Below are 54,268 nucleotides of genomic sequence, written 5' to 3'. Positions count from 1 at the left end.
CAACGGCAAGGTCCAGAGGTACGCCGTGCTGCGCACCGCACTTGACGCCGCGCGGGTGACCGATGGCTGAGCCCGTGGACGTGGAGAAGGTGATCACGCGCTGGCTCGCCGAGCACTTCGACGTGCGCACCTGTACGGAGTTGCCGACTGAGCTGGAGACGCTTCTCCCTGTCGTCCAGGTGGCGACGATCGGGGGCGCGGAGCAGCGCTTCACCGGCCGGCCCCGAGTCGATGTGGACGTGTACGCCTCCACCTACGAGGCAGCTCGTCAGCTGGCTCTGCGGATCCGGGATGGCCTGAAGTTCTGGCGCGGCCCCGCTGATCCAGGCGCGGTTGTGACGGGCTCGCGCATTGACGCCAGCCCATGGAGCCGGCCTTACGCGAATCCTGCGCTGCGTCGCGTCGGCCTGACAGTAACGATCTCCCTTCACCCGGCTGCCCACTGACCAACTGACCTCCGCCCCGTGAGTCGACTCACGGGGCTTTCGCATGCCCGGGGAGGGCGCGTGACTGACACTCGAAATGCCGATCTGACTTTCGGCGCAACTGATTTCATCGCCTACATGGCGCCTCGCGATACGGCGGCCCCGGTGGGCTTTGCCGACCCTTCCGCGGCGTGGCTTTGCCTCGGCTGGATTACCACGGCCGGCGGTACGTTCGCGATTAGCGACGAGAAGAAGGACATCACGGCCGCGGGCTCGCTGGAGCCCATCCGAACCCTGATGACTCGCAGCACGAAGACGATGAAGGCGGTTTATCAGGAAGCGCTGAACCCGGCAATTAGGGCGCTGTACGATAACGTCCCGATTTCGACCCTGGAGCCGACCGCCGGAATCGTCAGCTACGACCTTCCGGATAAGCCGGACGACCTGCGGTACGCATTCGTCTTCGACTCGATCGATGGGTCGAAGCGGAACCGCTTCTACATGCCTTCCGGCATGGTGACGGAGCGCGGTGACGAGCAGGCTCAGACCGAGGACGTATGGCCGGTCGAGCTGACGTTCACGTTCTACAAGGGCGCGGGTAATTCCCCGGCCGTCCGCCGGTCGATCGATTACGGCGGCATCGACGTGAGCGGCTTCTTCTCCTGATCCAGCGGGGCCCGTATCTGCGCGGGTCCGGGCCCCGCTTCAACTCAAGACCCGCGCACCACACAGACTTTAGGAGACCCGCGCGCATGACTGACATCACCCCTGACGTGGCCCAGGAGATCGAGGCGACCGCTGAGTATGTCGCGGTGGAGCTGGACGGGGAGGAGCTGCGAGTCCGCCCGGTCGGAAAGTGGCGGCCGTCGTACATCCGCGCCCTTCGGGCTGGCGATTTCGACGGGTGGGCCGCTCTGGCGCTCCACCCTGATGATGTCCAGACTTTCATCGACGTGGACGCGACGCTTGACGAGCTGGGCGACTTCACGGCCCGCGCCATGTCGGCGACGGGGGAGGCCCCGGGAAAGTCGCCGGCACGCTCGCGATCCTCGCGGACTACGCGGAAGCGCTAGAGGCCGATCTAGCCTGGCGAGGAATTGACGTCCTGGACGTCTATCGGGGCCGGCTGTCTCTGCGGAAGCTGCGGGTGCTCATCGAGCATTTGCCACCCGACAGTGCGGTGAAAACCGCAATGCGGAATGCGCTCACCGAAGAGCAGCGCGAGCAGGCAGCGCAAGGCGCTCGCCCCGACTTGGCCCCGTGGACGGGGACGGAATTGCTGCTCGCATCGCTACTGGACGCCGTCCGAATGCAGACGGCCGTAGCGGTCGCTGCTGCCGGCGGAAAGCCGCATACCCCGGATCCAACTCCGCGCCCAGGAATTCCGCCCAAGAGCACCACGAGCCGTCGCCTGACGGATGAGCAGCGCCGCGTGCTTGACCCGCGGTTGAGAAACCAGCCCCGGGAGGCGTAGTGGCAGTGGACATCGTCGGTCAGGCCGGCGTCGACATCATCCCTATCCTGCCGACATTCCACGAGAAGCTGAAGGCCGCGATCATCCCGATCGCTGACCGTGTCGGCCTTCAGGCCGGGCGTGTTCTCGGTGAGCGGATGGGGGAGGCGCTTCGGGTCGGCGTGGCCGGTGCTGGTGAAGGCGTCGGCCGGACGCTGGGCCAGGAGATCGCAGCCGCCATGCAGCGCCGCATTGCGGCCGCAGTTTCTGATGCCGTGCGGGAGGGCGGCCGACGTGCGACCCCCTCCGCTGCCCGCGAGGGCGAGCAGACCGGCGGGGCGTTCGCGCGGTCACTGAAGGCGCGGCTTGAGGCGGCCTACCGGGCGATGCCCAAGCTGGACGTCCAGTTGTCGACGTCGCGTGCTGACGCGGACCTCGCCTATCTCCGCGCCCGGATCGAGCAGCTAGCCGGCAAGCGGGTGGGCATCGACGTCTCGGTGGCCGACGCTTCGGCGGAGATTGCGCACCTGGACGAGCAGCTCCGCCGCCTAGGGGCCGCCCACCCGAACCCTGCCGTTCGCGTTGACACGGCCACGGCCCGCGCCGCTCTTGCAGAGGTGCAGGCGGAGATCCAGGCGATTGACGCCCGCGATCCGCGGGTGCGGGTCCACGTCGATACCTCCGGCGCCCTGTCGTCCGTGCTCGTGCTGAGCTTGCAGCTGGCTACGCTCGCGCTAACCCCCGCGTTCCCCATTCTGACGGCCGGCGTCGGCGCCTTCACGGCTGCACTTACTGCCTCGCTCGCCGGGCTAGGTGCCTTCGCACTAGCGGGTATCCCCGCAGTGATGGGCGTCGCGAAGGCGATGGAAGCGCAAAAGGCCGCGCAGGAACAGGCGACGTCTGCGACTACGGCCGGCGCGAATGCCGACGTCACGGCGCAGCAGCGCGCGCTGTCTCTCGCAGGGGCGCAGCAGTCGCTAGCGTCCGCCAAGCGGAGCGCAGCTCAGCAGACAGAGAGCGCGAACCGCCAGATTGCACAGGCGGAACAGGCGCTCACTGACGCTGTCGCACAGGCGCAGGACGCGCAGCAGCGATCGGTGCGTGAGGTAGCGGACGCTGTGGCGCAGGCCGCCGACGCGCAGGAACAGGCAATGCGTCGCGTCGAGGACGCTGGGCAGTCTCTTGCGGACGCGCAGCGCACGGAACTGCAAGCGCAGGACGCGCTGACGCAGGCAAGGAAGACAGCGGCGCAGCAGCTCGAAGATCTGCAGTCGCGACTGTCGAACGGGGCGCTCGACGAGCGGGCGGCTGCTCTGCGCGTCACGAAGGCGGAGCAAGACCTTCAGGCCGTGCGTTTGGCTGGCGCAGCAGCAACGAAGTTGCAGCGAGACGAAGCACAGCTCAGCTATGACCAGGCGCTACAGGCGCAGCGCGACCAGCGCGCAACGTATGCGCGTCTGCAACAGGACGCGAAGGCCGCGACTGACGCAGGCGTTGACGGCGCTGACGTTGTAGTCCAGGCAGAGGATCGTGTAGCGCAGGCTAGGCAGCGCACCGCGGAACAGGCGCAGGCTCTCGCAGACGCGCAGACCTCCGCAGCGAAGAGCGCAGCCAAGTCAGCGCAGCAGGTTGCGGATGCTCAGGCCTCCGCAGCGAAGAGCGCTGCAACGTCGGCCCGTTCCGTCGCCGATGCACAGGACCGGGTGGCGGAGGCACAGAAGGCGGCCGCTACTGCTGCCCAGAATGCCGCTGAGGCAGTCGTCTCCGCGCAGCGCGGTGTGCAGCAGGCGATGCTGTCGACGGAGAAGTCCGCCGGCACGGCCGTCACTGCCGCAGACAAGTACGACGAGGCGCTTCGCAAGTTGAGCCCCTCGGCGCGGCAGCTCTTCGACGCGATCGCCGGCCCACACGGGCTGAAGGTCGCGTTCCGCGAATGGTCGGACTCCGTGGCACCGGACGTCCTCCCGATCTTCGTGCGCGGGGTGGACGCGGCGAAGGGGACGCTTCCCGGGCTGACGCCGCTGGCTCGGTCGGCTGCGCGCGCTATCGGCAGCCTGATGGACACGGCGTCGGCCGAACTCAAGTCCCCTTTCTGGCTCGGCTTCAAGGCCGATATCCGCGACACGGCCGAGCCCGCGATTATCGGGCTGGGGAAGACGTTCGGGAACATCCTCAAGGGCATGGCGGGAATCGTCGACGGATTCCTACCGCACATGGACGCGATCACGTCCAGGCTCGTTGGTTCCACGGGTCGGTTCGCCGCTTGGGGTGCCGGCCTTAAGAGCAACCCGGAATTCGAGAAGTTCTTGGACAACGTCGCCCGGATGGCGCCGCCGCTGGCTGAAGCGCTCAAGGCGATGGCGAGCGCTTTTGTCGACGTCAGCCACGCGCTAGGGCCGCTCTCTGGTCCGGTGCTTGAAGGTCTGACAGCCTTCTCTCACGTCGTGTCCAAACTGGCCACCGACTACCCGTGGCTGATCCAGGCGATTTGGCTCGGAATTGCCGCATTCAAGGTTATGCGCCTTGTGGGCATCGCTGCTGCTGCCGGCGTCTGGCTGTACAACGTGGCTGCTGCCGAAGCTACGGCAGAGACGACCGCGTGGGGTGTTGCGGCCCAGGCAACCGGCATTGTCCCACTGATCGAACTGATCGTAGTGGCCATTGCTGCGCTGGTTATCGGCGTCATCTACGCGTATAACCACTGGGGATGGTTCCGGACGGCTGTCGTGGCCACCTGGGACGCAATCAAGGTTGCGGCCCTGTTCGTCTGGGGAAACGTCCTCAAGCCTGCTTTTGAAGGCATTTGGATATCCCTCCAGGCCGTCGGCCTTACAGCAATGTGGCTTTGGGAGAATGCGATTGGCCCGGCCTTCCAGTTCATTTGGGAGGCGGCGAAGGTGCTGTTCGCGATCGTCGTGACGGTCGTAATCGGCCCGATGCTTATCGCGTTCAACCTTCTGAGTGCGCTCGTTATGTGGTTGTGGCGGGACATCTTCCAGCCGTCGTTCGAGGGTATTGCGACGGTAGCCACGTGGCTGTGGAGGAACATCCTATCACCATACATCGACGCGTGGATAGCGATCTTCAAGGCACTCGGTGAACTCGGCCTGTGGCTCTGGAGGAACGTCCTCCAGCCCGCGTTCGAGGGCATCGGAACGGCTGCTACGTGGCTGTGGAAGAATGCGATTAAGCCCGCATTCGACGGCATCGCAACTGCTGCTGGCTGGCTTTGGGAGAATGCGCTCAAGCCGGCCTTTGAAGCGATCAAGTCCGCCCTAACGCCGGTGGCCGAAGCCTTCGGCAAGGCGAAAGACCTGATCGGCGAAGCCTGGGGCAAGCTGATGGACATCACGAAGAAGCCTGTCAACTTCGTGATCCAATCTGTCTACACCGACGGAATCAAGGCCGTATGGGACAAGGTGGCCGATTTTGTCCACCTGCCGAAGCTGCCCGATGCGCCTAAGCTCCTCGCTGCCGGTGGCACCGTCGGAAATGGCTGGGGCCCCGCAGTTCCGATGGTTACCAATCGTCCGACGGCAATCGTGGGGGAGGGTAATCCAAATTTCCCCGAGTATGTCATTCCGACGGATCCTAAGTACCGTGCACGGGCTCTCGCTCTGCACTCCGCGGCTGGTTCTCAGCTCATGGCCGATGGCGGCATTATCGGCTCGATCTGGGGCGGCATCAAGGGCGCAGCGGGACAGGCATGGGACTGGGCGAAGGACGGGGCCGACTTCCTGACGAACCCAGCCAAAATCTGGGAGACGCTGACAAAGCCGGTTCGCGACCTCTTCAGTCAGATCGGTGACTCCCCGATGGCGAAGACAGTCACCGGGATCCCGGAGAAGGTAATCACCAGCCTTAAGGACAAGGTCGTCAACTTCCTCGGGGGAGGATCCTCCTCAACTCCGGCAGGGAATGGCGGCGCCGGTGTTCAGCAGTGGGCGCCGATCGTGCTTCAGGCGCTCACCATGCTGGGGCAGCCGGCCTCATGGCTGGACACCGTACTCCGGCGAATGAATCAGGAATCCGGCGGTAACCCGAATATCGTCAACAACTGGGATACAAATGCGGCTGCGGGAACTCCGTCGGTCGGCCTTATGCAGGTCATCGGCCCGACGTTCCGCGCGTACGCTGACCAGTTCCGCGACGTTGGCCCGTTTAGTTTCGGGACGTCGACCAACCCACTCGCGAACGTCTACGCAGGTCTGAACTACGCGGTTCACCGTTACGGCTCGCTATCAGCGCTCAACCGTCCTGGCGGATATGACGACGGCGGGTATCTCCCTACAGGAACGAGCCTCGTCTACAACCACACGGGGCGGCCGGAGCCGGTTTTTACGACCGGCCAGTGGGACGCGATCAGAAATGGTGGACTTCACGGCTCCGGGGATATCTCCCTGGAGGCGCACGTCTACGTCGGTGATCGAGAGATCACGGACATTGTGCGGGTCGAAGTGACCCGGGCGGAGACGGCCACGGCAAACGCTCTGACGATTGGGAGGCGGATCTAACAGTGAGCGTCAGCACGAATCTCCTGTCAGCAGCCGTCTCCGACGTCGAATCGGGTACGTCAGGCTGGTCTGTCGGCACGAACACCACGCTGGCCTCAGGAACGCGGGGCTACACCGGCTCTGCGTCCCTGAAGCTGACGGCCACCGCGACGGGCACCGTGTCCGCCACGACGGTCACTCGCGTGGCTGTGACGGCAGGCACGGTCTACACCGCGTACGGGTACGCCGCGTTGGAGACTGCTGCCGCCGGTCGGTCGGTGAACGTCTTCATCGGCTGGTACAGCGCGGCGACGGGCGGTTCCCCGCTGTCCTACTCGACGTCGCCGAACACGACGCTGGCAAACACGACAGCCTTCCAGACGCCGCCCCCGATCCTGGTCGCCACGGCTCCGGCCGGCGCCACGTACGCCGTGGTGGGCGTCAACGTCATGGGGCTGACAACAGGGCAGTCGGCCTTGTTCGACGCCGTGGCGCTGGGGCCTCCGGCGCTGATCTCCGGCAACCTGATGGCCTATGCCGCACAGGGCGTGGAGCAGGACGCCACGGCGTGGAGCGCGCTAGCCGGCGTCACGGTGGCTCGCTCGTCCACGGCCGCCCAGGAGGGCTGGTGGAGCCTGCTGGCAACGTCCACGGTCTCCACCGGGACATCCGACGTGGGCACTACGGCCGTACCCGTCACGGTTGGCGCGGAGTACCTGGCGTATGCCTGGGTGAACCCGACGCCGGCCGGACGGACGGTGACGGCGGAACTCCGCTGGCAGGACGCGTCATCCGCCACACTCAGCACCTCCGCGGTGTCGTGGACGAGCCTGCCAGCCGCCACCTGGACGCGCTGCTCGGTGACGGGCAAGGCGCCCACAGGCGCAACGAAGGCTCAGCTTGTCATCCGAGCCGCACCGTCCGCCTCCGGGCAGACCTGGCTGCTCGACCAGGCGGCCGTTCTGCTGGCGACGAATGAGGCCGGCAACCTGCTCGACTACGGCAGGTACTCCATGGAGGCCGGCGTCTCCGGCTGGACGGTGTCCGGCGGGACGCTGGCGCCTTCCACGGCACAGGCCACGGAGGGCACCACATCTGCCGCGCTGACAACCACGGGCACTCTCGATGCCGTGGTTACTCTGACGACTCCGGTGGCCGTTACGGCGGGTCAGGCGTACACCGTGAGGCCGTTCGTCCGAGCTCCAGCCGGTGGCGGGAGCTACGTCGTTCGCATGGCCTGGCTGGACGCCGGCGGACAGGTGATCCGGCAGACGTCGACCACATGGACGGCGACCGCGAGCACCTGGACGTCGTCCTCCACGGTCGACCTGGCGCCGGTGGGCGCCGTGACGCTTCGTCCGTCCGTCGTGCGGAGCGGAAGCACGGCAGGCGAGGTCTGGTACCTGGACAAGATCCTCATCACTGCCGGCGGCCTGGCCGCATGGGCCGCTCCGACGCCAGCAGGCTACGGCGCTGCCGTGCACCTTCAGGGGCTCACCACGGGGGGCCGGACCCGATGGGGCCTCTGGAGGACGGGCCCGGATGGAGCACAGACGCCCGTCCGTGGGTACGGCGGCGACCTGGCGGCGGAGACAACCACTGGTGCGGTAACGGTAGTTGAGGACTACGAGGCGCCTTTGGATGTCCCGGTGACGTACTACGTCAAGGCCTGGACGCCTCCAGGCACAGACACGGTGACCTACACCTCCGCGCCCGTGACCGTCGCTCACCCCAGTGAGCTGGGCGTGGTGCTGAAGGACCCGTCGATCCCGTCGCGCAACCTCGTCGCCACCGTGGTGACCGTCCCTACGTGGCAGCGCCAGGCCCGACAGGGCGTGCACAACGTGCGCAAGCGGGTGCGGCCCGTGATCCTCACCGACGTACGCGCGTCCCGCACAGGAACTCTCGTGCTGAGCACGCAGACCGATGCCGAGCGTGCTGCCGTCTGGTGGCTGCTGGAGTCCGGACACACGCTGCTTGCGCAGTGGCCGGCCTCGTGGGGCCTGGAGGACATCTACGTACAGGTCGGGGACGCGGAGGAAGGCCGTCTCAGCGAGTACGCCCCTCAGCCCGACCGGGAATGGACGCTCGCGCTGACGGAGGTAGACCGCCCGATCGGCGGCCTGATCGGCTCCGCCGGCCGTACCTGGCAGACCGTCAAGGATGGATATGCGACGTGGGGCGACGTGCTGTCCCACTACAAGACGTGGCTGGGCGTGCTCACCGGAGTGGAGGGAACCTGATGTACACCGTGAGTCCCGCCTTCATGGCGGCTCTCTCCACGTCTCACCAGGTCGTCACCCGAGTGGATGCGTATCTCGGTGGCGTCCTTACCGTGGCGGATCTGCCTCACACGGGTGGGTCCGTCACGGTCGACCGCGGGAGCAAGGTCCGCCGCTCACTGTCCCTGACGCTCGCGGATCCGGCTTACCTGCCGTGGGATGTGTCGGATCCGCTGGCCGTCTACGGGCAGCAGCTTGCAGTGTCGCGGGGAATCCAATTCCCTGATGGGTCGGTGGAGTTGGCGCCGCTTGGCCTTTTCCGCGTCGATGAGCCGTCCGGCGACGTCGACATGGGGCCGGTCACGGTGTCAGGGAAGAGCAGCGAGGCGATCATCCAAGACGCGCGCTTCCTGGCCCCGTGGTCGACGGCCGACGCATCATCGACCGTCGGTGCGATCACCGACCTGATTCACGACGTGATCCCGACAGCCACCGTCGTCAATCTGACTGCCGGCGGCCGGGACCAGGCGTGCGCCACGGTGGTGTGGGACGCACAGGCTGACCGGTGGGACGCTGTCACGCAGCTTGCGACAAGCATGCGCGCAGAGGTCTACGTGGACGTGTCGGACCGGTTCGTTCTTGTGGACGTGCCGGATCTCTCGGCTGCACTGCCAGTGTGGGACGTGGCGGAGGGCCCGACTGGAACCCTGATTGCGGCGGGCCGAACGATGTCGCGCGCCGGGGTCTACAACGCAGTGATCGCCAGCGGCGAGAGCACCGCATCAGGGATCCCGCCCGTCTCCGGCTCCGCGTACGACACCGACCCCGCCAGCCCAACGCGCTGGGGCGGCCCGTACGGCAAGGTGCCCCGTTTCTACTCCTCCGGCCTGCTGACGACGAGCGCGGATTGCGACGCGGTGGCCGCGACGCTGCTGCGCGACGCCCTCGCGCCGAACGTGCAGACCTCCATCTCCAGCCTGCCGAACCCGGCACTGGAGGCCGGGGACTGTCTGCGGCTGACCTACGCCGGGGGACGGCGGGACCTCGTTCTAGCGCAGGCTTTCAGCGTACCTCTCGACGTCGACGGGGACTTCGCCATAACGCTCCGCGGCAGCAAGGAAGACACCTCATGAGTGCTCTCGCAGACGCCATACAGCGAGCCCTGGAGTCCGCTGTCGCGCAGGGGCCGACGTGGATGCTCGCGAGCGTCACGGCCGTTGGAACCGGTGTGGTGACGATCTCCACCGCTACCGGCCCTATCGCTGACGTACGGCACCTGAAGAGCTACGCGCCCACCGTCGGAGACACCGTCATGGCCACACGGAACGCCACTGGCAGTTGGCTCGTGGTGGACGCCCTTGCCTAGCCAACAACCGACGAGCCCGCATCTGGCGGGGAGGGGGCCGCATGCCCGGAACTGACGCCTTTCAGCAGAACATCCCGTACCCGGTACTGGGCGACGCACCGAACGCGGAAGCGGGGCTCTCAACCCTGGTCAATGGCATTGTCGGCCAGACCGTCATGCGCTTCGCCAGCGCTACGGCCCGCTCGGCGGCCCTGCCCACACCCGTGGCCGGCATGACGGTCTGGCTGGCCGCGGAGGCGCGGCTGGAGATCTACGACGGGGCCGCGTGGAGGACGTACACACCGGCCGGCGCCTGGACCACGTACACCCCGACGTGGACCGCTGACTCCGTGAACCCAACGCTCGGAGTGGGCGGCATCCTGACGAGCCGCTACGTCAAGGACGGCCGCCGGGTGACGTGGATTGGATACCTGAGGTGTGGCCCGCTGACGAACGGTGGGAGCGGCTTCTGGTACATGTCCCTGCCTGTGCCGGCAGCCACCCTGACTATGCCGGTGCGAGGACCCGCGAGCTACGTACGGCCGGGCAGCAACGAGTACCTGGGCACCTGCGTGTTGAGCGCGGGCGGGACGAAGGTTGGGTTTGTGACGCAGCAGCTCATGAGCGCCTACACCACCAACGTGGGCGACAGCACCCCCGTTGCCACCGCAGACACCAACGAGTTGTCCTGGTCGATCAGTTACGAGTCCGCCAGCTGACCCAACCTGCACCACGCAGCCCCCGCCGTCTGGCGCAGGGGCTTTCTTTATGCCCTGAGGAGGGTCTGTATGTCGACGTCCCCCGCCGCGATCATCGCGGTCGCGCTCCCTGAAGTCGGTTACCACGAAGGTCGAAACCCGAACGGCAGCTGGAACAACCGCGAGAAGTACGCGGCAGAGGTTCCTGGACAGGCATGGGTGTCGAACGACGGCGAACCGTGGTGCGCCACTTTCGTATCCTGGCTCGCGCTGAAGTCCGGCAACGCCGACGTCTACCCCAACACGGCCTCGTGCTCCACTGGCGTCGCGTGGTTCCGTGCGCGGGGTCGCTTCTCGGACTATCCCAGCGTGGGTGCGCAGGTCTTCTTCGGACCCGGCGGTGGCTCGCACACGGGGCTCGTGATCGACTTCGATGACACCACGATCACCACCGTTGAGGGCAACACCAACAACAACGGTAGCGCGGAGGGTGACGGCGTCTACCGCAAGACCCGCCGTCGCCGGGACGCGTACACCTACGGCTACGGCCACCCCGACTTCGCGCACGGTCCGCGACGGGCGGTGGAGGCGAAGTGGGTAATCGGTGACGCGCCCGCCTCGGCCCCAGCGACGAAGAGCGTCGTCGTCAAGGCCGGCCAGACCCTCGCGGGTATCGCGGCTGCTGCGGGTGTCGCGCTGAGCGTGATCCTGGGACTGAACCCGGGCGTAGCAAGCCACCCCGACGTGATCAAGCCTGGCGACGTCATCACTGTGCCGGCTGTCCCTGGGGAGACCCCGACGGCGCCGACCGTTCCGACGCCCGCGCCGACTCCAGTGCCGGCCCCGCAGCCGACGAATCCAGCCCCGACGTCGGCCTTCCCTGGCGCCGACAAGTTCGGTCCGGGCGCGAGCAACGCCTACGTCACTCGGCTCGGGGAGATGCTGATCAAGCGGGGCGCCGGACGCTTCTACTCCGTCGGTGCCGGCCCGTCGTGGGGCAGCGCTGATCGGGCAGCTGTCGCGTCCTTCCAGGCCGCACAGGGCTGGAGCGGGGCGGACGCGGACGGCATCCCGGGGCCGACGACATGGAGCTACCTCGTGAACGGCCAGGGCAAGAGCATCCCGGCCGCCTCAACGTCGAAGCCAGCCCCGGCCGCCCCGCCGGCCTTCCCCGGTGACCGGTACTTCCACGCTGGCGCGTCGAACCGCTACGTCACGCAGCTGGGCCAGGCCCTCGTCCGCCACGGCTACGGCGCGTACTACAAGCAGGGCCCGGGCCCGACCTGGACTGAGGCCGACCGTCGGGCCACCGCTGCTTTCCAGCGCGCTCAGGGCTGGCGCGGCAATGACGCGGACGGTTACCCGGGCCCGGAGACGTGGAAGCGGCTGATGCGATGAGCCCAGAGATCATCATCGCGGCTATCAGTGCGGCCGGTGTCGTGGGAGCAGCCACGGTGCCGGCCGTTCTCGGCCTTCGTCGCGCCCGTGGGGCAGCACAGGAGGAGGGGGCCGCCACGCGAGAGAGTGTGGCAGTGCTCGGTGCGGGACTGGCCGCTCAGCTGGCGGCCGTGCGTGACGAGCTACGCTCCGACGTCGCAGAGCTACGCGAGGATGTCACGGACGTCCGTGCCTGGCAGGCCGGCCACGACGCCGAACACCTGCTCATGCGCCGGCCCGAAAACTGAGCCGAAGGGCAAACAGAATCGCCGATCCGCACAGTAATCCCCTGCGAGACGTCTCACCGAGGGGAGCGACATGAACATCGGCATCATCGGCCGGGCCAGGGCGGGCAAGGACACCGCCGGAGCCTGGCTCGTTCGCGAGCGCGGGTATCAGAGGGAGGCGTTCGCGGACGCGTTGAAGGACGCGGCACTGAAGATCGATCCGATCATCACGGCCGACGAGTGGGAAGACGAGTACAACCCGGCCAACCACGGTGTTGACGAGGTTCGTCTCTCGCAGCACGTCGACGAGGAAGGGTGGGAGGGGGCAAAGGCGTGGCCGGAGGTCCGCCGCTTTCTCCAGGAACTCGGGGCCGCCATCCGCGCCATCGACCCGGAGTTCTGGCTGCGCGCTGCGCTGACGAAGGCCGACGCAGCCAACGACGCTGGACGCGCGTGCGTCGTCACCGATGTCCGATACGCCAACGAAGCCGAGATGCTCCGCTCCCGGGGCTTCCATCTCCTCTACATCGACCGCCCCGGCATCCCGCACCTCGTCCACGAAAGCGAGGGCGCGTTGGGGCCGGAGGACGCGGACTGCACGATCATGAACGCCGGGTCCGTCGCTGACCTGGAGTCCGCCGTCCAGCTCTTCCACAAGCGCGTCTTGGACGCGGAATCCGCCCGGCACTACGGCCGGGCCCACCAGTAAGGGAGCCCATGCGCAAGATCCTCGCGTGGATCAAGTCCACTGCTCAGCTCGTGGCAGCGTCCGCAGTCACCTGGCTGCGGACGCTGCTCATCACCGAGCCGGCCCGAGTACGAGCGGCTGTCATGTCTGGCGTTGTCGCCTTGGCGGTCTTCGTGCCGGCGCTGGCAAACCAGAGCGTCGCAGGCCAGGTGACCGGTATCGTCCTCTTCGTCCTCCAGATCGCCATGGGTGAGCAGACTCGGTCCCGAGTCACGCCCGTCGAGAAGTAACGCACCTGACAAAAGCCCCGTCTTCCCCAGTGGGAGGACGGGGCTTTTTGCGTTTTTAGGGCGGCTTTTTAGCCACGCCGACGAACCATTGTTGTTCTGCGCAACACAAGCCGGTTAGGGTCGCCTCATGACACCGCCATCCCCTGACCGCTCTCTCTCAGATGTGCTGACCCGACTATGGGACGGTATCTGCGGGTTTCACCCGACCCTCCCGCCGGTCACGATCGCAATCACCACGCAGCACCCTTCGTCGGACCACGGTCCGGAGCGATGGGGAGATGGGTCCGCCGTCCAGATTGCCGTTAGCCGGGACACCCTGGAGGAGGGGGCAGAGGCCACGCTTACGGCAGTTCTGCATGACGCCGCACACCTCCTGAACTGGGGAAAGGGCATCTCCGACACGACCCGTAGGGGCAGCTACCACAACCGACGATTTGCGGAGGCCGCGGACGTCGTCGGACTGAGCTGGCCAACGGGACAGCCCGCGCCGGCCTCCAGCGGGTTCCGAGACGTGGTGCTGTCTGATCGGGCCAAGGCGTACCCCGGGACGGCCCCCCTTCTGGCTGAGCTGGAACAGGCCATTGCGGCAGCTCTTCCCGTATTGGCTCCGCGCCGGGAGACTGCGAGAAGTCGGACGCGCGTCACGGCTCACTGCGCTTGCACCCCTCCCAGAAGGATCGAACTTCCTGCCAGCACGCTGAACGCTGGGCCGATCCGGTGCGAGATCTGTGGCGCCCTGTTCGCGGCCACGACGCCCGCCTAGTCACCGCTGGCGGCACCGCGTGCCACGGCTTCACCGTGGCTTGGTAGGCTGCCGCCCCAACTACCCGATGGAGGCCCCGTGTCGGAGGCCAAGCTCCCTGCCCGTCGACGTCAGACAGCAACTACGCGGGCTACGATTCCGGCGTCCGTGACGTTGGATGACGTGCGCGACGAACCCATGGACGTTCTGACGGCGCAGGCTCAGGCTCTAATCCGCGCGCACACGCAGCTCCAGCACGCAGACACCACGATTCTGCGAAGTCTCGCAGCTGTGCTGGTCGCGGTGCGGTTGCAGATGGACGACCCCGCCGGCTCGTCTTACGCTTACATCCAAAAGGCTGCATCGATCTACCGGGACGCTGGAGTCCCTGCGGACGCGAGGGCCACTACACAGGCTTCGGTGCGCTATCACATCTCGCAGGTGCTACGGGCAGCAGTTCCTCCCGAGGAGATCGCGGCGCTTGGCCTGAAGGAAAAGTCGGCCCAAGGACGTCAGGCTGATCGGCGCGGGGTCACCCGGGCGCTTGTCGTGTCCGCCAGAGCGGAGGAGACGTCAAGCCAGCTCGTTCCAGACGAGGCCGGAGTCCGTGAGGCGCCGGGCGCGCGGCAGGTGGCGGACCACCTGCGGCTGTCCGAGATGCTTACCCGTGTGATCGGTGGAATGCAGGCTGACGTCATCATCGACGACATGACCCCGGAGCAGCGGGGTGTGCTGGACTCGCGGCTTGCTGAGCTGATCAAATCCGCACAGACCCTTCGGGGCGTCGTCCGCAAGGCAGGCAAGCGCTAACACTGCGTGTTGGTTCGTCGCCCAGAGTCCCCGTCGTCCCTCCGGCGGGGACGTTGAAGTGCCCGACTGGCCAAAGTGCCGTACTGACCCCTTATTTCTAAACCCCTTAACGCGTGTAAGAGTAAATAGGAAAAGGGCCGTTGTTTGGGCACTTTGGACCCGGGGAGGCTGACGACGAAAGATCTTGACGCCGGGGCAAACAGGACCGGCCATTCTGCACAGTAACCCCTCTGCACCCGACAGCAGAGGGAGACACTGTGGTAGTAGCGACGATCAAGCGGGGCCAGTCCCGTTTCTACATCGACCCGGACAACGGCGAGATCAAGGTCCCGGGCGTGACGAGCGTGCTCAGCATGCTCCCCAAGGACTTCCTGAAGTTCTGGGCCGCCAAGCTGACGGCCGAAACGGCCGTTTCGCACTGGGAGCACGTCCAGGGCATCGCCCGGACCGACCCCGAAGGCGCGATTGACTACCTGAAGCGCGCGCCGGATCGGTTCACCCGTCAGGCTGCGAGCGTCGGCAGCCAGGCGCACGACATCTTTGAGCGCCTGGCCCGTGGAGAGCGAGTGGGGCGCGTCAGCCCCGACATGGTGCGGTATGCGACGCACTTTGCCACGTTCCTCCAGGAGATGCAGCCGGAGTTCCTCTTCCTGGAAGAGACCGTCTGGAGCGACGATCACGGCTACGCCGGCTCGTTCGACGCGATCGCTCGGATCGATGGTGAGACGGTGATCCTGGACTGGAAGACCACCCGCTCCGGCGTGCACGAGGACGTCGCGCTCCAGCTCAAGGCGTACGCGATGGCAAACCGCATCATCTTGGCGGTCGATGGCTCGTCCGTTCCGGTGCCGGCGATTGACGCGGCTGCCGTACTTCACGTGCGACCGGAGGGTGCAAAGCTCGTGCCGGTCTCATGCTCTGACGACCTGTTCGACGTTTTCCTGTCGCTGCTTCCCATCTTTCAGTGGGAGCGGGATCGGAAGAAGACGGTGCTCGGCAAGCCGGTGTGGCAGACCGGAACCGCAGAGACCGGTACGGAGAGGCGGGCAGCGTGACGACGCGTGATGCGACGGCCGGCACTCGCGCGCGATTCGTGGACATGCCGAATGGCGACGTGCAAATCGTTGTCGACTCAGGGGTGTCAGTGGAGTATCGCGCGACGCCGGCAGGGCGCGGAGTCTTCGACGTGGGAGCCATGACAAGCGCCAGGATCCGGCTGACGCGGGAAGCGTGGGACGGCCTGACGCAGCACATCCGCGACGAGGCCGCAGAGGCCAAGTGGGATGCCGTCAACGCGGAGAACGAGCGCGGAGGTCAGGCACGCGAAATCGTGGCGCAGGTCGCGTCCATTCTCGGCGTGGACATCGACTCTGGCCCCGGACACCGCTGGGACGAGGACCACATGGCTCGGGTCGTGGACGCCGCTCGGGCACTGTCCGCGGAGGGTCCGCTTCGGGAGACCATCGTTCGCCAGGCGCTCAAGATCACCGAACTGGAGAAGGAGAGCGGTAAGTGAGCCTGTACCCCGCTGAGGAACTGGGCGAGTACGACGACGACGGCACGATGCCGGAGAACGTGGACTCCCTCCGGGAAGCCGTGGTGGGTCACCGGATCGTCAAGGTGGAGGCCCACGAGGACGGCCAGTCCCTGTGGAACTACGACGGTCCGCCCCGGCTCGTGATCACCCTTGACAACGGGAAACGGGTCGAGCTCCGGAACGCGGGTGACTGCTGCGCGTACACGGAACTCTCTGGCTTCCTGCTGCACCCGGATCGCGTGGACCACATCATCACCGGCGTCGGAACCACCGACGAGTACACGACCTGGCACATCTACGCCGACATGGGTGACGTGCTGGAGCTCTCGGTGGGATGGAGCTGCGGTAACCCGTTCTACTACGGCTACGGGTTCGACATCGCTGTGAAGGACCTGGAGGAGAGCAAGTGACCGGCTACGCACCTGAGTTCGTGGACATGGGCAAGACCCCGCGACTCTTCCGGGACATCATCATCACGGAGAAGATCGACGGCACCAACGCCGGCATTCACGTCAGCCCTGACGGTCAGGTGGCCGCGCAGTCGCGAAACCGCATCATCACGCCGGACAGCGACAACTACGGCTTCGCGCGGTGGGTAGCGGACAACGCCGACGAACTGGCTCACATCCTCGGTCCGGGCCTCCACTTCGGTGAGTGGTGGGGGCAGGGAATCCAGCGCCGGTACGGGCTGACGGAGCGACCGGTCGGTGACGAGTCGCATGTGGTGGACCGCCGCTTCTCGCTCTTCAACGTCGACCGGTGGCACAAGGCCGGCCCGGACGGCGAGTCGATGCACTCCCGAGCGGAGCAGTCGTCGCTGTGCGGCGTGGTCGACGTCGTTCCGGTGCTCTACCGGGGCACGTTCCGCGAAGAGATGATCGTCTTCGTGATGGCAGAGCTGCGGCGTGCTGGCTCGTTCGCCGTTCCCGGTTTCATGAACCCGGAGGGCATCTGCGTGTACCACTCGCAGAGCAGGACGGTCTACAAGGTCACCCTGGACAACCACGACCGGGGGAAGTGGGAGGCGGCAGCGTGAGACGTGCGCTCGCCCCGTTGCTGGCGGCTTCGGCACTCGTGCTGTCCGGCTGTGCGGCAGGGGACAGCCCCGATGGCTGCGACGTGGACATCGACGTGCACCACCCGAAGACGACCGTTACGAAGACCGTGCAGCCGAAGCCGGCTCCCGCGCTGACGAAGAGGAAGTGAACGCAGATGTCTGACAAGAGCGGTGCGGAGATCGCGGTGGAGCTCGTGGGTTCCGTGATCAGTCTGCTCGTGCGGAGTTGGCTGGTGATGCTGTTCATCGGGAGCCTGCACACACAGTACGCGGAGGTTCCAGCCGTCGGCTTCCACGCCGCGTTCCTGCTTGTCCTGATCGCAGGATGGGCGACGTATCCGCACTCCGAGCGCTGACGACCTAGCAACTCCCTTGAGCCCCCGGTTGCTTCGGCGCCGGGGGCTTTCGGCGTACAGGCACAGAAAGGAGCGGGCGTGTATCTGTTCAGCAGAACCCACACCTTGAACGAGGAACTGGCCACGTCTGGGCGCAGCGCCATTGCTGTAGGGGCGACGCACAAGCAGCCCATCAGCGACACAGTGCTGATCCGCGTCTTCCATCCCACGACGGGTGCTGGTAGGTCGTTCGTCCTTACCCGGGACGAGGTGTCTCAGCTTCACGACGCGCTGAGTCAGTGGCTCGTAACCGGCTGGGCGGGGTTTGTCGACGGGGCTCCGGAGCCTGGTCAGGGAGCGAAGTACTCCGCGGGCACGTCCGGATCCGGCGCCGACATCTGGGAGGCACTGGAGCGGCGCCGGCTGGAGTCGGCGGAGCAGCAGCGCAAGGCAGACGAAGCGCTGGCCAACACCTACGCCTCGTGGACGCGCGAAGAGCTTGTTGCGGAGATCAAGCTCCAGAAGCTCAATCGGGAGTCCGCAGAGACCCGCGCACAACGCTGGCGTGACGTGGCGGACGCTGAGCAGGCGCGCGTGCGTGCGTTGTTTGGCCGGCTCCGAGCCGTGCTGAAAGGGAAGCGCACCGCCTCCGTGGACGACCTGAACGCCGCTTTGAAGGAGGAGTCCTAATGAAGCCCGCCAACGGCGTCCGCCGCTTCCGCGAGACCCGATACCCCCACTTGCGTTCGGAGGGCACCGCGACCCGCCGCACCAACGGTGCGACGAAGCAGCTCATCCGCCAGCGTCCGCCGACGGACGCCGCCTTCCTGGCCTGGCTTGTCGGTGTCGACGTGGGCGAGGTCCGAGCCTACGCGGAGATCGGCGACTGGCCGTCGCACTGGGTACCGCGCGCACAGGCCACGTTGCGCCGGCTTGGCGTGGAATGCCAGGACGAGGCTCGGGAGATGTGGGAGAGGGGTGTCCGGTGAGCAGTCTTCGGCGCGAAACCCTGGAGTGCTGCCCCGAACCTCCGACGACGCCGGCGGAGGCCCTCGCACACGTCGTTGCGATCTACGATGACGAGCCGGACGACAGGATGATGATCCACGCCACATCCAACATCTATGGTCCGGGCGTCCGTACCGGGCTGACGATGGGTGACCTTCGCTCACTGCACAGGCTGTCGCAGTGGAACCAGAAGGGGGAGGAAGAGTGGCTGTGAAGCGCACCGTCGCAGCTGTCCGCGCTGAGATCCATGCCGACCTGGACCGCTGGCACGGTGAAGAGTACGACCGCCTGGCGGAGATGCTCGACGACCTTCTCCACGCCCACGCTCATGAGCTGGCGGAGCGGGTGCGCCGGGTTCTCGACTCTGGCGAAGGGCGTGACTGGGACTGGTGGGACTCTGCGACTATCCCGGCCAGCATTGCGGACTACATCGACCCGGAGCAGCCGTAATGCCCCCGCCAGAGGACTGGGACCCGGATGACCTGGTAGCTGACCTCGTCGCGGACCGGCTGCTGATCCTCCGCACAGCCCGGCGTTTCGTCGCGGAGCACGCGTGGCCTGACGGCTACGAAGTGGGCGACGTGATGGCGGTCGCTCGATTCCTTGCAGGAGAGGAGAGCTAGAGATGATCAAGTCCATCGGAGGCAAGAGCTTCCACGTCTACATCCACGGTGCGGACGTCGCGCTCGACTGGACCGACCCGCACGGCGACGACGGTGACGCGCTGCTGGCGCCGGATGACGCGCGCCGGCTCGCGAGGGTACTGCGCGGCGCAGCTGAGCTGGCGGAGGAGTGCGGCGCCGGTGACTGAGTCCGCGAGCGTGTCGGAAGGCCTGCTGGAAGTGCGCGAACACCTCGTCCCCTTCTTCGACGCTGCCGACGGCATGCGGCGCGACATGGAGGCCCGCGGTTGGTCGTCCGCCATGGCGGAGTACGTGGCCGGCCGGTGGCTCGCCAATCTGCTGACGGGAGGCAAGGGATGAAGCTCGACCTCGTGGCGCTCGGCGCGCCGGCGCTGCCGGAGGGGATGTTCTACCGGATCCGCCGGGAGTACTTCAGCTGTGTAGTGGAGATACGGCTGCGTCGCCGGGTCGGGAGCCGTCCGGTCCCCGGCGCCCTGGCTGGCGTTCAGGAATGGAGGCACGCGACGGCAGATGCGGCCGTCATCGACGCGTGTGTGCGCGCAAACCACGCACGTCTGTCGCATTCGCAGCGGAGCGTGCTCGTCAACGCGGTGAACGCGTACCAGGGCGACTACGACGCCAGGGGAGAGAGCTGATGGCCACGATCAAGCCGCCGGACCACGTCACCGTAGAGGTCACCACGGCAGAGCTGGCGCTCGTCCGTCGCGCGCTCCGGCTCGTCCGCGATTTCGGAGACGTGGACGACTGGGACGGCGCCTCCGCGCTGCTCACGGACCTGGAGGCGTCGTGAGGGCCTCCCAGTGGCGCATCCGACGAGTGGGCCAGCGCTGGCACGTTTTTGAGCCCGGGTGGGCGTTCACGTCAATGGGTGCGCGGCCGACGTGGAGTGAAGCGCTTGCTCTGCTCGTGATCTTTCAGACCAGCAGCGTCCGAACCCGTAGGGGGCCCCGTGGTCACCTTCGCTGAGTACTTCGCGCAGCAGCTCCGCGACGACCACACCGCGCTGAAATGCGCCGGCTGCTACCGGCGCAAGCCTCGGCTGGAGTTCCGGGAGACCCCGTGGCACGGCCGCTCGGCCCGGTGCAAGTTCTGCGAGGGCTACGACTACCGGGCGACATGGTCGTACGAACTGCGCTGGCAACTGGGGCAGGAGAAGGAGCGGTTCCGCGGGCTGAGTCGGGGCCTGGAGGCGGTTCGCCGACAGCGCGACGAACTCGCCTTCCGCGCGCGGATTCTGCGTGCGATGCATGGAGTCGCCGAGGACTACGCCTTCCGGTACGCCGAGAGCGCTGGACATGCTCGGCGATCGGCTGCCCGCTACCGCTCCGCTTGGCTCTCCGCCCGGAAGCGAGCGACGGAGGCGACTGTCCGGCACGACGCGGAGGTTCGCCGGAGCAAGAGCTTCGTTGACGAGCTGCGACCCTCCGTGCAGCGTCGCATGACGGAACTCCGTCGCGTTCGCGCCTTCGCCGACGACGTCAGGCAGATCCACGGGTGGGCGTTCACGGGCGAGGAAGGCCAGCACCGGGACCGCCTTCGCGTGGTGTACGGCTGTCTCTACGAACTGTGGGAGGCAGAGCGCGAGGGCCGGGCGTACGTGCCTCTCATCCGTCGGGACACCCGATGACCCCGCGCGCCCGCTGGTCCTGCGTCTGGCTGACGTGGGCCGGCGCCTTCGCCGTCGCGGAGACGATCGCACTTCGCTCTCGCCACCCTGATGCGCCGCTCTCCAGCCACCTGCGGGCCGTGCTGGGCATCCGTCGACGCCCTCTCCACGCCCGCGCCGGGCAGGCGGCGTTTGTGGGCGGTGCCGTGTGGCTCTACGCCCACCTGTACGGCCGTGAGCAGTCCCGTGAGTCGACTCTCGGGACTGCTTGCGGTGGAGGCAAACAGAACCGCCGATTTGCACAGTAACCCTTGAGTACCCCGCTCGGGGGAGCGCAGAGGTAGACGAAGACACCAACGAGAGGTAGATACATGGCTGGACTGCGACTGTGGGACACCGACCCGGAGGCCAAGCCGAAGCCGCGCGCGTCCTTTGCGGACGACGTAGTGGGCCGCTTCCGATCCGGCCGCATGGTGGTCGACCCTGACCGGCCTTCGCGTCCGCCGATGCCGGAGAGCCTTGACGAGTGGCGCGTGACAACCGGGGACCCGGTCGTGGCGGCCCGCATCGCGGCACTCTTCGGCGGCACGCCAGCGGAGTGGGCGACGGAGAGTGAGGACACGCTGGAGGTCCTGACCACCGCGCCAAGCGTCGGCATCATCATCGACAGCGCTTCGGCGATCCAGTCGGACATGCGCCTCTACGGGCAGTTCGGCAGTGAGCTGCTGCACCACTGCGACGGCGTGGAGTTCCTGGATGACGAGAAGAAGGGTCAGCCCTGCGGTTGCCCGGAGAGCTTTGCGGCGCGCAAGGCGGAGGCGAAGATCGGGCGCGCTCCCAAGCCGAACATCGTGACGACCTTCAAGCTTCAGGAGGATCCGGACCTCGGCCGGTTCCGCTTCCGCTCCGGCGCGTGGGACCTGGCAGCCACCCTGCATGAGGTGCTGGAGGCGCTCGACCAGGTCGGCGGGCCGGCCCGGGCGATGCTGACCCTGGACCCCGTGGAGTTCACGATCAAGAAGGGCCCCAAGAAGGGGACGCTCGTCAACTACACCCGCCCCGTGATCAAGGTACTCGGCGCCTACGAGGCTGCCGTCCCGCTGGCCGACGCGGCCTGATGACGAGCTGCGCCCGGTCCTGCGATGTAAAGGGCCGCAGGACCGGGCGCCACCAACTGTAGTGCAGCAGAGGAGAGACCACATGGCACGCAAGCTCACCGACTTCACGGGCCAGGACATCCGAGAGGGCAGCATCGGCGTCTACCCGTCCCGACAGGGCAACACCGTCCGCAACTCGGAGGGCATCGTCCTTCAGATCAGCTCCGTCAAGGACGCGCGCGGGCGGTCGCACCCGGAGCTGCTCGTCCAGCCGACGGGCCGCGACTCCGGGCAGATCCAGCGGAAGACGCGGAAGGTCGTCGCTGTCGCGGTTGAGCACTTCGCCGTGACCGGCTACCAGCAGCCGCCGGACGCCCCGCAGGCCTGACGCACATCCGAACTCTGAGCCCCCGCACACCGATGATGCGGGGGCTTCGCCATGTAGTACTGGAGGAGAGACAGCGTGACGGAGCAGCAGACGTTCAAGCTGGGCGACAAGGTGGCGCATCGGACCTTCGGCCAGGGTGTCGTCCGATTCGGACCCTACGCCCCTGCCCTCAGCGACGAGGCGACCCGATTCCTTGTGGAGTTGGAGAGTCACCCCGGCCGACACGGCACGTTCGACGCCGGTGACCTGACGGCCGTCCCCACCTACAAGCACGGTGACCGGGTGCTCGCCTACGGCGAGAGCTGCACCGTGGAGGCCGGGCCCTTCGTGGACAAGTACGACCCCGACCGGCCGTGGTACGTCGTGAAGAACGCCGACGGCTCGCACGAGACCAGCAGCGAGAGCCGCCTGAAGCCGGCGCCCGCAGACGAGCCGATCAAGGTCGGTGACCGGGTGCGGGTGCTGGAGGCGAAGCACGCGGAGGAGTTCCACGGGACGACCGGCCGCGTAATCCGGACCGACGGAACGTGGACGCCCCGCGACGGTGAACTTCACCCGTATCGCGTCGAGTTGGACAACGGGGGCATCATCAACGCTCGTCGGGTCGAGCGCATCACGGATGATGCTCCGGCCGGCTCGATCTTCGTCTACAACAGCGTGACCTACGACCTGACGGCGGAGTACCGCGACCAGGACGGCGACGTGTGGCGCCTGACCCGAGACGCAGACGGAATCCCGCTGGCGACGATGGGGGACATCCGCTTCGCCTGCCGTGCACTGCACGGTGTGATCGACGAGCACGGACCCCTGACGAAGATCACCGACTGATGGCGGTCTCCATCATCAGCCCGGACGCCGCCCCCGCACTGGGTGACGTCCGGGCTCTCGGTGAGCGCGACTTGATCATCGTCGCGGCGGGAGCCACCGGCCGGCGTGACTGGCCGCGCTACATGGACGCTGTCGGCGTCGCGATCACGCGCGGTGCACGCGTGATTCACGCGGAGGTGACGGCGGAGTGAACGGGCTGCTGATCTACATCGTCGGCGCCCTCTGGGCCGCCGGCTGCATTGCGCTGGCGGCCCTGCTACTGGCCGTGCTGATCGAAGGGGCGCACCGGCTGTGGCTGCGCCGAGAGGAGAGGCAGCGTTGATGGGCGTCTTCGACGGCGAGATTTACCGCGTCCGCTCCCGCTGGGTGCGTGAGGTCAACGGCGCCACGGTGGAGACGGAGGCGGTGCACTATGCGGATGACGCGGGCACTGCCCGGACCCTCGTGGAATCGTGGCGGGCGCAGGGCGTCACGGCCGTGGAGGTCAGCCTTCTGACCTATGTCTCGCACGGCTGCGATGTGGCCGGCTACGGGGACTACTGGGGTGGCGGCGAGTGACAGCCAAGATCCGCCCTAACGCAGAACGCCTTTACCGCACCGAGGTTGACGACGCTTGCACCCGGCCAGCACGCCCCGGGATGCGCGAGCCGTACGCCGCTGGTCACGTTTTCGGCCCCTACGACAACGCGGCTCAGGCTGTCGCACAGCGCACCGTCGTGGAGCGGGAGGGCGGGACGGCGCACATCGAGGAGACCGAACTGGAATGGGGAGAGTGGTTCCGTGACTGAGTACCTGAAGGACCGGGACGGGGACGTGTGGGCGGCAACCCCTGGTGAACTGGTTCACCATCGCCACAGTGACGGCCGGCGGGCGGACGCGTTTGCGGCTACCGGCTCTCGTACGTACGTAGAGGGAATCTGGGGTCCTCTCGTTCCCTGCACGGAGAGCGGCACCCCGCTGACGTCGGAGCCGGCCCCGGACGCCGTTCGGGCGCTCGTGGCGGGCGCTCTTCAGGACGTCGTGGTACGGCTGTGCCTCGCTTACCACCGTGAGTTGGCCGGCTCCCCGGCTGGGCGCGCTGTTGACGTGCTGCTGGAGGCGGTTCGAGAGACTGCGGATGCCGTCCTCCGGGGCGATGTGAAGCCGGCGGAGGTGACTGAGTGAAGGACAGTTTCGGCGTCGAGATCGAGCCCGGGGACTACATCCTTTCGGCCTCCACCACGTCCGGTCGCGTCAAGGTCGGGCGCGCGAAGCAGGGCCGGACCGGCATCGTAATGGACATCGAGCTTTCCGCGGTTGACGGCATGGCGGAGATTCCACGTCAGCGGACTGGCCAACTCGGATACAACACCGTTGTCCTGCGGAAGGCGGACGGCACGGCGCCGGCGCACATTGGGCCGACACCGGACGTGGACGCGGCGGTTCGTGAGCGCGTCGTGGCAGATCTTCAGGCCAAGGCTGCTCGGGACTGGCCTGGTATCGGCACCCTGCTGGGCCTGATCATCGGCGTAGTACGGGGCGGTGTCGATGGCTAACCCATCGAAGAAGCGCGGAACCGAGTGGGAGTCCGCCGTTCGCGCCTACCTCCAGGAACACCACAATCCGGCCGCCCGCCGCAACGTGCAGATGGGCCGGGCGGACATCGGGGACCTGGACGGCTATTACCTTCACGCCGCCGAGTGCAAGGACGAGCAACGCATCACGCTGGCCGACTACATCGCGCAGGCCAACCGGGAGGCGATCAACGCGGGCCAGCCCTACGGCTGTTCCGTGGTGAAGCGGCGCCGGGCAGGGGTCGCGGCCGGCTACGTCGTCCGGGATTTGGCGACGGATGTTCGGCTGGTGAACCGCCTGAAGGACGCGGAGCAGACCCTTCAGGCCATTGCGCCGACGGTCTACGCGGACCACGTCCAGCGACACGGAGAGGGGCACTGATGGCGAAGCAAATTCATTTCACGGGGTGGCTGACGTACAGCGGACACTGGGACCGGAGCCCGGACGACGCAGTTGACATCGCGTTGGAGCTGGGCGACAAGCACGCGGGGTACTCGCTGAGCCTGGACGAGGTGCTCAGCGTCGAGGACGTCCCGGACGAGGAGTGAGCGGCGTGGACCCGTACATCAGCTACTCGGCAGACCGACGCGCAACGTGGGTGGGCCACCCGTCGAAGTTGGGCGTCCGACGCGCTATCGACACCGCTCGTCGGGGCCGGCGCTGGTCCGGCCCCCGTGACCTGATCATCTTCAGCCTGGAGCACACGCCGTCGGGTCGCGTCTACGTGGAGATCCCGCCCGAGGACTGGACCACCGAGTTCGCGGATTGACACCACGCAACTCACACGGGGCGCTCTCTTCGGAGGGCGCCCCTCTTTCGCATTCCCAGAAGAGAGGAGACCGCTCGTGCGACTGTCGGACCTGCTAGGCCGGCTGAAGGGCGTCACGGAGGACCACGACGGCTACCTAGCGCTCTGCCCCGTCCACGCGGACCGGCGGACGCCGTCGCTGAAGCTGACCCTCCGGGAGGACGGGAAGCTCCTGCTCGTCTGCCGCGCCGGCTGCATGAAGGACGACGTCCTGAAGGCGCTCCGCCTGTCGACGTCGGACCTCTTCGACGTCACCCCGGGCACCGCGACCCGGACCGTGTCCGCGGCCCCGCCCGAGTCGATCGGTCCGGGCGAGATAGCCGGGCTTCGGGTTGTCGCGGACGAGTGGGCCGATGCGCTCCCGGGCTGCCCGGAGGCCGTCGACTACTTGGCCCGTCGCTTCGGCGTCGGCCTGGAACTGGCGGAGGATCTGGGCATCGGCTACGCGGCCCCCGGTGACCGTCCTCAGAGGTGGCTTAGCCGTGGGTTCAGTCGACACCCGCGCATCACGGTCCCGCTGACCGGTGCTGACGGCATCGCGCGTGGACTGCAGGGACGGGACATTGGCGGGAAGTGCCCCGCGCGCTGGGTATCGCTCGCCAACGTTGACGGCCGGACGTGGGCGAAGTGGGGACTCCTCTCGGCAGGCTCCGGCTATGACACGGTGCTGGTCACGGAGGGCCCGGGAGACGGACTGACGGCCGCTGGTGTGGGTTACGACGCTGTGGTGATCCGCGGTGCCGGGCTCGCACAGAGTGCTGACGTCGTGCGTGAGCTGGCTGACGTCCTGCGCGGCCGTGACGTCGTCTTCGCGGGCGACGCGGACCGGGCCGGCAGGGGGTTCTCCACCGCTCTCGCTCGCTCCCTGGCCGCACACGGAATCTACGGCCGACAGCTGGTCCTGCCCCACGAGGGCGACGACCTGACCGACTGGCGGGAGCGTGACCCGGCAGCCTTCCCTGCCGCTCTTCACCGGGCGGTACGCATGGCTGAGCCTGTCGACTTGGACGAGCCGGAGCCGCCGACCCCGTCCGCGCCGGCTGTGATCGAGGACGAGGGGGACGACCTTCCCGTCCTGGCAGGCTCCGCCCGGGAAGCCTTCGACAGCACTGACGTCGGCCTGGCCGTCCGCCTCCGCGACTACATGCGGGCGTCTGGCGGGGGAGTCCGGTACGCGAGCGGGCTCGGCTTCCTGACGTGGGACGGATCTATCTGGGTCACGGGTCAGGACGCCGTCCGCCGGGCACTCCACCGCATGGGCGCGGAGATGATCGCGGAGGGCGGGGATGCTGAGCGCCGGTTGGCGTTGAAGGCGCTCACCAGCCGCCACATTGAGGGGATTCTGAAGGAGCTGCCGTCGGTTCCCGGCGTGCCGGCTGACGCGGGTGACTTCGACGCGGACCCGGAACTCCTCTGTGTCGCTAACGGCACGCTCCACCTGCCGACAAAGACCCTGCGACCACACGACCCGGCGGACATGATCACACGCCGTCTGGCGGTTCGCTACGTCCCGGGGGCGCCCGCTGCTCGGTGGCTGCTCTTCCTGTCGGAAGTGTTCCCCCATCACCCCGAACTGCCCGGGTACATGAAGAGGCTCGTCGGGTATGGCGTCTCGGGGTCGACGCGGGAGCAGTGCTTTGCGTTCTTGCACGGTCAGGGAGCGAACGGCAAGTCTGCGTTCCTGGACGCCCTTGGCCACGTCTTCAAGGGCATCACGAAGAGCACGGAGTTCAGCACGTTCGAGCAGCGCGTGAACGTTGGCCAGGCGTCGCCTGAATTGGCCGCGTTGAGGGGCGCCAGGCTGGTGACGGCGTCGGAGACAGAGAAGTACTCGCGCCTGGCGGAGGCGCTGGTCAAGCAGTTGACCGGCGGCGACCCGGTGACGTGCCGGAACCTCCACGCGAATCCCTTCACGTACGTCCCGCAGTTCCTGCTGCTCGTGGCCGGCAACTACAGGCCTGCGATCCTCTCGCAGGATCTCGGCATCTGGCGCCGCGTAAAGCTGATCCCCTTTGAGGCCACGTTCCGCGGTGCGAAGGCGGATCCGACTCTCCCGGCCGCCCTGCGTGCTGAGGCAGAGGGCATTCTCGCGTGGGCCGTGGACGGAGCGGCGGAGTGGTACGCCCACGGGCTCGAAGAGCCATCCACCGTCCAGGCAGCGACGACCGACTACCGCGAGAGCGAAGACCGTCTAGAGGAGTTCATCACTGCCTGCCTCGTCCGCGAGGAAGGCGCCCGCGTTCAGCCGATGCAGCTCCGTCGGGCCTACGCGGACTGGGCAGAGGACGCCGGCCTCAGCCGGAAGGAAGTGCTGTCCGGCTGGGCTCTCGGCGTGGAGATGGAGTCGCGCGGGTTTCGCAAGCACAAAAGCGGCGGCCGATGGGGCTTCAACGGGATCCGTCTGGCCACCGACGCGGAGAAGCGACGGGCGGAGGACGGAGACAGCGAGCAGCCTGCGGCACCCGCCGGCGGGCCGAGCGACATATTCGGGCAGGTGAGGGAGGCAGCGTGAGGTACTTCCGTCACACGGTGGCGGGAGACGAGGTAAGCGTCCAGGTGCCGGAGGACATCCGGGATCTGGACGCTTTTCGTCTCTGGGTTCACGATCAGGCCGCCAGGGGCGGTGTCGTGGCGGTCGATACCGAGACGAGCGGGCTCGACACATTCAGTCCGACCTACCGTCTCCGCACAGTTCAGTTCGGCGACGCCGTTACCGCGTGGGTCCTGCCCGTGGAGATCGGCCGCGCGCTGCTGGAGGCCGCACGCTGGGCGCTCCGGGTGCTTCCCTCGCTCACGATCCACAACGCGCCCTTTGACCTGCTCGTCCTGGACCGCCATGCTGGCGTGCCGCTGGAGGAGTTGGGCCCGAAGGTGAGCGACTCCCGCGTGTACGCCCATCTCTGCGACCCACGGCAGCCACAAGAAGGTGGAGTCGGGCTCGGCCTCAAGCCTCTCTCCGGGGCGTACGTTGACCCGTCGGCGCCGGACACTCAGGGCGACCTGACGGCGATTTTCAACCACATGGGACTGACGAAGGCCACCGGCTTTGCCAAGATCGACATTTGGCACCCCACCTACCTGCTCTACGCAGGCCTGGACGTCATCCTGGGCGCCCGTCTGCTGCCTAAGCTCCAAAGCAAGCTGCGGGAGTACGGCATCAGTCAGCGGCTCGTGGACTTCGAGCACCGTGTGATGCTGCTCTGCGCCCGCATGGAGCGGCGGGGCATGAGGGTGGACGTCGACTACGTTCGCGGTCTTGTTGGTCGACTGGAGGAAGAGGCAGGCCGGCAGTCGGCCATTGCGTCGCGGTACGGCGTAGCGTCCGTCAACGCGACGGCGCAGGTGTCGGCCGCGCTGCTGGGCATGGGCGAGACGCTGACGGAGCGGACCCCGTCCGGGGCACTCAAGGTGGACAAGGCCATCCTGCTCGATCTGGCCGATCTCGACGGTCAGTGGCAGCCGCGCGAAACACGCACGCCGAACCCGCTGGCGGACGCCGTACTTCGGTCGAAGCGGGCGGGGAAGTGGAAGTCGTCGTACGGCGTCGCGCTGCGGGACGGCCTTGACGCCAATGGTCGCAGCCACTGCAAGATCAATTCGCTTCAGGCCCGGACCGCCCGCATGTCCATCTCCAACCCGCCGCTCCAGCAACTCCCCTCCGGGGACTGGACGATTCGCCGCGCGCTCATGGCCGACGAGGGCCACCGCATCATCTCCGTGGACTACTCCGCGGTGGAGATGCGTGTCCTGGCCGCCCTGGCGGACGAGGTCACCATGAAGCGCGCCATCGCGCAGGGCCGAGACCTCCACGACTTCACGGCGGAATTGATTTGGGGCGCCAAATTCACCAAGCACCATCGAAAGATAGGCAAGGGTGTGGGTTTTGGCAAGGTTTATGGGGGTGGAGCGCTGACGCTCTCCCGCCAGACGGGGGCGCCGCTCCCGGAGGTCAAGACCGCGATCGCTGCTTACGACCGCGTGTACCCCGGCATCAAGCGGTACTCGCGACAGCTCCAGCGCGACGCGCGCGCGGCCGGCTACGTGGTGTGGACGCCAGCAGGACGACGGCTTCCGCTGGACCGTGACCGCGTGTACGCCGCCACGAACTACGCCGTGCAGTCGACGGCACGCGATGTCCTCTGCCAAGCCCTCTTGGACCTGGACGAAGCCGGGTTGACGGAGTACCTCCTCCTTCCCGTGCATGACGAACTCGTTGCCTCTGCGCCGGAGTTGGAGGCCGAAGAAGTGGCGCGCGAGATCGGAAAGATCATGTCCATGGATTTCATGGGCGTGCCCCTGGACACCGACCCGGACGTGGGTGGGCGTAGCTGGGGATCGCTTTACATGAAGAAGGCGGGCGTCATGATCGAAAACGACACCTGGTACGCCGCGCATCCCGAGGCAGCGCACGCGGCAGAGCTGGCGCGAGCGTGATGCGGGAAGCGGTTCGAGTGACATGTGACGACGGTAGCGGGGGCCACCGACAAAGGGAACAGGCTTTCGAATCTGCGCAAGGTGGCCTCGTTCGACCGGCCCGGCGACCGGTCTGGGTGGTACCCGTGCTAAGGCCAGCTAACCCCCGCCCCCGCCCCGACCTGCGGACTCTCATGGCCGTGTGGGACGAACGCGGCTGGTACGGCTGCTTCTACTGCGACGGCCCACTGACGGACATGCAGCTCGATCACGTGGTCCCTCTTTCGCGCGGGGGGCTTGACGGCCCGTCGAATCTTGTGCCTGCCTGCGCGGCGTGCAACGGAGCCAAGGGGGACGAGCCGGCTGACACCTTCACAACTGGCACACGGGGCTCCGGGGCGGTAGCTACACGTACAGGCTGCCTCACACAGCGCCAGTGACCAGCGGTAACAGCACCTCAACACGCCCGCCGCGACCCGCCGATCGGCAGATTTTCATAACGGTTGCGTCACGAGCACGTGTGAGGAAACCCGCAGGTCATGAGCTGCGCAGCTCAGGTGTCCGTCATCGGACCTTGCCCTGAACTAGGTACCAAAACGGGTCAAACTACCCGCCCTGACATGTTCAAAACTGAACTGAATCCGTTGTCCGAAAGGGTGCCATGACCTACAGTCCATCCCACGTCACTCCAGCAACGCGGCAGGTGGAGGCTATGGCGGCCGTACTTCGGCATGACCTGGCCACTGTCTGCACGTTGGCCGAAATGTGTGACGCCGTAAGCGACATGCGGGGGCGACGCCCCCCGAGCGATCCCGACAACACGGGTCGGCGGGCAAGTGCCGGCCCCGGACGTCCGACAGAGGACACGGCGCTAGACGACGCGCGACTACTCGTCATTGACGAGCTGGCCACGGCCGCCACGCACATGAAACACGCTGCCGCACTGGTCAAGGGTACGGCGGCAGCACTGGACAGGGCTCTCTCTGTGTGGGAGGGGGAGTCCGCCATAGAGGGGGCCGCAGGTGCATCAGCTGGCGACACGAATGATCATCGCGCAGGGAGCGGCGCGACTCACGGGGCCGATGGAGACGCGTGAGGACATCCGATACCTGGAGTGGGTGGCCTCGTCGCTCGGCGTGGACGTGGCTGAGCGCGACGCATCCTGGCTCTGGGCCGGCGTGAGCGCGCTGCTCGTCGTAGCGGGCTGGGAAGACAGCTCCGCAGCTCGTTGTGACGTGACGGTGGCCGATCACGCGGGCCTGACCCTGCACTACCTTGCCGATCACCGAATGTCGCTGACGCACCCGCAGAGCGCCTGACCGAAGGCCCCGTCCACGTTGGGCGGGGCCTTCGTCATCCCCGGAAGTAGAGCCCGCGGGAGCGCATGCCCGGATCGGGCGATCGTCATGTGATGCAGGTCACATCTGAGCAGGCAAACAGGTCTCTCGATTTGCACAGTAACCCCGGCATCACCAGAGCAGCCCAGGGGGCGCAAATGAGCAACGCCACGATCTCCACCGACATCATCACGAGCGCCAAGACGGGTGACCGAGAGGCCATGTGGTCAATCGTCGCCAGCCTGGAGCCCATGCTGGCCAACATCGTCCGCACTGTCACCGCCGGCCAGGCCACGGGGGAGGATGTGGCCGACCTCATGCAAGAGGCGCGAATCGCGCTAATCACCAGTGTGTCGAGCTACGACACTGACGGCACGGCCCAGCTCCAGACGAAGGCGTGGCCGGCAGTTCGCGGTGCGGTGGCGGCCGCGTGGATGGGTACCCGGCCGGGATCCGTCGACCCCCAGAAGCTCGTCCGGGTGCGTCGGGCGCTTGCCCAGTCCGGCGGCGACATGGACAAGGCGTTCGAGATCGTCAACGCGACCGCCCACGTTTCCCGGCGGCTCTTCGACGCGGCTTGCTTCGCGCTCACGCCGGTGGAGAGCCTGGACCGACCGGTCGACGACCAGGAGGGCAGTATGACCCTGGGTGACACTCTGGCGGACGTCTCGTCCGCTGCCGACGCCTCGGACGCCCGGGACCTCGCGGACATCGTGCTGGCGTCCGTTACCGCCCGGCGCGCGCTTGTCCTTCGCGGAAGCTATGGCATCGGCATGCCGCCCATGGAAGACGCCGAGATCGGCGGCCACATCGGCGTTGGCCCCGCACGAGTCCGCCGCATTCGCTGGGACGGTATCCAGCAGGGGCGCACCGTGCTGGGTGTAGCCGCGTAAGTCGCTCATGTCTCTTCAACGACCCACACCCCCGAAAGGCACGGCAATGCGCAACCACCTTCCCTCCCTGGACGGCTACGACATGGCCGGCGTCCGCAGCGACGAGGCCGCCGGCTGGGACGAGGACGCCCGAGACGCCTACGACAGGCAGCGCGACGCCGAGAGCTGGAGCGCTGCGGAGGAACTGCTGCGCTGAGCCCCGTAAGTCGACTCACGCGACTCGCGTAAAACCGATCCTGAAAGAGGAGAGATGAACGAGATCAAGGCTCAGTGTCGAGTGCGCGCCGGGGACTACATCCTGGCTGAGCGCGACGTCGAAACGATCAGCCTCCACGCCTTCCGCCGCGACGACGCCGTGATGTCCGCGTTCCTGGAGCCGGGCCCGGCCCGGGAGTTCGCCCGCAGGTTGCTCGCGCTGGCCGACGAGATCGATGGCGGGGTGACGACGGACCGCCCGCTCCGTGTCGGGGACCGTGTGCGGATCACTGAGCTGGGCCACGGATGGTACGGGCAGGTTGGGCACCTGCGGCAGATCGACACGGACTCGTGCCCCTATCTCGTGCAGCTCGATGAACTTGAGTACGACCGTCGGTGGACGACACACGTGGAACGCGTCATCGACGAGCCGACGGCCCTCACCCGCGCCGAACTCCTGGAACGCGTCAAGGCGCTGCTTCCGCCCTCCGCCACCGCCGACGACCTGATCAAGCTTGCCGACTACCTGGCCGGCTGAAGAACGCGACAGAGGAGATACAGTGACCCGGATCAACCTGACGAAGACGACGATCAACCGCCCGTCGGTCGTGACGCTTACCGTCAAGCCGTCGGCGTTCAACCAGTCGGCCGCCTTCGTCGGTCTGGCCGACGAGTCGGCACACATGACGGAGGCCGAGACCCGTCGGCTGCGTGACGAGCTGACCAACATCCTGGGGGAGAACGAGCCGGCCCCCGCAAGCGAGCCGATCAAGGTCGGGGACCGCGTGGTGGTCGTTCGTGAGTATCCTGCCCGCATTACCCGACTGGACGGACAGGCGGGCGTGGTCGAGAGCCTGGACCCCGGTGACCGCTACCCGTATCTCGTGGCCGTTGACGGGGAGGAGTACAGCGCGTGGTGCCACTCCGTTCGTCGTGAGACGACGCCGGCAGAGGTCGACGAAGACCCCGAACTCGCTGACCACATCCGCGTGTCGGCCGCTCAGGACGCTGCCGACGTGGACCGTCGACACTCCGCGGCCGTCAAGGCGCGCGACATCCTGAGCTTCACGGCCGCCGGCCCGTTCGGTATCCGCGCGGCCGTCGACCCGGAGGCCGTCATCCGCCTGGCGGACTGGTTGCTCGGCGAGACCGCCTGACCTACCCCCTCAGGGCCCCCTGCGAGTAGAGGACGCAGGGGGCCCTTTGTCGTTCTGGAGGAGAACATGGCTGTTCGGGTGAAGCGCGGCACGGGCCACGTCGTCCTGACTATCGGCCCCAACTGGGACGAGCTGACGCCGACAGAGGCCCGGGCGGTGGCACGCCGACTGGTGGACGCTGCCAGGGATGTGGAGCGACAGGTACCGACGTTGGGGTGGACGGCTGGGAGATGGAACCGCTTCACATCTAGGACTTGTGCTGCGCAGCACATGTCTGCCATTATGGAGCCACGCCAAGGACTCACGCGAAGGAGCACTCCATGTCGATGACCCCCGTCATGAAGAGGTACCGGTTCAGCATGCGCATGGTGGAGGCTCTGATGTCCGGCGATAGCGCTGACGGGGCCCAGGGCCGGACCGGCACCCTGGTGGCTCTGATCGACCGCCAGCTGATCACGCCGAAGACCCAGGCTACCGGTAGTCGCCACCTCCTCACCGACAAGGGTCGTGAGGTGATCGCGGAGCTGCGGGCGGCAGCGCAGCCGGAGAAGAAGGCGGTCGAGGGTGCCGTCATCGTCACCTCGGGCAGCGAGGGTGCGGACATGGCTGAGGCCACCGCCCTCTACCGCGACGACTACGACGCTGAGCAGTCCGCCGCCTACGCCGCCGAGTCCGCCGAGTTCATCGCCAAGTTCAAGGCCGAGATCGCCGCCGAGAAGTCCGAAGCGGCCTCCCCGGTTGAGCTGGTCGTCCAGCCCGAGATGACGACCACCACGCGGACCACCTACCGGCCTCAGTTCAGCGTGGACGGGGGTTACCACTGGTCCAACATCATGATGCTGGGCGAGGTCACCGCTTCCGACGCCCGACGTGAGTGTGAGTACCAGGTCAAGCACGGGCCCAAGGGACGGATCTTCCGGGTCCTCACCGAAACGATGATCGCCACGGTTGAGATGGTGCCCGCAGCGCCCGAGACGGCCGACGACGGCCCCCGCTACGAGGTCCGACCGAACGGCACCCGCTTCACCGTGTACGACACGGCCACCGGCCGGGAGGGGATCAGCAGCCACAGCCGGTACGCCGCGCAGGACCACGCCGATAGGCGAAACCGCGAAGAGGGCTGACCCACCCCACTGCCGGACCTGCGAGTAGAGGGCGCGGGTCCGGCCCTGCACAGAGAAGAGGCAGAGAGATGAAGCACAACCCGCACGTCACCGCCTCCAGCATCGCCACGGAGGCGGGCGGCCTGACGGTCGGCACCCGCGTTCGCACGCTGATCGACCTCACGTCGGTCAACTGGGCGCCCGAGCAGCCCGACATCCCGGCCGGCTCGTTCGGGACCGTGGACCACGTCTTCTACGCCCATAACGACCCGGCCAGGGTCACCGGGTACGGCGTGATGCTGGACAACGCCGTGGACCGCCTGTCCGCGTGGATGGGTCCCACCGATGTGGAGGCCGTCCCGCGCTGCACCGCCACCTTCACCCCGCCCGGCGCCGAGACGCTGCCGTGTGTCCTGGCCCCGCACCCGACGTCCCCGGAGCACGAGACCATCCCGCTCGGCGACCCGGGCCGGCCCTGGTACTGGCGCGACGGTGCCCCCGGTGCCACCCTTCCGGTGCACCGTGTTTGCGAGGCACGGGACTTGGAGGAGGGGGACCGGATCGAGCACCACGGCCGGCGCTGGACGGTGGCCTCCGTCTGGTGGATTGGCGACGGCTGCACGATCTTCGCGACGAACGGCGGCGAGATCATCACGGAGCCGCACAAGATGTTCGACGCGCAGCGCGCGAACTGACAACTGTTGGGGCGTCGCTGGGAGTTGTATTCCCGGCGGCGCCCTTCTGTGCATTCAGAGGACTTGTGCTGCGCAGCACAAGTATGCCACTATGGAGCCACGCAAGGAACTCACGCAGGGGAGAACGAAGATGAACGCCACCACCGTTGAGGACGTCGCCACCGTCGAGGGTCTGGTCGTCGAGCTGGCGTCGGCTCTTGCGTTCCGTGCCGGCATCACTCACCGCGCAACGTGCACGACGCACGAGTACTGCCGCAACCGTCCGGGTGGCGTGGTCTTCAACGCACAGAGCTGGGAGGACCTTCACCTCCGCGTGATCCCCGGGTTCTTCGCCCACTGCGAGGAGATGGAGCGGATGGGCGAGAAGTAGTCATCCCATCGGCCGGCCCTGCGAGTAGAGGACGCAGGGCCCGGCCACCTGAAGTACCGAAGAAGCAGCGACGACAGGGGAGAGAGCAATGGCAAAGCCCACCATGAGCCAGGACGGCGTCTACCGGATCGACGTACGAATCACCCGCCGCGTCTCCATCGGCGACCTGGCCAACTACCTTGCCGCCGCTCACCGACACATTGGTGAGCTGGACCGCCTCCAGGAGATCGCTGGCAGCCTCTCCGCCAAGCAGGTCCGCGACACGGTCCGCACCGAGATGGAGCAACGCGGCACCGACTACATCGACGGATGGGCTGACCAGTTCAGCTACGACGAGACGAACGAGCGCCTCGCCTTGGCCACCCACCACATCCGTAAGGCTTACCCGGAGCTGGCGAAGGCGGAGGACAGCCGGCGCCCGCCGCTGGAGCCCCTCGTCACGAAGATGTGCCAGCACGGTAACGCGCCCCGCGAGGACGTTACGGGCGACCCCATCGCCGAGTGCGCCGCGAAGGACATCGATGGCGGGACGGAGTGGGGCGCGTTCAACCCGGAGGGTTGCTTCTACGCCTACGACTGCGCGGTCGACGTCGCCAATCAGGCCGCGCAGGAGAGCGCGACCGAGGATGACATTACGTGGGGCCGCAAGTGCCGTGAGCACGAGGACGAGCAGACGGACACCTGCCCGGAGTGCTTTAAGGACGCCTGACCTCCACCCACGCCGGCCCTGCGAGTAGAGGACGCAGGGCCGGCCCCCGGAATGCGAGAGGAACCCCGGTGAGCTCCAGCGCCAGTGCCCCGCAGATCGTCACCGTCGTCCGCCCGCTGACCGTGACGACCGCCAACGGCAACCCGTTCATCGTCGCGGTTGGTGAGCGCGTCACCGTGACGCTTGCCCCGTGGCTCCCCAAGCAGTGTGGGACGTACCGGGTTAGTGGCTCCCTGCGCGACGTCTCCGGCCGCGTGCTGCGGTACTTCCCCGACTACGAGCCAACCGTCCGCGTTGACCGGCTGCATCGGGCCGTCACCCACGGAGCCCCGTTGGCCCGGCACTGCGACCGATGCCACGGTACCGGCCGGGATTTGGGACGCATCAGCCGCTCGCACTACGACTGGGTCGAGGGTGTGGCGAAGATGCCCACGTGCCAGGCCTGTGACGCCACCGGGTTTGCACGGACCTACCCGGCTAACTGAGTTGCTGCCGGACCTGCGAGTAGAGGACGCGGGGCCGGTCAGGGACGGCACAAAACGGCCGCCCCTGCACTGAGGCCTAGGAACCATGTTTGCAGGGGCGGCAGAGTGGCCCGGGAAGGTGTTGGAGCGGGCCGGTGCCAGGCTACCCCACCCATCGAAGCTGAGGAACGAAGAAGAAGGAGATATGACCCACACCCCCTGGCACATCCGTATGGCCCGTCGCCACGGCCCGACGACTGTTCTGTACGCCGCTCTGGCCCTCTCCGCCCCCGGGGAGTACTCGTTGGGCGTCATGGCCGGCTGGAGCCCGTACGTGGCCTGGCTGATGCCGGCCGTCCTGTCGCTCTACGCCGCCATCTCCGCGCGAAACGCTCGCGAGTGGTCGGACCTCCTCCGCAGCTTGAAGAAGTGCGACGACGTCGACCGAGCAGCCGACGCGAAGGTGAAGCGAGGCCGCGCAACACGTGGTGCACTGCTCGCGCTCATCCTTGCAACAGCCGCGCAGATCACAGAACACGTACTCACGACCGGTGCGACAGGCGCGCGAGCGTGGGTCGTCATCGTGGTGAGCGCCGTTCCGCCTCTCGTCGCGGCGCACGTGCTGCACCTGGACCCGCCGGAGGACACGGAGGCTGACGAGGCGCCCGAGGTGCTGCCCGCGCTGGCCGTGACCGAGCCGGCCCCGTGGAAGGTGGAGCTCAACAAGCGTTTCATCCGTGACCGGACGGTCACGACCCACAAGTCTCGCAAGATGCCGGCCGCCGAGAAGGCGCTGAGCCTTCAGCGCGCTGCGGATCTGCTCGGCGTCCACGTGACGACGCTATACCGTCGGCGGGATGCAGGTACCTTGCCGGTCCACCAGGGCCCCCGCGGGCAGCTCGTACTGTGGTCGGACGTGCAACCGACGAACGCGATCTGAAGGGGCCAACGTGGACCGCGAAAGGGCCCCCGTTCACTCGAACGGGGGCCCTTTCGCGTTGGTGCTTGCACGCTGTCAGTGGCCCGTGGCAGAGTCTTCCTCATCGGACCGGGGCAGCCCGGACCGGCTCTTCCCCGGGCAACTAGGGATGACCCTGGAGCCTTTGTGTTCAAGGGATAGATGCTCCCCGCGCAAGCGGGGGTCAGCCGTGCGGGGTTTGCACTCCACAGGGTGATGAAGTATCTCCCCGCGTCAGCGGGGGTCAGCCGCCTCTAGTTGGCAGGTTTGAGGGCTGTTGTGTCGACTTCCCCGCGTGAGCGGGGGTCAGCCGCCTCTGGTTGGCTTCTTTGAGAGCCACTGTGCTCGCTCCCTGCGCAAGCGGGGGTCGCCCGTCGCACTCCGACAGGCACGAGGAGAGATTCCTCACTTCCCCGCGTCAGCGGGGGTTGCAAGCCCCGTCGTCCTCCAGGATGGCGGGGCTTTTGCATGCGCTAGAGGATGCAGCAACGAGCGCGAAGGTCCCGAACCATACTTGTGCTGCGCAGCACAGCCGTGCGATCATCGCGACACAAGAAACCCCGGCGGCGCTGTAACGCCCCGGGGTCATGGCACTAGGAGTGGGGACTCCGAATGCGCATCCATCGTATCGCGCGGCACACGCGCGGGTTCACGATCCTGGACAACGGGCACGTCATCCGAAAGCACAGCCTCTCGTGGACTGCCCGCGGACTGCTCGCGTACCTCTTGAGCCTCCCCGACGCATCCCGGGAGGACGTCAGGACGCTGTCCGCGAAGTCGCGCGAAGGGCGCACGGCGATCGCTCGCGCGCTGAACGAGTTGGAGGCCGCCGGCCACTACGTCCGTCGGACCGCGCGCGACCCGCTGACGGGCCAGGTGCGGACGACGGTGTCCGTCCACGAGGTCCCGGTGACGTTGGGCAAGTCGGCGCACACGGCTCGGCCGCTTCCCGCATCCCCGGCCGCCGGTGGACCTGGAGCTGGAGGCGCGGGCGCCGGGAACGCGGGAAGCCCGTCCTTGACGGTAAAGACGGTGTCTCGGCAGGAAGTTGAAGTACCGTCCATCCCTCCGGCCGAAGGGCTGCTGACTGAGGATCCGGAGCTGATGGAGCCGGCCGACCCGGAGGAGCTGACGGAGGCGTACGCGGCCTTCTCCGCCCTTCTCGGAGGGACGGACGGGGATTCCCCCACCGAGCCCGAGAACGAGCCGCAGGCGCCCGCACAGCGCGCCACTGAGCCCCGTCAGGCGGCTGCTCCGGCACGGATGACCGAAGGCATGGCGTTGCTGCTGGAGCTGGGCCAGCGTGAACCGCGGAAGGCTCTGGCGGGAAAGGTGCTGACGGATCAGGCCGCCATGGTGGAGGGACTGCTGGCCGGCGGGTGGACCCGCGCCACGCTGATGCCGATCCTGGCCGCCCCGCTTCCGGAGAAGATCCGCCGCACTGTCGGGGCGGTCATTTCCGCCCGGCTGTCGCAGATCCCGCCGATCGCGCCCGTTTCCGAGAGCAAGAGTGCGCCCGTGCCCCGACCCGTGACGTACGACTGCGACAACTGCCGCGCTCCGGGGATGTCCCGACCCGGGGTGTGCCGGAAGTGCCGCGAGGTTAAGCCGACGGAAGCGCTCCCCGGCGCTGTGGTCGGCGGGGGATGGCGATCGCGGGTACCCATGCGAGACGCGGTCTAGGCGATCGGGCGCCCGCGCTCCCATAGCTCTTCGACGTGGTCCGAGAAGCGGTCAAACAATCCACCAGGCTCGCCTCGTCGAAGGTGCATGAGGGGTGAGTCGTGGCCAACGACCGACGCTAGGTGGGGTGTCACCATGGCGTCCGAGTCGAACCGGAAGACGCTGAGACTGACGTGGTTCGGGCCGTCCTCCGCAGCGCTGAAGCGGGCCTCCAGCCCGGGCAGCGGGCCGACCTTGGCCAGCTCCTCCAGGGTCATCCGAATGCGCGTCGACACGGTCAGGGCAACGCCCTCCACCCGCTCTCGGTGTTTGGTCGTCTCGGACTCGGGGTCGCCGAGCAGGAAGCGGATCCGGCAGCCTGCGTCCGACTTGCGCCGCAGAGTGTTGCTGAAGTCCGGCTGCTGGGGCCAGAAGAAGTAGTTCGTGTAGCCGCTGAAGATCAAGTCTGAGGATGAGTCTTCGATTAGCTGACCCCACACCGCCGTTGGGCAGGCAGAGCGATAGGGATAGACGGCGAAAACCTGCTTGTCGTACCCCGTCTTCACCCTTGCACGGATTCCCGACGGCCACAGAACTGCCACGTCATCCACCCCTAGCACTCGCGCCACATCTTCCTGATTCCGCTGGTGTGGCACCTCCGACTCGTCTCGAAGCCAGCGTCCCACGGTTTTAGGTGTTACCCGAACGGCGGCAGCCAGTCCTGCCGGCTTGATCCCTGCCCTCGCCATAGCATCACGCAGCTGTGTGTTCAAGACATGACCCCCGGACATTTGGCTTTTCTCAGACTGTAGCGCCTGAGTGGTCGTCATGTCCGCACGTTGCGCGGCGCATTAGGTACCTCTGCGGTCGATGATTGAAGACGTCAAGCCGAGAGGAGACCACCAATGGTGGCGCGACAGCACGTCCCGCAGCACGGCGCGAACGACCAGGCACCGGTGTTATCCACGAGGGTTGCATGGACGCTCAGCCCGGACCACAAACCCGATGCACGGCCGGTTACGCATCAGCTCTGCTGTGCTTCGGAGGACGAGGACGGGACCGTCTGCGGGGCAAAGGGCCCGCGCTCCGAATCCGCCAAGAAGGCCCACGCCTGGGTGTTCTCGCACGCTGGCGAACAGCTCGCACACCGCTCGTTCTACGACGTGGTCGAGATGCCCTACGTTCTGAGCCCGGAGGTCGAGCCGGAGGAGAACACGCCGCCGGCCCGGCTCTACCCGTCGGAGCACTGAGTGTCAGCCGACGAGAGCCGCAACGAGTGCCCCGAGTGTGACTACTTCGCTCGCGCCATCGCGCAGTACCCAGAGACGGACTATCCCACCATCGCGCGGCAGCTGGCCAGGGCTCGCGCAGCGCACGAAGACGACGAACAGATCGCATCGCTGGAGGCAGCACGTGCCCGCTAGTGAGTGGCCAGCTACGTGGCTCGCGTTCCTCGGCGGTCCCGCCCCGTACGAGCCGACGGAGTGGGACGACGAGCCGGTCGACCCCTACGCCTGGCTCAAGGGCCACGGCTGGCCGCCGGAACGACCCCGGGGCCCGCGCCCGGTGCTGACGCCGGAGGAGCACACGGAGGCCCCGTTGACGGCGGACCAGCGCCAGCGGCGGGCCGAGTTGCTGGCCCGGGTCCGCAGCGCCAACCACCCGGGGATCCGATGACGTCCAGGGAAGGGCAGCCGTGCCTGAACTGAGATACCCGCGGTACCGCGAGCCGCTGGCGGTGCCCATGTACGACAGCGTAGAGGCCTACGTCTACGCGCCGGAGTTCGATCCGAACGAGAGCGCGAAGGGCTGCCAGTGCCCCAGACGCATCGAAGGTGGCTGCGTCGAAGACCTTGGGCTACCCGGGCTGCAAGAACAGTTCCGCGACCGCTACCGCCGCGTGTGGACCGTGCTGGGGCGGGAGCGAGCGGCCGACCCGGTGAGCGGCAGGGTCCGCGCGACGACCGTCATGCTCCGGCGCATGGAGGCTGGCCGGCCGGTCTTCAAGACCATTCGCTGTGCCGACGCACCCGTGACGGAGAACCGGTACGAGCAGAACCGCGACGGCCGCCCGCCGGCCTTCCTCAGACTCCCGCGCCAGCCGGCTACCCCCGTGGACAGCTAGCCGGCCGGTGCGGGTCAGCAAGTGCACTACGGCCGCACAACCGTACGGCCGGAACCCTCCATCAAAGGAGTGCACCGATGGCATGTTCCCGTTGCGGGAGCGCGATGGACACGAGCAGGCGTCCGTATGTCTGCCACTCGTGCGGCAACGTCATGGGTGTCGCGATTCCGCCCACCCAGGCGTACGGCCCCCTTACGGTGGCCAGGATGCTGATGGGCGCCTCTGGCGCGCTGACACCCGGAAGGTAGGCGGCAATGAGCGCTCCGCGTTGCGGCAAGTGCAGGAAGTCCGTTGACGTTGGCCCGGAGGGCGGATACGTGTGCGGCTCGTGCTGGCACGTCGTACCCCCCAGCCGGACCGATCAGCGACGGGTGACCACCGGGGACGTTGGTGTCTCCGGAATGCACTGCGCGCACTGCGGAGCGGAGATCAACTACGGCCCGGAGGGCGGGTACGTCTGCGGCTCGTGTAACTACGTCGTGGAGCCCCCGCGTTCGTCCGTGGCGCGCAAGGAAGCCGCCAAGGACCGGGCCGACCGTCAGCGTCGCGTGGCGGAAGACAAGGCGATGCAGTCGCGCCCTGGCCGTCGCTGACCCTGAGCCGGCCCGACCGTCAACGTCCCCCGCGGGGCGGTCGGGCCCCTAGACGCCCCTTCTTTGCGCCGGCGCGCAGACGTGAGGAAGCGGGCAGAGCAGAGCCCCCGGACGACGCTTGGCGGTGTCATGTCCGGGGGCTCTGTGCTGCGCCCTAGCTGGTCAGACAAGGAATTTATGACCGAGAGTCGGAGCAACTAGCCCATGCCGGCCGCAAGGCCTCCACCGAGCGCACCTGGGTCGACCGCGGCCGCGCCATCGGCCCGGACGAGGCCCACGGCTGGACGCCGGTCGGTCCGAGCGCCGTGCCCTTCTCGTCGGCGCACACCACGCCGGAGGAGCTGACGGAGGAGCAGATCGGTGATGTCGTACGGCAGTTCGCCGACGCCGCCCGCCGGGCGCTCGACGCCGGCTTCCAGGTCGCCGAGATCCACGGTGCCCACGGCTACCTGATCCACCAGTTCCTCTCGCCCCACAGCAACCACCGCACCGACGCCTACGGTGGCTCCTTCGAGGGACGCATCCGCTTCGCGCTGGAGGTCGTCGACGCCGTCCGGGCGGTGTGGCCGCAGGACCTGCCGCTCTTCTTCCGGATCTCCGCGACCGACTGGCTCACCGAGGACCCGCAGGACGACCGCGAGGGCTGGACGTCGGAGGACACCGTCCGGTTCGCCAAGGAGCTCCAGGCCCGTGGCGTGGACCTGATGGACATCTCCACCGGAGGCATCGCCCCCGACGCCAGGATCACCGCCGGCCCCGGCTACCAGGTGCCCTTCGCCGAGGCGGTGCGCAACGGGACCGGCATGCCGGTGGCGGCCGTCGGCCTGATCACCGACCCCGCCCAGGCCGAGGAGATCCTGGCCGCCGGCCGGGCCGACGCCGTCCTGCTCGGCCGCGAACTCCTGCGCGACCCCTACTGGCCCCGCCACGCCGCCATCGCCCTCGGCGCCCCCCTCCCCGCCCCGGTCCAGTACCACCGCGCCTGACCCCGGCTCCGGCCGCCGGGGCGCGCTCCGGCGGCCCCCGGCCGGTCAGTCCGACGGGGGGCGGCTGCCCCAGTCGAGGCGCAGGACGGCGAGGTCGTCGGTGTGGCGGCCGGCGTTGAGGGCGTGGGTCTCCTTGATGAGGAGGTCGACGTGGGCGGCCGGGTCGGCCGGGGGCAGGGTGCCGATCAGTCGGAGCAGGCCGTCGACGCCGAGCCGTCCCTTCGTCGTCCCGTTGTGCCCCTCGGTGAGGCCGTCGGTGTAGAGGGTGAGCGCGCCGTCGGCCGGGAGGGGGATGACGGTCGGGGTCCAGCTCCCCAGTCCGGGGGCGATGCCCAGGGCGATGCCGTGGGCGGCGGTCAGCTCACGGGTGCCGTGCGCCGTGGTGAGCAGGGGCTCGTGGTGGCCGGCCAGGTGGAGGGTGGCCGTGGTGGCGTTCTGGTCGAGCGTGAGGAGCGTGCAGGTGGCGAAGAGCACCTGGTTGCCGCGTTCGGCGATCAGGATGCGCTCCATCAGGTGGAGCAGGCTCTCGCCGCGGTGTCCGCCGAGTACCAGGGAGCGCCAGGCGATCCGCAGCAGCACGCCGAGTGCGGCGGCGTCGGGGCCGTGTCCGCTGACGTCGCCGACGACGGCGTGCAGCAGTCCGTCGTCGCCCTCCACGACGTCGAGGAAGTCCCCGCCGAGCAGGGCCGTGGTGGCTCCGGGCAGGTAGCGGGCGGTCACCGTGACCGTGGAGGTGCCGAGGATCGGCGGGGGCAGCAGCCCCCGCTCCAGGCGGGCGTTCTCCTCGGCCCGCAGGCGGGCGGCCTGGGCCTCGATGCTGGCGCGCTCGGTCTGGCTGCGGTACACGGCGTAGCGCACGGTGCGGTGCAGCAGGTCCGCCTCGACCTTGCCCTTGACGAGGTAGTCCTGGGCGCCGGCGGCCATCGCCTCGGTGCCCGCCTGGGCCTCCGCCAAGCCGGTGAGGACGATCACCGCCGTGTGGGGGGCGACGGCGCGGACGGCGGTGACCGCGGCGGTGCCCGTGGCGTCGGGCAGGTGCAGGTCGAGGAGGATGCAGTCGGCCGGGTGGGCGGCGAGGGCGGCGCGGGCCTCGGCGAGGGTGGGCCGGGTGGTGAGTTCGAACCGCAGCCCGGTGTCGTGGAGGAGCTCCTCCACGAGCAGGGCGTCGCCCTGGTCGTCCTCGATGAGGAGGACGCGGTACAGCGATTCGTCGGGGGCGGCGCCGGGGGTGGCTGCCACGGCCGTGCTCATCGTGCCTGCTCCGTGTCGGATCGGGCCGCGGTCTCGCCGGTCGGCGGGCCGGGGCGCTGCGGCGGTTCGGGTGCCAGGGTGAAGGTGATGCGGGCGCCCTCGCGGTGGTCGGGGTCGATGGCGATGGTGCCGCCGTGGAACTCGACGATCTTCTTGCACATCGCCAGCCCGATGCCGCTGCCGGAGTAGGCGTCCTTGGTGTGCAGCCGCTGGAAGATCACGAACACCTTCTCGGCGAACTCCGGTGCGATGCCGATGCCGTTGTCGGTCACCGCGAAGTGCCAGAGCGCGTCCTCCCGGACGGCCGTGACGTGGATCTCCGGCGCCACGCCGGGGCGGCGGAACTTGACCGCGTTGCCGATCAGGTTCTGCCAGAGCATCCCCATCTGGGTGGGGTCGGCGACCAGGGTCGGCAGCGGATCGTGGGTGATCTTCGCGTCGGCCTCCTCGATGCCCACGCTCAGCGCGGCCAGGGTCTGTTCCAGCACCTGGTCCAGGTCGACCTCCTGGTGGGCGTGGTGGAGCCGGCCCACCCGGGAGAAGTCGAGGAGGTCGTTGATGAGGACCTGCATGCGGTTCGCACCGTCGACCGCGAAGGCGATGTACTGGTCGGCCTTGGCGTCGAGCCGGCCCCCGTAGCGGCGCTGGAGGAGCTGGGTGAAGCTGGAGACCTTGCGCAGCGGCTCCTGGAGGTCGTGGGAGGCGACGTAGGCGAACTGCTCCAGCTCGGTGTTGGACCGCTGGAGGTCCGCCGCCTGCTCGTCCAGGCGCAGCCGGGCCTCCTCGGTGAAGGCCAGTTCCCGCACCAGGCGCCGGCGCATGGAGTCGATCTCGCCGCTCAGGCGCCGGAGGTCGGCGGGGCCGGTCGGGGTGATGGGGTGGTCGAAGTCGCCGCCGCCGATGGTGCGGGCGTCCGCGACGAGTTGGTCCAGCGGCTCGGTGATGCCCCGGCGCAGCCCCTCGAACACCAGGGCGGCGAGGGCGGCGATCAGCACGGCGACGGCGCCGAACACCCAGTTCCGCAGCCGCATCATGGCGGCGAGGTCGCTCCGCGTGGCATCGCGGTTCTCGCGCAGCCGGTCCTCCTGGCCGCTCAGGGCGGCCCGTACGTCGTCGAAGGCGTTCTTGCCCTCCGGGGCGCTGCCGGCCGCGAGCGGCGAGGGCGTGCCGGGTGGCGCGGCGGCGATCGGCCGGGCGATCCGCTCCTGCCAGCTCGTCACGGCGTCCTGCACGGCCTTCAGGTCGGCGAGGCCGGAGGGGTCGTCGTGGAGCAGTTCCGTCAGCTGTGCGGTCTCCGTCCGCTGCTCGGCGAGCCCCTGCTGGTAGGGCGCCATGAACTCCGGGGTGCCGGTGAGGCCGTAGCCGCGGATCCCGGTCTCCTGGTTGAGCAGGGCCGACTCCAGGCGGAACGCGCTGGCGAGCGCGGGGGAGCGCACGTCCACCAGGTCGGTGCTGATCGACTGGGTGCGGGACAGTACCCACGCCCCCGCCACTCCGAGCAGGGTGAGGATCACCAGGGACGCGGTGACTCCCACCCGGAGCCACTGCCGGGTCGTCCATGTGGCAAGGCCCCCGCCGGACCTCCGGTCACTGTCGTCGCCGGTCATCGTGTCAACTCCTCGCTCTGCCCGATGCCTTCGATCGGATGCGGCGAGGCCACTCTAGAGGGCGGACGACAACGGTTGTTGTCGTGGGTTGGTTCTGGGCCTAGAGTGCCTGACATGCCCGGCAAGAACTTCGTACTGCGTACCACCTCGCAGGAGGCGGCCGCGATCGCGGACGCCGCGATGGGAGACCTCGCCCGGCGGCTGGCCGGGCGGCTGACGGCGGTCCCCGCCGCTCCCGCGGTGAGCGACACCGCCCAGGCGCTGAGCCTGCTCCACGTACTCGACCACCTCCGGCAGGCCACCGAACGGCTCCAGCGGGAGGCGGCCGGCGACGCCGCGCGCGCGGGTGCCGGCTACCCGCAGATCGGCGCCGCCTGCGGCATGACCCGTCAAGGTGCCCGCCGGCGCTGGCCGGGGCTTTTCCACCACCCGACCGAGAACCCGCGGAGCACCCGATGATGACCACCGCCCGCCCCTTCGATGTCCTGCTCGTGGAGGACGACGCCGCCGACGCGATGCTCATCGAGGAAGCCCTCTCCGAGCGCGGGGAGCGCAACCTGGTCCAGGTCACCGACGGCGTCGCCGCCCTCGAATACCTGCGCGCCCCGGACAGCGTGCGTCCCGACCTCATCGTCCTCGACCTCAACATGCCCCGGATGAACGGGCGCGACCTGCTGAAGGTCCTGAAGAACGACGACGACCTGCGGACCATCCCGGTGGTCGTGCTCACCACCTCCACCGCCCCGGACGACGTCACCGGCGCCTACAGCAGCCACGCCAACGCGTACGTGGCCAAGCCCGTCAACCTGGACGAGTTCGAGCAGGCCGTCCAGACCATCGACGCCTTCTACCTCGACACCGCCACCCGTCCCCGTCCCTGAACGGGCCGGCCCCTGAACGTCCCCGTCCCTGAACGGGCCGGCCCCGGCCGGCGAAACGCGGGCCGGGGCCGGGGACCGCAGCCGCGGACATGCTCGTGCCCGGGCCCGCCCGGGAACGACACGGGCGGCCCGGGCACGTCGACGGCCGCCCGTCGAGGCCCGTCAGGCGATGCGGCGGGCGCCGTCGGCGGGAGTGGCCGCGAAGGTGCGCGGCGGGGCGTGGCCGGCGGCCGCGAAGGCCGCGGTGACGGCGGCGGTGACGCGGTCGGCGTCGTCCCGGTGGACGAGCGCGATGACCGAGCCCCCGAAGCCGCCGCCGGTCATCCGGGCGCCGAGGGCGCCGGCGGCCGCGGCGGTGTCCGCGGCGAGGTCGGTCTCGGGGCAGGAGACCGCGTAGTCGTCGCGGAGCGAGGCGTGCCCGGCGGTGAGGACCGCGCCGAGGCCGGCCAGGTCGCCGGCGTCGAGCAGGGCGGTGGCCTGCCGTACCCGGTCGTCCTCGGTGACCACGTGGCGCACCAGCGGCCGCAGTTCGGCCGGCAGCCGGTCGAGGGCCGCGGGCAGGGCGTCGGCCGTGAGGTCGCGCAGGGCGGCGAGGCCGAGCAGCTCGGCGGCCCGCTCGCAGCCGGCCCGCAGCTTCGCGTAGGCGCCGTCGGCGAGGTCGTGCTTGACCCGGGTGTCGATCACGAGCAGCCGCAGGCCGGCGCCTTCGAGGTCGAGCGGCACCTGGCGGCTGGTGAGGTCGCGGGTGTCCAGGAGGAGCGCGTGGCCCGCGCGGCAGCACAGGGAGGCGGTCTGGTCCATGATCCCGCAGGGGACGCCGACGTAGGCGTTCTCGGCGCGCTGGGCGAGCAGGGCGAGCCGCATCCCGTCCAGGCCGAGGTGGTACAGGTCGTTGTAGGCGGTGGCGACGGCGCACTGCAGGGCGGCGGACGAGGAGAGGCCGGCGCCCTCGGGGACGTCGCTGTCGATCAGCAGATCGGCGCCGGCGACGGCGTGGCCCGCGTCGCGAAGGGCCCAGACGACGGCCGCGGGGTACGCGGTCCAGCCGGTGGTGGTCCCGGGCTCCAGCTTGTCGAGGTCGAGGGTGGTGATCTCGTCGCCGCCCCGGGTGCTGTGCAGGCGCAGCAGGCTGTCGTCGCGGCGGCGGGCCTGGACGCGGGTGGTGTGGGGGAGGGCGACGGGAAGGACGAAGCCGTCGTTGTAGTCGGTGTGCTCGCCGATCAGGTTGACCCGGCCGGGGGCGGCCCAGGTGCCCTCGGGGTCGGCGGAGAACAGCGTCCGGAAGGTGGTCATGCGGGGTGCTCCAGGGTGAAGTTCCAGGCGTCGGCGACGATGTCGTCGAGGTTGGGGCGCTTGGGGGTCCAGCCGAGCCTCTGGTGGGCGCGCTCGGCGGAGGCCACCAGGACGGCGGGGTCGCCGGCGCGGCGCTCGGCGGTGACCACCGGGATCTCGCGGCCGGTGACGCGCTTGACCGACTCGATGACCTCGCGGACCGAGAAGCCGCTGCCGTTGCCGAGGTTGCAGATCAGGTGCTCGCCCGCTTCGGCGGCGTCCAGCGCCAGCAGGTGGGCGTCGGCGAGGTCCGCGACGTGGATGTAGTCGCGGACGCAGGTGCCGTCCTCGGTCGGGTAGTCGTCGCCGTAGACCGCGATGTGCGGGCGCTGCCCGAGCGCGGCCTGGAAGACCAGCGGGATCAGGTGCGACTCGGGGTCGTGCCGCTCGCCGTAGGCACCGTACGCGCCGGCCACGTTGAAGTAGCGCAGCGAGACGGCGGCCAGGCCGTGCGCGACGGCCTCGCTGGTGATCAGGTGGTCGACGGCCAGCTTGGTCGCGCCGTAGGTGCTGGTGGGCGCGGTGCGGGCGGTCTCGGCGATCGGCACCGACTCCGGCTCGCCGTAGGTGGCGGCGGTGGAGGAGAACACCAGCTTGCGCACGCCCGCCGCGCGCATCGCGCTGATCAGCTCCAGCGAGCCGGCCACGTTGTTGCGCCAGTACTTCTCCGGGTCCGCGACCGACTCGCCGACCTGCGAGGAGGCCGCGAAGTGCAACACCCCGTCGAAGGAGGCGTCCAGGACCTCGCCCGCCTCCTGGATCCGCCCCCGCACGAACTCGGCGCCGGCCGGCACACCCTCGCGGAAGCCGGTGGAGAGGTCGTCCAGGACGGTCACCTGGTGTCCCGCCTCCAGCAGGTGGGCGGCGACCACGCTGCCGACATAGCCGGCGCCACCCGTGACCAGGTACTTGCGGGCGGCGCTCATGACGCCACCTCGCGCAGCCGCTCGGCGGCCGTCTCGGGCGACACGTCGTTGACGAAGGCGTCCATGCCGGACTCCACGCCGGCCAGGTACTTGAGCTTGTCGGCGGTCCGCCGGATGGTGAACAGCTCCAGGTGCAGGGCGAGTTCCGCGCCGTTGGTGGCGGGGGCCTGGTGCCAGGCGGAGATGTACGGGGTCGGCGCGGCGGGCCCGTCGGCGCCGGGTGCGGTGAACAGCCGGTCGAAGCGGCGCAGCAGCTCCAGGTAGACACCGGGGAACTCGGCGCGCTCGGCCTCGGTGAGCTGGGTGAGGTCGCCGACCCGGCAGTTGGGGTAGAGGTGCACCTCGTAGGGCCAGCGGGCGGCGAACGGCACGAAGGCGGTCCAGTGCCGGCCGGTGAGGACGGTGCGCCGGGGGTCGCCGCGTTCGGCGTCGAGCAGGTCCTCGAAGAGGTTGCGGCCGGTGGTGGCCCGGTGCTTCGCGGCCTGCTCCACCATCCGGGCGGTGCGCGGGGTGGCGAAGGGGAAGGCGTAGATCTGGCCGTGCGGGTGGGCGAGCGTGACGCCGATCTCGGCGCCCCGGTTCTCGAAGCAGTAGACCTGCTCGACGCCCGGCAGCGCGGAGAGTTCGGCGGTGCGGTCGGTCCAGGCGTCCAGGACCAGCCGGGCGTGCGCCTCGTCCAGGGCGGCGAAGGACGACTGGTGGTCGGAGGTGAAGCAGACGACCTCGCAGCGACCGGTGCCGGCCAGGGCGGTGCGCAGCGGGTCGCCGGCGACGCCCTCGGGGGCGGGGCTGTCCGCGGCGAGCGAGGGGAAGCGGTTCTCGAAGACGGCGACCTGGTAGTCGGCGTCGGGGATCTCGCTGAACCGGCCGTCGCGGGACGGGCAGAGCGGACATTCGTCGGCCGGCGGCTGGTACGTCCGGGCCTGGCGGTGGGCGGCGACGGTCACCCAGGCGCCGGTCACCGCGTCGCGGCGGATCTCCGAGCGGTTGGCCGGGGCCTCCAGGGGGCGGAGGTCCGCGGTGCCGCGGTGGGCGGGCACGTCGCTGTCGAAATAGATCAGCTCGCGCCCGTCGGCGAGCTTGCTGGTCGTCCTGATCACGGCTTCCTCTCGGCGGGGGTCCCGGGCGGCGAGTGCCTCGCTCCGCCAACGGACTGTGGCACCACATAATCAAACATAAATGAGCAAAAAGCAACGGTGGTGAATCGGGAACCTACGGCGAGCCTGGCACGGCGGGCGACGGCCGCGCCAGGACGGACACGCGGGCCCCGCGGGGCCGGTGCCGCGGGGCCGGGCGGACGCCGGGGAAGCGCGGGGGTCCAGGCGGTTTCGCGGGTCGCGACGGTGCCCGAGGGGGCGCGCGGACCGCGCCGGGCGCGCTCGGCGGCCGCCCCAGGACGTGCCCGGGCCGCGGTTCGCCGCAGCAGCGGGCGGAGGACGGCCAGGTCAACACGTTCCACCAGCAGCGGGCGGGCGAGCCCCCGGACACGACCGGAAGGAGGCGCTCCGCCGTTCGATCCTGTTCTCCCCTGCGCTACGTTGGTGGCCGGCAGACCCGGCCGACGGCGCACAGGCGCGCCGCGCGCGGCCGTGGGCGGGACAGGGACCGGAACGGGGAGCGTCGTGGCGGATCAGGGCATGCTGGCGCAGCAGCGTCGGGCGCTCATCCTGGAGTACGTCCGCAGGGACGGCGCCGTCCGGGTCGCCGACCTGGTGGAGGAACTCGGCGTCTCGGACATGACCATCCGCCGGGACCTCGACGCGCTCGCCCGCAGCGGCGGAGTGGAGAAGGTCCACGGCGGCGCCGTCGCGGTGACCGGACCGACCGCGACCACCGACGAACCCGGCTTCGAGGCCAAGTCCACCCGGGAGTCCGCGGCCAAGGCGGCCCTCGCGGACGCGGCCGCCGCCCTGGTCGAGCCCGGCACCGTCGTCGCGCTCTCCGCCGGCACCACGTCCTTCGCCGTCGCCTCGCGACTGCTCACCGTCCCCCGCCTGACCGTCGTCACCAACTCCCTGCCCGTCGCCGAGCTGCTGCGCACCGCCCGCCGGGAGCTGGGCGACGCGGCGCCGACCCTGCTGGTCACCGGCGGCAGCCCGACGCGCTCGGCGGCGCTGGTCGGGCCGCTGGCCGACCAGGCGATCCGCAGCCTCCACATGGACCTGCTGATCCTCGGCACGCACGGGGTCTCCGAGCAGGCCGGGCTCACCACCCCCAACCTCGCCGAGGCCGAGACCAACCGGGCCCTGGTGGCCGCCGCGCGCCGGGTGGCGGTGGTCGCGGACCACACCAAGTGGGGTGTGGTGGCACTGAGTTCCTTCGCCACGCTGGCCGACGTGGACTGCTTCGTGACCGACGACGGGATCTCCGGCCAGGCCCGCGCGGTGCTGGTGGACACGGTCGGCGAACTCGTCGTCGCGCCCGTCCCCAAGGACTGACCCGTTCCCGAGGGGCGACCCGTTCCCGAGGGGCGACCCGGTCCCGAGGACCGACCCGGTCCCGAGGACCGACCGGCCGTGCCACTGCCGGTCCACGGCGGTCACTCCGGCGGCCGCGGCCCCCGCGGGACCGGGCCCGGCTTCCTGCCGTCGTTCTCCGGGGCGCCGGGGGCGGTGATGATCAGCTTGCCGACCCGCTCCGCGAGGACCGCACGGGCCTGCGGCGGCATCCCGTCGTCGGTGACGAACCAGCCGATCTGGTCCAGGTCGGCGAAGGTGCTGAGCCCCGTGACGCCCCACTTGGTGTGGTCCGCCGCCACCGCGACGCGGCGGGCGCGCGAGATGAACATCCGGTTGGCCTGGGCCTCCGCGAGATTGGGGCTGGTGAGCCCCTCGTTCTCGGTGACCCCGTGGGTGCCGAGGATCAGCAGGTCGACGTGGAGCGAGGCGATGGCCTGGTCGGTGATGGGCCCGACGAGGGCCTCGGAGGGCGTCGCACTGCCGCCGGTCAGGAGCACGACGGGTGGCCGCTGGGCGGTGTCCGTGGCGCCGCGCACCAGGCGCTCGATCGGCAGCGAGTTGGTGAGGATGGTCAGGTCCGGGACGTTCAGCAGCTGGGTCGCCACGGCGTGCGTGGTGGAACCGCCGCTGAGGGCCACCACCGTGCCGGGTTCGACCAGGGCGGCGGTCGCCTCGGCGATGGTGGCCTTGGCAGCCGATTCGAGGGTGGACTTCACCTCGAAGCCGAGTTCCTGGGCGGTGCCGGCGGTGACCGCGCCGCCGTGGACCTTCTCCACCGCCCCGGACCGCGCCAGGGCGTCGAGGTCGCGCCGGATCGTCATGTCGGAGACCCCGAACGCGACGGACAGGTCGGACACCCGCACGGCGCCGTCGCGCCGGACCGCCTCCAGGATGAGGGCGCGGCGCTGCTGGGCGAGCAGCCCCTGATCGGGCATCACCATACTGTGGTCAGCTCCCTCGGGCGGATCGGATACGGCTCCATCGAGACGGTCCCGTCGAGGACGGCTCCGTCGAACGCGGTTCCGGGACGGGCCCGGTGGTGAGTCGGAGGCCACGCGGCCGGTACGGAACCGCCGGTGGCACCCGGTCCAGTCGGGTACCACCGGCAGTCTGTGGCGAGCGGGCCGACCCTCGGCGGCCCTCGCCCTTCCCCACGGGCGCGACCGGGGCGGTCCGTTCGTCGAACGGGCGCCGCCGTCCGGGCGGGTGCGGAAGTCGGCCGACCCGGCACGGCCTCCGGGCCGATCGGTCCGGAGGCCCGGGCCCGGTGTCTAGGCGGGGAGGCCGATGGCGCGTTCGCCGTTGCGGCGTTGCTGGATGACGACGGCGGCGACGAGGAGGGCTCCTTGGGCGACGTTCTGCCAGAAGGAGTTGATGCCTTCGACGGTGAGGCCGTTCTCGAGGCAGCCGAGGAGGGCGACGGCGAGGAGGGTGCCGCCGATGCCGCCCTTGCCGCCCTTGAGGGCGCAGCCGCCGAGGGCGGCGGCGGTGATGGCCTTGAGTTCGAGGCCTTCGCTGCCGGAGGTGGGTTGGCCGGAGCCGGTGCGGGCGGTGAGGAGGATGCCGGCGAGGGCGGCGACGATGCCGATGAGGGCGTAGACGGAGACGAGGTATTTGTTGATGTTGATGCCGGCGAGGCGGGCGGCGGTGTCGTTGCCGCCGATGGCGTAGATGTTGCGGCCGATGTCGGTGTACTTGAGGAGGAGGTGGACGGTGGTGGCGACGAGGATGAGGAGCCAGACCATGACGGGCAGGCCGGCGATCTTGCCGCGTCCGAGGAAGACGAAGAGGTCGTTGTTGAGGACGTAGCCCTGGGCGCGGCCGTTGGAGACGAGTTGGGCGATGCCCTTGTAGGCGGCGAGGCCGGCGAGGGTGGCGATGGTGGGGTTGACGCGGCCGTAGACGATGATGACGCCGTTGAGGATGCCGACGGCGATGCCGATGCCGATGGCGGCGGCGATGCCGGCGAGGGCGTTGGAGCCGGCGGAGGTGAAGGCCATGGCGGAGACGACGGAGGCGATGCCGACCTGGGAGCCGACGGAGATGTCGAGGCCGCCGCAGATGATGACGACGGTCTGGACGACGGCGAGGAGGCCGGTGATGGTGGCGGCCTCGGCGATGACCTGCATGTTGGTGATGCTGAGGAAGTTGTCGTTCAGGATGCCGAACAGGGCCAGGACCAGGACGAGGGCGCCGATCAGGCTCAGGTTCTGACCGCCGATGGAGGCCAGGAGCGAGGCGCGGTTCTTGGTGGGCCGGTGTGGTGCGCCGTTCTCGGCGGTCGGCCGGGCGGTGGTGGTGCTCATGCGCGGGCTCCAGGGGCGGTCGTCGTCGTGGGGGCGGTGGTCGGCTTGTCGTGGGTGATGTCGTCGGCCATGGCGAGGGCGAGGATGGCTTCCTCGGTGGCCCGGGCGCGGGGGAGTTCGCCGGTGATGCGGCCGTTCTGCATGACGACGATCC

67 protein-coding genes and 3 pseudogenes (1 of these 70 cut by a window edge) are annotated in these 54,268 nt (G+C 68.7%); 61 read left to right on the top strand and 9 right to left on the bottom strand.

What is annotated here, in order from left to right; all coding sequences use genetic code 11:
- From ACIF6L_RS26625 to ACIF6L_RS26360, 54 genes and pseudogenes are all read left to right on the top strand, one after another.
- On the top strand, positions 1-70 hold the final stretch of the coding sequence (locus ACIF6L_RS26625) for a hypothetical protein (protein WP_396490312.1). 281 nt of this gene lie to the left of the window's left edge; 70 of the gene's 351 nt are visible here — the last part of the coding sequence; the start codon falls outside the window, past its left edge; its stop codon occupies positions 68-70.
- Positions 71-74: 4 nt separating this feature from the next.
- Positions 75-446, top strand: a complete 372-nt coding sequence (locus ACIF6L_RS26620) for a hypothetical protein (RefSeq protein ID WP_396490313.1) — start codon at positions 75-77, stop codon at positions 444-446.
- 60 nt (positions 447-506) lie between these two features.
- The gene (locus ACIF6L_RS26615; RefSeq protein WP_396490314.1) at positions 507-1,091 is read left to right on the top strand and encodes a phage tail protein; all 585 of its coding nucleotides are present in this window, start codon (positions 507-509) and stop codon (positions 1,089-1,091) included.
- Between the two features lie 86 nt (positions 1,092-1,177).
- Entirely contained in the window at positions 1,178-1,498 is a 321-nt protein-coding gene (locus ACIF6L_RS26610; RefSeq protein WP_396490315.1) for a hypothetical protein, read from the top strand.
- A 400-nt stretch (positions 1,499-1,898) separates the two neighbouring features.
- A complete protein-coding gene (locus tag ACIF6L_RS26605; RefSeq protein WP_396490317.1) occupies positions 1,899-6,392 on the top strand; it encodes a transglycosylase SLT domain-containing protein in 4,494 nt (1,497 codons plus the stop codon).
- 2 nt (positions 6,393-6,394) lie between these two features.
- Complete coding sequence (locus ACIF6L_RS26600) at positions 6,395-8,614, top strand: hypothetical protein (RefSeq protein WP_396490319.1); 2,220 nt, start codon at positions 6,395-6,397, stop codon at positions 8,612-8,614.
- Entirely contained in the window at positions 8,614-9,726 is a 1,113-nt protein-coding gene (locus tag ACIF6L_RS26595) for a DUF5047 domain-containing protein (RefSeq protein WP_396490320.1), read from the top strand. The genes ACIF6L_RS26600 and ACIF6L_RS26595 overlap by 1 nt, the downstream gene beginning before the upstream one ends.
- Positions 9,727-10,000: 274 nt before the next feature.
- The gene (locus ACIF6L_RS26590) at positions 10,001-10,657 is read left to right on the top strand and encodes a hypothetical protein (protein WP_396490321.1); all 657 of its coding nucleotides are present in this window, start codon (positions 10,001-10,003) and stop codon (positions 10,655-10,657) included.
- A gap of 69 nt (positions 10,658-10,726) precedes the next feature.
- Positions 10,727-12,034: a peptidoglycan-binding protein gene (locus ACIF6L_RS26585; protein ID WP_396490322.1), complete on the top strand. Its 1,308-nt coding sequence runs from the start codon at positions 10,727-10,729 to the stop codon at positions 12,032-12,034.
- Positions 12,031-12,321 carry a hypothetical protein gene (locus ACIF6L_RS26580; RefSeq protein ID WP_396490324.1) on the top strand — a complete coding sequence of 97 codons (291 nt, stop codon included), beginning with the start codon at positions 12,031-12,033 and terminating at the stop codon, positions 12,319-12,321. The genes ACIF6L_RS26585 and ACIF6L_RS26580 overlap by 4 nt, the downstream gene beginning before the upstream one ends.
- Positions 12,322-12,391: 70 nt before the next feature.
- A complete protein-coding gene (locus ACIF6L_RS26575; protein ID WP_396490325.1) occupies positions 12,392-13,009 on the top strand; it encodes a hypothetical protein in 618 nt (205 codons plus the stop codon).
- A gap of 8 nt (positions 13,010-13,017) precedes the next feature.
- The gene (locus ACIF6L_RS26570; RefSeq protein ID WP_396490327.1) at positions 13,018-13,278 is read left to right on the top strand and encodes a hypothetical protein; all 261 of its coding nucleotides are present in this window, start codon (positions 13,018-13,020) and stop codon (positions 13,276-13,278) included.
- A 910-nt stretch (positions 13,279-14,188) separates the two neighbouring features.
- Positions 14,189-14,830: a hypothetical protein gene (locus ACIF6L_RS26565; RefSeq protein WP_396490329.1), complete on the top strand. Its 642-nt coding sequence runs from the start codon at positions 14,189-14,191 to the stop codon at positions 14,828-14,830.
- Positions 14,831-15,087: 257 nt separating this feature from the next.
- Entirely contained in the window at positions 15,088-15,885 is a 798-nt protein-coding gene (locus tag ACIF6L_RS26560) for a hypothetical protein (RefSeq protein ID WP_396490330.1), read from the top strand.
- Positions 15,882-16,346: a hypothetical protein gene (locus tag ACIF6L_RS26555; protein WP_396490331.1), complete on the top strand. Its 465-nt coding sequence runs from the start codon at positions 15,882-15,884 to the stop codon at positions 16,344-16,346. The genes ACIF6L_RS26560 and ACIF6L_RS26555 overlap by 4 nt, the downstream gene beginning before the upstream one ends.
- Positions 16,343-16,777 carry a hypothetical protein gene (locus ACIF6L_RS26550; protein WP_396490333.1) on the top strand — a complete coding sequence of 145 codons (435 nt, stop codon included), beginning with the start codon at positions 16,343-16,345 and terminating at the stop codon, positions 16,775-16,777. Before ACIF6L_RS26555 ends, ACIF6L_RS26550 begins: the two co-directional genes overlap by 4 nt.
- Complete coding sequence (locus tag ACIF6L_RS26545) at positions 16,774-17,403, top strand: RNA ligase family protein (RefSeq protein WP_396490334.1); 630 nt, start codon at positions 16,774-16,776, stop codon at positions 17,401-17,403. Before ACIF6L_RS26550 ends, ACIF6L_RS26545 begins: the two co-directional genes overlap by 4 nt.
- A gap of 176 nt (positions 17,404-17,579) precedes the next feature.
- Entirely contained in the window at positions 17,580-17,780 is a 201-nt protein-coding gene (locus ACIF6L_RS26540; RefSeq protein ID WP_396490336.1) for a hypothetical protein, read from the top strand.
- Between the two features lie 78 nt (positions 17,781-17,858).
- On the top strand, positions 17,859-18,449 hold the full coding sequence (locus ACIF6L_RS26535; protein ID WP_396490337.1) for a hypothetical protein: 591 nt from the start codon (positions 17,859-17,861) through the stop codon (positions 18,447-18,449).
- Positions 18,449-18,748 carry a hypothetical protein gene (locus ACIF6L_RS26530; RefSeq protein WP_396490339.1) on the top strand — a complete coding sequence of 100 codons (300 nt, stop codon included), beginning with the start codon at positions 18,449-18,451 and terminating at the stop codon, positions 18,746-18,748. The genes ACIF6L_RS26535 and ACIF6L_RS26530 overlap by 1 nt, the downstream gene beginning before the upstream one ends.
- The gene (locus ACIF6L_RS26525) at positions 18,745-18,981 is read left to right on the top strand and encodes a hypothetical protein (protein ID WP_396490341.1); all 237 of its coding nucleotides are present in this window, start codon (positions 18,745-18,747) and stop codon (positions 18,979-18,981) included. Before ACIF6L_RS26530 ends, ACIF6L_RS26525 begins: the two co-directional genes overlap by 4 nt.
- A complete protein-coding gene (locus ACIF6L_RS26520; RefSeq protein WP_396490342.1) occupies positions 18,978-19,217 on the top strand; it encodes a hypothetical protein in 240 nt (79 codons plus the stop codon). The genes ACIF6L_RS26525 and ACIF6L_RS26520 overlap by 4 nt, the downstream gene beginning before the upstream one ends.
- Positions 19,218-19,392: 175 nt before the next feature.
- Entirely contained in the window at positions 19,393-19,578 is a 186-nt protein-coding gene (locus tag ACIF6L_RS26515; RefSeq protein ID WP_396490343.1) for a hypothetical protein, read from the top strand.
- Positions 19,571-19,750, top strand: coding sequence for a hypothetical protein (locus tag ACIF6L_RS26510; protein ID WP_396490344.1), 180 nt, complete (start codon positions 19,571-19,573; stop codon positions 19,748-19,750). The genes ACIF6L_RS26515 and ACIF6L_RS26510 overlap by 8 nt, the downstream gene beginning before the upstream one ends.
- Complete coding sequence (locus tag ACIF6L_RS26505) at positions 19,747-20,046, top strand: hypothetical protein (protein WP_396490346.1); 300 nt, start codon at positions 19,747-19,749, stop codon at positions 20,044-20,046. Before ACIF6L_RS26510 ends, ACIF6L_RS26505 begins: the two co-directional genes overlap by 4 nt.
- Positions 20,046-20,201, top strand: coding sequence for a hypothetical protein (locus ACIF6L_RS26500; protein ID WP_396490348.1), 156 nt, complete (start codon positions 20,046-20,048; stop codon positions 20,199-20,201). The genes ACIF6L_RS26505 and ACIF6L_RS26500 overlap by 1 nt, the downstream gene beginning before the upstream one ends.
- Before the next feature lie 159 nt (positions 20,202-20,360).
- Positions 20,361-21,038, top strand: a complete 678-nt coding sequence (locus ACIF6L_RS26495) for a hypothetical protein (RefSeq protein WP_396490350.1) — start codon at positions 20,361-20,363, stop codon at positions 21,036-21,038.
- 350 nt (positions 21,039-21,388) lie between these two features.
- Entirely contained in the window at positions 21,389-22,135 is a 747-nt protein-coding gene (locus tag ACIF6L_RS26490) for a hypothetical protein (RefSeq protein ID WP_396490351.1), read from the top strand.
- An 82-nt stretch (positions 22,136-22,217) separates the two neighbouring features.
- On the top strand, positions 22,218-22,502 hold the full coding sequence (locus ACIF6L_RS26485; protein ID WP_396490353.1) for a hypothetical protein: 285 nt from the start codon (positions 22,218-22,220) through the stop codon (positions 22,500-22,502).
- A 75-nt stretch (positions 22,503-22,577) separates the two neighbouring features.
- Positions 22,578-23,330 (top strand): phiSA1p31-related protein, encoded by a 753-nt coding sequence (locus tag ACIF6L_RS26480; protein ID WP_396490355.1) that lies wholly within the window; start codon positions 22,578-22,580, stop codon positions 23,328-23,330.
- Positions 23,330-23,521, top strand: a complete 192-nt coding sequence (locus ACIF6L_RS26475; protein WP_396490357.1) for a hypothetical protein — start codon at positions 23,330-23,332, stop codon at positions 23,519-23,521. The genes ACIF6L_RS26480 and ACIF6L_RS26475 overlap by 1 nt, the downstream gene beginning before the upstream one ends.
- The gene (locus tag ACIF6L_RS26470) at positions 23,518-23,652 is read left to right on the top strand and encodes a hypothetical protein (protein ID WP_396490358.1); all 135 of its coding nucleotides are present in this window, start codon (positions 23,518-23,520) and stop codon (positions 23,650-23,652) included. Before ACIF6L_RS26475 ends, ACIF6L_RS26470 begins: the two co-directional genes overlap by 4 nt.
- Positions 23,652-23,888 (top strand): hypothetical protein, encoded by a 237-nt coding sequence (locus tag ACIF6L_RS26465; RefSeq protein WP_396490359.1) that lies wholly within the window; start codon positions 23,652-23,654, stop codon positions 23,886-23,888. The genes ACIF6L_RS26470 and ACIF6L_RS26465 overlap by 1 nt, the downstream gene beginning before the upstream one ends.
- The gene (locus ACIF6L_RS26460) at positions 23,885-24,118 is read left to right on the top strand and encodes a hypothetical protein (protein ID WP_396490360.1); all 234 of its coding nucleotides are present in this window, start codon (positions 23,885-23,887) and stop codon (positions 24,116-24,118) included. Before ACIF6L_RS26465 ends, ACIF6L_RS26460 begins: the two co-directional genes overlap by 4 nt.
- A complete protein-coding gene (locus ACIF6L_RS26455; protein WP_396490361.1) occupies positions 24,111-24,494 on the top strand; it encodes a hypothetical protein in 384 nt (127 codons plus the stop codon). Before ACIF6L_RS26460 ends, ACIF6L_RS26455 begins: the two co-directional genes overlap by 8 nt.
- Positions 24,491-24,865: a hypothetical protein gene (locus tag ACIF6L_RS26450; RefSeq protein WP_396490362.1), complete on the top strand. Its 375-nt coding sequence runs from the start codon at positions 24,491-24,493 to the stop codon at positions 24,863-24,865. Before ACIF6L_RS26455 ends, ACIF6L_RS26450 begins: the two co-directional genes overlap by 4 nt.
- Positions 24,858-25,265 carry a hypothetical protein gene (locus ACIF6L_RS26445; RefSeq protein WP_396490363.1) on the top strand — a complete coding sequence of 136 codons (408 nt, stop codon included), beginning with the start codon at positions 24,858-24,860 and terminating at the stop codon, positions 25,263-25,265. Before ACIF6L_RS26450 ends, ACIF6L_RS26445 begins: the two co-directional genes overlap by 8 nt.
- Positions 25,265-25,432, top strand: coding sequence for a hypothetical protein (locus tag ACIF6L_RS26440; RefSeq protein WP_396490364.1), 168 nt, complete (start codon positions 25,265-25,267; stop codon positions 25,430-25,432). Before ACIF6L_RS26445 ends, ACIF6L_RS26440 begins: the two co-directional genes overlap by 1 nt.
- 5 nt (positions 25,433-25,437) lie before the next feature.
- Positions 25,438-25,653 (top strand): hypothetical protein, encoded by a 216-nt coding sequence (locus ACIF6L_RS26435; protein ID WP_396490365.1) that lies wholly within the window; start codon positions 25,438-25,440, stop codon positions 25,651-25,653.
- A 76-nt stretch (positions 25,654-25,729) separates the two neighbouring features.
- On the top strand, positions 25,730-28,204 hold the full coding sequence (locus ACIF6L_RS26430) for a phage/plasmid primase, P4 family (protein ID WP_396490366.1): 2,475 nt from the start codon (positions 25,730-25,732) through the stop codon (positions 28,202-28,204).
- Positions 28,201-30,126: a DNA polymerase gene (locus ACIF6L_RS26425; RefSeq protein ID WP_396490367.1), complete on the top strand. Its 1,926-nt coding sequence runs from the start codon at positions 28,201-28,203 to the stop codon at positions 30,124-30,126. Before ACIF6L_RS26430 ends, ACIF6L_RS26425 begins: the two co-directional genes overlap by 4 nt.
- Positions 30,126-30,545 (top strand): HNH endonuclease, encoded by a 420-nt coding sequence (locus ACIF6L_RS26420; RefSeq protein ID WP_396492599.1) that lies wholly within the window; start codon positions 30,126-30,128, stop codon positions 30,543-30,545. The genes ACIF6L_RS26425 and ACIF6L_RS26420 overlap by 1 nt, the downstream gene beginning before the upstream one ends.
- A gap of 603 nt (positions 30,546-31,148) precedes the next feature.
- Positions 31,149-31,424, top strand: a complete 276-nt coding sequence (locus ACIF6L_RS26415) for a hypothetical protein (RefSeq protein ID WP_396490369.1) — start codon at positions 31,149-31,151, stop codon at positions 31,422-31,424.
- Positions 31,425-31,600: 176 nt separating this feature from the next.
- Entirely contained in the window at positions 31,601-32,335 is a 735-nt protein-coding gene (locus tag ACIF6L_RS26410; RefSeq protein ID WP_396490371.1) for a helix-turn-helix domain-containing protein, read from the top strand.
- Positions 32,336-32,381: 46 nt separating this feature from the next.
- Complete coding sequence (locus ACIF6L_RS26405) at positions 32,382-32,531, top strand: hypothetical protein (RefSeq protein ID WP_396490373.1); 150 nt, start codon at positions 32,382-32,384, stop codon at positions 32,529-32,531.
- A 54-nt stretch (positions 32,532-32,585) separates the two neighbouring features.
- Positions 32,586-33,068, top strand: a complete 483-nt coding sequence (locus tag ACIF6L_RS26400) for a hypothetical protein (RefSeq protein ID WP_396490375.1) — start codon at positions 32,586-32,588, stop codon at positions 33,066-33,068.
- Positions 33,069-33,090: 22 nt separating this feature from the next.
- Complete coding sequence (locus ACIF6L_RS26395) at positions 33,091-33,687, top strand: hypothetical protein (protein WP_396490376.1); 597 nt, start codon at positions 33,091-33,093, stop codon at positions 33,685-33,687.
- A gap of 320 nt (positions 33,688-34,007) precedes the next feature.
- Positions 34,008-34,811 carry a hypothetical protein gene (locus tag ACIF6L_RS26390; RefSeq protein ID WP_396490378.1) on the top strand — a complete coding sequence of 268 codons (804 nt, stop codon included), beginning with the start codon at positions 34,008-34,010 and terminating at the stop codon, positions 34,809-34,811.
- Between the two features lie 68 nt (positions 34,812-34,879).
- A complete protein-coding gene (locus ACIF6L_RS26385; protein WP_396490379.1) occupies positions 34,880-35,485 on the top strand; it encodes a hypothetical protein in 606 nt (201 codons plus the stop codon).
- A 130-nt stretch (positions 35,486-35,615) separates the two neighbouring features.
- Entirely contained in the window at positions 35,616-35,855 is a 240-nt protein-coding gene (locus ACIF6L_RS26380; RefSeq protein WP_396490381.1) for a hypothetical protein, read from the top strand.
- Positions 35,856-35,931: 76 nt separating this feature from the next.
- Positions 35,932-36,564 (top strand): annotated as a pseudogene (locus tag ACIF6L_RS26375) (DUF6181 family protein); the annotation flags it as partial.
- 68 nt (positions 36,565-36,632) lie between these two features.
- The gene (locus tag ACIF6L_RS26370; protein WP_396490383.1) at positions 36,633-37,049 is read left to right on the top strand and encodes a hypothetical protein; all 417 of its coding nucleotides are present in this window, start codon (positions 36,633-36,635) and stop codon (positions 37,047-37,049) included.
- 184 nt (positions 37,050-37,233) lie between these two features.
- Positions 37,234-37,968 (top strand): hypothetical protein, encoded by a 735-nt coding sequence (locus ACIF6L_RS26365; RefSeq protein WP_396490384.1) that lies wholly within the window; start codon positions 37,234-37,236, stop codon positions 37,966-37,968.
- A gap of 630 nt (positions 37,969-38,598) precedes the next feature.
- Positions 38,599-39,669, top strand: coding sequence for a helix-turn-helix domain-containing protein (locus ACIF6L_RS26360; RefSeq protein ID WP_396490386.1), 1,071 nt, complete (start codon positions 38,599-38,601; stop codon positions 39,667-39,669).
- Here the strand turns inward: ACIF6L_RS26360 and ACIF6L_RS26355 are convergent.
- Complete coding sequence (locus ACIF6L_RS26355) at positions 39,666-40,250, bottom strand: DUF5919 domain-containing protein (protein ID WP_396490411.1); 585 nt, start codon at positions 40,248-40,250, stop codon at positions 39,666-39,668. The genes ACIF6L_RS26360 and ACIF6L_RS26355 overlap by 4 nt on opposite strands.
- 9 nt (positions 40,251-40,259) lie before the next feature.
- Positions 40,260-40,439: pseudogene (locus ACIF6L_RS26350) on the bottom strand (XRE family transcriptional regulator); the annotation flags it as partial.
- 324 nt (positions 40,440-40,763) lie between these two features.
- On the opposite strand from ACIF6L_RS26350, the gene ACIF6L_RS26345 reads away from it, so the two are divergent.
- The 4 genes and pseudogenes from ACIF6L_RS26345 to ACIF6L_RS26330 form a co-directional block, all read left to right on the top strand.
- The gene (locus ACIF6L_RS26345) at positions 40,764-40,898 is read left to right on the top strand and encodes a hypothetical protein (RefSeq protein WP_396490387.1); all 135 of its coding nucleotides are present in this window, start codon (positions 40,764-40,766) and stop codon (positions 40,896-40,898) included.
- A gap of 163 nt (positions 40,899-41,061) precedes the next feature.
- A complete protein-coding gene (locus tag ACIF6L_RS26340) occupies positions 41,062-41,325 on the top strand; it encodes a hypothetical protein (protein ID WP_396490388.1) in 264 nt (87 codons plus the stop codon).
- A 19-nt stretch (positions 41,326-41,344) separates the two neighbouring features.
- Positions 41,345-41,773, top strand: a complete 429-nt coding sequence (locus ACIF6L_RS26335; RefSeq protein ID WP_396490389.1) for a hypothetical protein — start codon at positions 41,345-41,347, stop codon at positions 41,771-41,773.
- 787 nt (positions 41,774-42,560) lie between these two features.
- Positions 42,561-43,352, top strand: a pseudogene (locus ACIF6L_RS26330) (NADH:flavin oxidoreductase/NADH oxidase); the annotation flags it as partial.
- Positions 43,353-43,397: 45 nt separating this feature from the next.
- Here the strand turns inward: ACIF6L_RS26330 and ACIF6L_RS26325 are convergent.
- Together ACIF6L_RS26325 and ACIF6L_RS26320 are read right to left on the bottom strand one after the other, a co-directional pair.
- On the bottom strand, positions 43,398-44,603 hold the full coding sequence (locus ACIF6L_RS26325; protein ID WP_396490390.1) for a PP2C family protein-serine/threonine phosphatase: 1,206 nt from the start codon (positions 44,601-44,603) through the stop codon (positions 43,398-43,400).
- On the bottom strand, positions 44,600-46,210 hold the full coding sequence (locus ACIF6L_RS26320) for a CHASE3 domain-containing protein (RefSeq protein WP_396490392.1): 1,611 nt from the start codon (positions 46,208-46,210) through the stop codon (positions 44,600-44,602). The genes ACIF6L_RS26325 and ACIF6L_RS26320 overlap by 4 nt, the downstream gene beginning before the upstream one ends.
- A gap of 114 nt (positions 46,211-46,324) precedes the next feature.
- Between ACIF6L_RS26320 and ACIF6L_RS26315 the strand changes: the two genes are divergently transcribed.
- Together ACIF6L_RS26315 and ACIF6L_RS26310 are read left to right on the top strand one after the other, a co-directional pair.
- Positions 46,325-46,669, top strand: coding sequence for a hypothetical protein (locus ACIF6L_RS26315; protein ID WP_329485595.1), 345 nt, complete (start codon positions 46,325-46,327; stop codon positions 46,667-46,669).
- Positions 46,666-47,091, top strand: a complete 426-nt coding sequence (locus tag ACIF6L_RS26310; protein ID WP_329485594.1) for a response regulator — start codon at positions 46,666-46,668, stop codon at positions 47,089-47,091. The genes ACIF6L_RS26315 and ACIF6L_RS26310 overlap by 4 nt, the downstream gene beginning before the upstream one ends.
- A gap of 162 nt (positions 47,092-47,253) precedes the next feature.
- On the opposite strand, the gene galK is transcribed toward ACIF6L_RS26310, so the two are convergent.
- Genes galK through galT form a run of 3 tightly spaced genes read right to left on the bottom strand, consistent with a single transcriptional unit; the run spans position 47,254 to position 50,449 of the window.
- On the bottom strand, positions 47,254-48,384 hold the full coding sequence (gene galK / locus ACIF6L_RS26305) for a galactokinase (protein ID WP_396490393.1): 1,131 nt from the start codon (positions 48,382-48,384) through the stop codon (positions 47,254-47,256).
- Entirely contained in the window at positions 48,381-49,349 is a 969-nt protein-coding gene (gene galE, locus ACIF6L_RS26300) for a UDP-glucose 4-epimerase GalE (RefSeq protein ID WP_396490395.1), read from the bottom strand. Before galE ends, galK begins: the two co-directional genes overlap by 4 nt.
- Positions 49,346-50,449 (bottom strand): galactose-1-phosphate uridylyltransferase, encoded by a 1,104-nt coding sequence (gene galT / locus ACIF6L_RS26295; RefSeq protein WP_396490396.1) that lies wholly within the window; start codon positions 50,447-50,449, stop codon positions 49,346-49,348. The genes galE and galT overlap by 4 nt, the downstream gene beginning before the upstream one ends.
- Before the next feature lie 537 nt (positions 50,450-50,986).
- Between galT and ACIF6L_RS26290 the strand changes: the two genes are divergently transcribed.
- The gene (locus tag ACIF6L_RS26290; protein ID WP_396490413.1) at positions 50,987-51,787 is read left to right on the top strand and encodes a DeoR/GlpR family DNA-binding transcription regulator; all 801 of its coding nucleotides are present in this window, start codon (positions 50,987-50,989) and stop codon (positions 51,785-51,787) included.
- A gap of 101 nt (positions 51,788-51,888) precedes the next feature.
- Here the strand turns inward: ACIF6L_RS26290 and ACIF6L_RS26285 are convergent, their stop codons facing one another.
- Positions 51,889-52,743: a DeoR/GlpR family DNA-binding transcription regulator gene (locus tag ACIF6L_RS26285; protein ID WP_396490398.1), complete on the bottom strand. Its 855-nt coding sequence runs from the start codon at positions 52,741-52,743 to the stop codon at positions 51,889-51,891.
- Positions 52,744-53,079: 336 nt separating this feature from the next.
- Positions 53,080-54,114, bottom strand: a complete 1,035-nt coding sequence (locus ACIF6L_RS26280; protein WP_396490400.1) for an ABC transporter permease — start codon at positions 54,112-54,114, stop codon at positions 53,080-53,082.
- Positions 54,115-54,268 lie beyond the last annotated feature (154 nt).

The sequence above is a fragment of the Kitasatospora sp. NPDC086009 genome (genome assembly GCF_044540385.1).
Lineage (GTDB): Bacteria > Actinomycetota > Actinomycetes > Streptomycetales > Streptomycetaceae > Kitasatospora.
Note: the sequence above shows the minus strand (reverse complement) of the source record. Positions and strands in the feature narration are given on the sequence as shown.

Bases quoted from the DNA above. Each gene is read 5' to 3' on its own strand.
- ACIF6L_RS26325 (WP_396490390.1), bottom strand. From the start codon at position 44,603: ATGAGCACGGCCGTGGCAGCCACCCCCGGCGCCGCCCCCGACGAATCG.
- ACIF6L_RS26360 (WP_396490386.1), top strand. From the start codon at position 38,599: ATGCGCATCCATCGTATCGCGCGGCACACGCGCGGGTTCACGATCCTG.
- ACIF6L_RS26320 (WP_396490392.1), bottom strand. From the start codon at position 46,210: ATGACCGGCGACGACAGTGACCGGAGGTCCGGCGGGGGCCTTGCCACA.
- ACIF6L_RS26490 (WP_396490351.1), top strand. From the start codon at position 21,389: ATGGCTGGACTGCGACTGTGGGACACCGACCCGGAGGCCAAGCCGAAG.
- ACIF6L_RS26285 (WP_396490398.1), bottom strand. From the start codon at position 52,743: ATGCCCGATCAGGGGCTGCTCGCCCAGCAGCGCCGCGCCCTCATCCTG.
- ACIF6L_RS26420 (WP_396492599.1), top strand. From the start codon at position 30,126: ATGCGGGAAGCGGTTCGAGTGACATGTGACGACGGTAGCGGGGGCCAC.
- ACIF6L_RS26570 (WP_396490327.1), top strand. From the start codon at position 13,018: ATGCGCAAGATCCTCGCGTGGATCAAGTCCACTGCTCAGCTCGTGGCA.
- ACIF6L_RS26465 (WP_396490359.1), top strand. From the start codon at position 23,652: ATGGGCGTCTTCGACGGCGAGATTTACCGCGTCCGCTCCCGCTGGGTG.
- ACIF6L_RS26380 (WP_396490381.1), top strand. From the start codon at position 35,616: ATGAACGCCACCACCGTTGAGGACGTCGCCACCGTCGAGGGTCTGGTC.
- ACIF6L_RS26280 (WP_396490400.1), bottom strand. From the start codon at position 54,114: ATGAGCACCACCACCGCCCGGCCGACCGCCGAGAACGGCGCACCACAC.
- ACIF6L_RS26505 (WP_396490346.1), top strand. From the start codon at position 19,747: ATGAAGCTCGACCTCGTGGCGCTCGGCGCGCCGGCGCTGCCGGAGGGG.
- ACIF6L_RS26315 (WP_329485595.1), top strand. From the start codon at position 46,325: ATGCCCGGCAAGAACTTCGTACTGCGTACCACCTCGCAGGAGGCGGCC.
- ACIF6L_RS26440 (WP_396490364.1), top strand. From the start codon at position 25,265: ATGGCGAAGCAAATTCATTTCACGGGGTGGCTGACGTACAGCGGACAC.
- ACIF6L_RS26365 (WP_396490384.1), top strand. From the start codon at position 37,234: ATGACCCACACCCCCTGGCACATCCGTATGGCCCGTCGCCACGGCCCG.
- ACIF6L_RS26575 (WP_396490325.1), top strand. From the start codon at position 12,392: ATGAACATCGGCATCATCGGCCGGGCCAGGGCGGGCAAGGACACCGCC.
- ACIF6L_RS26400 (WP_396490375.1), top strand. From the start codon at position 32,586: ATGAACGAGATCAAGGCTCAGTGTCGAGTGCGCGCCGGGGACTACATC.
- ACIF6L_RS26530 (WP_396490339.1), top strand. From the start codon at position 18,449: ATGAAGCCCGCCAACGGCGTCCGCCGCTTCCGCGAGACCCGATACCCC.
- ACIF6L_RS26585 (WP_396490322.1), top strand. From the start codon at position 10,727: ATGTCGACGTCCCCCGCCGCGATCATCGCGGTCGCGCTCCCTGAAGTC.
- galK (WP_396490393.1), bottom strand. From the start codon at position 48,384: ATGACCACCTTCCGGACGCTGTTCTCCGCCGACCCCGAGGGCACCTGG.
- ACIF6L_RS26405 (WP_396490373.1), top strand. From the start codon at position 32,382: ATGCGCAACCACCTTCCCTCCCTGGACGGCTACGACATGGCCGGCGTC.
- ACIF6L_RS26500 (WP_396490348.1), top strand. From the start codon at position 20,046: ATGGCCACGATCAAGCCGCCGGACCACGTCACCGTAGAGGTCACCACG.
- ACIF6L_RS26290 (WP_396490413.1), top strand. From the start codon at position 50,987: ATGCTGGCGCAGCAGCGTCGGGCGCTCATCCTGGAGTACGTCCGCAGG.
- ACIF6L_RS26385 (WP_396490379.1), top strand. From the start codon at position 34,880: ATGAAGCACAACCCGCACGTCACCGCCTCCAGCATCGCCACGGAGGCG.
- ACIF6L_RS26310 (WP_329485594.1), top strand. From the start codon at position 46,666: ATGATGACCACCGCCCGCCCCTTCGATGTCCTGCTCGTGGAGGACGAC.
- ACIF6L_RS26445 (WP_396490363.1), top strand. From the start codon at position 24,858: ATGGCTAACCCATCGAAGAAGCGCGGAACCGAGTGGGAGTCCGCCGTT.
- ACIF6L_RS26410 (WP_396490371.1), top strand. From the start codon at position 31,601: ATGAGCAACGCCACGATCTCCACCGACATCATCACGAGCGCCAAGACG.
- ACIF6L_RS26390 (WP_396490378.1), top strand. From the start codon at position 34,008: ATGTCGATGACCCCCGTCATGAAGAGGTACCGGTTCAGCATGCGCATG.
- ACIF6L_RS26540 (WP_396490336.1), top strand. From the start codon at position 17,580: ATGTCTGACAAGAGCGGTGCGGAGATCGCGGTGGAGCTCGTGGGTTCC.
- ACIF6L_RS26610 (WP_396490315.1), top strand. From the start codon at position 1,178: ATGACTGACATCACCCCTGACGTGGCCCAGGAGATCGAGGCGACCGCT.
- ACIF6L_RS26415 (WP_396490369.1), top strand. From the start codon at position 31,149: ATGATCATCGCGCAGGGAGCGGCGCGACTCACGGGGCCGATGGAGACG.
- ACIF6L_RS26580 (WP_396490324.1), top strand. From the start codon at position 12,031: ATGAGCCCAGAGATCATCATCGCGGCTATCAGTGCGGCCGGTGTCGTG.
- ACIF6L_RS26590 (WP_396490321.1), top strand. From the start codon at position 10,001: ATGCCCGGAACTGACGCCTTTCAGCAGAACATCCCGTACCCGGTACTG.
- ACIF6L_RS26515 (WP_396490343.1), top strand. From the start codon at position 19,393: ATGATCAAGTCCATCGGAGGCAAGAGCTTCCACGTCTACATCCACGGT.
- ACIF6L_RS26595 (WP_396490320.1), top strand. From the start codon at position 8,614: ATGTACACCGTGAGTCCCGCCTTCATGGCGGCTCTCTCCACGTCTCAC.
- ACIF6L_RS26485 (WP_396490353.1), top strand. From the start codon at position 22,218: ATGGCACGCAAGCTCACCGACTTCACGGGCCAGGACATCCGAGAGGGC.
- ACIF6L_RS26475 (WP_396490357.1), top strand. From the start codon at position 23,330: ATGGCGGTCTCCATCATCAGCCCGGACGCCGCCCCCGCACTGGGTGAC.
- galE (WP_396490395.1), bottom strand. From the start codon at position 49,349: ATGAGCGCCGCCCGCAAGTACCTGGTCACGGGTGGCGCCGGCTATGTC.